At 62.9% G+C, this 55,144-nt stretch carries 62 protein-coding genes (1 of these 62 cut by a window edge); 42 read left to right on the forward strand and 20 right to left on the reverse strand.

What is annotated here, in order from left to right:
• Positions 1-106 precede the first annotated feature (106 nt).
• Positions 107-901, reverse strand: coding sequence for a class II aldolase/adducin family protein (locus tag IF803_RS28195; protein WP_021080321.1), 795 nt, complete (start codon positions 899-901; stop codon positions 107-109).
• A 187-nt stretch (positions 902-1,088) separates the two neighbouring features.
• Here IF803_RS28195 and IF803_RS28200 point away from each other — a divergent pair, with 187 nt between their 5' ends.
• Complete coding sequence (locus IF803_RS28200) at positions 1,089-2,585, forward strand: M81 family metallopeptidase (RefSeq protein ID WP_028343200.1); 1,497 nt, start codon at positions 1,089-1,091, stop codon at positions 2,583-2,585.
• Positions 2,582-3,592: a glutathione S-transferase N-terminal domain-containing protein gene (locus IF803_RS28205; protein WP_461194272.1), complete on the forward strand. Its 1,011-nt coding sequence runs from the start codon at positions 2,582-2,584 to the stop codon at positions 3,590-3,592. The genes IF803_RS28200 and IF803_RS28205 overlap by 4 nt, the downstream gene beginning before the upstream one ends.
• Before the next feature lie 39 nt (positions 3,593-3,631).
• On the opposite strand, the gene IF803_RS28210 is transcribed toward IF803_RS28205, so the two are convergent.
• The 5 genes from IF803_RS28210 to IF803_RS28230 form a co-directional block, all read right to left on the reverse strand.
• The gene (locus IF803_RS28210) at positions 3,632-4,261 is read right to left on the reverse strand and encodes a DsbA family protein (protein WP_461194329.1); all 630 of its coding nucleotides are present in this window, start codon (positions 4,259-4,261) and stop codon (positions 3,632-3,634) included.
• A gap of 508 nt (positions 4,262-4,769) precedes the next feature.
• Complete coding sequence (locus tag IF803_RS28215) at positions 4,770-6,692, reverse strand: flavin-containing monooxygenase (protein WP_461194274.1); 1,923 nt, start codon at positions 6,690-6,692, stop codon at positions 4,770-4,772.
• A 9-nt stretch (positions 6,693-6,701) separates the two neighbouring features.
• Positions 6,702-7,475 carry an SDR family NAD(P)-dependent oxidoreductase gene (locus tag IF803_RS28220; protein ID WP_461194276.1) on the reverse strand — a complete coding sequence of 258 codons (774 nt, stop codon included), beginning with the start codon at positions 7,473-7,475 and terminating at the stop codon, positions 6,702-6,704.
• Positions 7,472-8,116: a TetR/AcrR family transcriptional regulator gene (locus tag IF803_RS28225; RefSeq protein WP_461194278.1), complete on the reverse strand. Its 645-nt coding sequence runs from the start codon at positions 8,114-8,116 to the stop codon at positions 7,472-7,474. The genes IF803_RS28220 and IF803_RS28225 overlap by 4 nt, the downstream gene beginning before the upstream one ends.
• Positions 8,113-9,606: an AMP-binding protein gene (locus IF803_RS28230; RefSeq protein WP_461194280.1), complete on the reverse strand. Its 1,494-nt coding sequence runs from the start codon at positions 9,604-9,606 to the stop codon at positions 8,113-8,115. Before IF803_RS28230 ends, IF803_RS28225 begins: the two co-directional genes overlap by 4 nt.
• A 171-nt stretch (positions 9,607-9,777) precedes the next feature.
• Here IF803_RS28230 and IF803_RS28235 point away from each other — a divergent pair, with 171 nt between their 5' ends.
• The 10 genes from IF803_RS28235 (at position 9,778) to IF803_RS28280 (ending at position 18,729) form a co-directional block, all read left to right on the forward strand.
• Complete coding sequence (locus IF803_RS28235) at positions 9,778-11,037, forward strand: ABC transporter substrate-binding protein (RefSeq protein WP_038383532.1); 1,260 nt, start codon at positions 9,778-9,780, stop codon at positions 11,035-11,037.
• A gap of 98 nt (positions 11,038-11,135) precedes the next feature.
• Positions 11,136-12,038 carry a branched-chain amino acid ABC transporter permease gene (locus IF803_RS28240; RefSeq protein WP_461194282.1) on the forward strand — a complete coding sequence of 301 codons (903 nt, stop codon included), beginning with the start codon at positions 11,136-11,138 and terminating at the stop codon, positions 12,036-12,038.
• Complete coding sequence (locus IF803_RS28245; RefSeq protein ID WP_461194284.1) at positions 12,035-13,063, forward strand: branched-chain amino acid ABC transporter permease; 1,029 nt, start codon at positions 12,035-12,037, stop codon at positions 13,061-13,063. Before IF803_RS28240 ends, IF803_RS28245 begins: the two co-directional genes overlap by 4 nt.
• The gene (locus IF803_RS28250; RefSeq protein ID WP_461194286.1) at positions 13,060-13,839 is read left to right on the forward strand and encodes an SDR family NAD(P)-dependent oxidoreductase; all 780 of its coding nucleotides are present in this window, start codon (positions 13,060-13,062) and stop codon (positions 13,837-13,839) included. The genes IF803_RS28245 and IF803_RS28250 overlap by 4 nt, the downstream gene beginning before the upstream one ends.
• Before the next feature lie 2 nt (positions 13,840-13,841).
• A complete protein-coding gene (locus tag IF803_RS28255) occupies positions 13,842-14,600 on the forward strand; it encodes an ABC transporter ATP-binding protein (protein WP_461194288.1) in 759 nt (252 codons plus the stop codon).
• Entirely contained in the window at positions 14,597-15,313 is a 717-nt protein-coding gene (locus IF803_RS28260) for an ABC transporter ATP-binding protein (protein WP_028343189.1), read from the forward strand. Before IF803_RS28255 ends, IF803_RS28260 begins: the two co-directional genes overlap by 4 nt.
• 109 nt (positions 15,314-15,422) lie before the next feature.
• Positions 15,423-16,622, forward strand: coding sequence for a CaiB/BaiF CoA transferase family protein (locus IF803_RS28265; protein ID WP_461194290.1), 1,200 nt, complete (start codon positions 15,423-15,425; stop codon positions 16,620-16,622).
• 16 nt (positions 16,623-16,638) lie between these two features.
• A complete protein-coding gene (locus IF803_RS28270) occupies positions 16,639-17,415 on the forward strand; it encodes an enoyl-CoA hydratase/isomerase family protein (RefSeq protein WP_429037405.1) in 777 nt (258 codons plus the stop codon).
• Positions 17,416-17,871: a MaoC family dehydratase gene (locus IF803_RS28275; protein ID WP_016847346.1), complete on the forward strand. Its 456-nt coding sequence runs from the start codon at positions 17,416-17,418 to the stop codon at positions 17,869-17,871.
• Between the two features lie 3 nt (positions 17,872-17,874).
• Positions 17,875-18,729, forward strand: coding sequence for an HpcH/HpaI aldolase/citrate lyase family protein (locus IF803_RS28280; protein WP_304496290.1), 855 nt, complete (start codon positions 17,875-17,877; stop codon positions 18,727-18,729).
• Positions 18,730-18,813: 84 nt separating this feature from the next.
• On the opposite strand, the gene IF803_RS28285 is transcribed toward IF803_RS28280, so the two are convergent.
• The 3 genes from IF803_RS28285 to IF803_RS28295 all read right to left on the reverse strand — a co-directional run bounded on the left by IF803_RS28285 (position 18,814) and on the right by IF803_RS28295 (position 21,205).
• Complete coding sequence (locus IF803_RS28285; protein ID WP_461194291.1) at positions 18,814-19,965, reverse strand: OpgC domain-containing protein; 1,152 nt, start codon at positions 19,963-19,965, stop codon at positions 18,814-18,816.
• A gap of 164 nt (positions 19,966-20,129) precedes the next feature.
• Positions 20,130-20,405 (reverse strand): hypothetical protein, encoded by a 276-nt coding sequence (locus tag IF803_RS28290; RefSeq protein ID WP_038383504.1) that lies wholly within the window; start codon positions 20,403-20,405, stop codon positions 20,130-20,132.
• A gap of 161 nt (positions 20,406-20,566) precedes the next feature.
• Positions 20,567-21,205: a LexA family transcriptional regulator gene (locus IF803_RS28295; RefSeq protein WP_028343184.1), complete on the reverse strand. Its 639-nt coding sequence runs from the start codon at positions 21,203-21,205 to the stop codon at positions 20,567-20,569.
• A gap of 127 nt (positions 21,206-21,332) precedes the next feature.
• Here IF803_RS28295 and IF803_RS28300 point away from each other — a divergent pair, with 127 nt between their 5' ends.
• From IF803_RS28300 to IF803_RS28315, 4 genes are all read left to right on the forward strand, one after another.
• Positions 21,333-21,893: a GcrA family cell cycle regulator gene (locus IF803_RS28300; protein ID WP_461194292.1), complete on the forward strand. Its 561-nt coding sequence runs from the start codon at positions 21,333-21,335 to the stop codon at positions 21,891-21,893.
• Positions 21,894-21,987: 94 nt separating this feature from the next.
• On the forward strand, positions 21,988-22,563 hold the full coding sequence (locus IF803_RS28305) for a DUF6456 domain-containing protein (protein ID WP_461194294.1): 576 nt from the start codon (positions 21,988-21,990) through the stop codon (positions 22,561-22,563).
• A gap of 352 nt (positions 22,564-22,915) precedes the next feature.
• Complete coding sequence (locus tag IF803_RS28310; RefSeq protein ID WP_026193083.1) at positions 22,916-23,338, forward strand: GFA family protein; 423 nt, start codon at positions 22,916-22,918, stop codon at positions 23,336-23,338.
• Between the two features lie 299 nt (positions 23,339-23,637).
• Positions 23,638-24,900: a CaiB/BaiF CoA transferase family protein gene (locus tag IF803_RS28315; protein ID WP_461194330.1), complete on the forward strand. Its 1,263-nt coding sequence runs from the start codon at positions 23,638-23,640 to the stop codon at positions 24,898-24,900.
• Between the two features lie 248 nt (positions 24,901-25,148).
• On the opposite strand, the gene IF803_RS28320 is transcribed toward IF803_RS28315, so the two are convergent.
• On the reverse strand, positions 25,149-25,307 hold the full coding sequence (locus IF803_RS28320) for a hypothetical protein (RefSeq protein ID WP_225645895.1): 159 nt from the start codon (positions 25,305-25,307) through the stop codon (positions 25,149-25,151).
• Between the two features lie 52 nt (positions 25,308-25,359).
• On the opposite strand from IF803_RS28320, the gene IF803_RS28325 reads away from it, so the two are divergent.
• A complete protein-coding gene (locus IF803_RS28325) occupies positions 25,360-25,542 on the forward strand; it encodes a hypothetical protein (RefSeq protein WP_016847357.1) in 183 nt (60 codons plus the stop codon).
• A gap of 25 nt (positions 25,543-25,567) precedes the next feature.
• Here IF803_RS28325 and IF803_RS28330 read toward each other — a convergent pair whose 3' ends face one another.
• From IF803_RS28330 to IF803_RS28345, 4 genes are all read right to left on the reverse strand, one after another.
• The gene (locus tag IF803_RS28330) at positions 25,568-25,888 is read right to left on the reverse strand and encodes a cupin domain-containing protein (protein ID WP_028343180.1); all 321 of its coding nucleotides are present in this window, start codon (positions 25,886-25,888) and stop codon (positions 25,568-25,570) included.
• Complete coding sequence (locus IF803_RS28335; protein ID WP_245288834.1) at positions 25,885-26,571, reverse strand: YqcI/YcgG family protein; 687 nt, start codon at positions 26,569-26,571, stop codon at positions 25,885-25,887. Before IF803_RS28335 ends, IF803_RS28330 begins: the two co-directional genes overlap by 4 nt.
• Before the next feature lie 94 nt (positions 26,572-26,665).
• Positions 26,666-27,958 (reverse strand): MFS transporter, encoded by a 1,293-nt coding sequence (locus IF803_RS28340; RefSeq protein WP_028343178.1) that lies wholly within the window; start codon positions 27,956-27,958, stop codon positions 26,666-26,668.
• Positions 27,958-28,692 (reverse strand): hypothetical protein, encoded by a 735-nt coding sequence (locus tag IF803_RS28345; protein ID WP_461194296.1) that lies wholly within the window; start codon positions 28,690-28,692, stop codon positions 27,958-27,960. Before IF803_RS28345 ends, IF803_RS28340 begins: the two co-directional genes overlap by 1 nt.
• Before the next feature lie 42 nt (positions 28,693-28,734).
• On the opposite strand from IF803_RS28345, the gene IF803_RS28350 reads away from it, so the two are divergent.
• The 3 genes from IF803_RS28350 (at position 28,735) to IF803_RS28360 (ending at position 31,400) form a co-directional block, all read left to right on the forward strand.
• Complete coding sequence (locus tag IF803_RS28350; RefSeq protein WP_018272820.1) at positions 28,735-29,754, forward strand: GlxA family transcriptional regulator; 1,020 nt, start codon at positions 28,735-28,737, stop codon at positions 29,752-29,754.
• Positions 29,755-29,919: 165 nt separating this feature from the next.
• Positions 29,920-31,053: an alpha-hydroxy acid oxidase gene (locus IF803_RS28355; RefSeq protein ID WP_456684266.1), complete on the forward strand. Its 1,134-nt coding sequence runs from the start codon at positions 29,920-29,922 to the stop codon at positions 31,051-31,053.
• Positions 31,054-31,196: 143 nt separating this feature from the next.
• Positions 31,197-31,400: a hypothetical protein gene (locus IF803_RS28360; RefSeq protein ID WP_028343175.1), complete on the forward strand. Its 204-nt coding sequence runs from the start codon at positions 31,197-31,199 to the stop codon at positions 31,398-31,400.
• A gap of 13 nt (positions 31,401-31,413) precedes the next feature.
• Here IF803_RS28360 and IF803_RS28365 read toward each other — a convergent pair whose 3' ends face one another.
• On the reverse strand, positions 31,414-31,599 hold the full coding sequence (locus IF803_RS28365) for a hypothetical protein (protein ID WP_018272817.1): 186 nt from the start codon (positions 31,597-31,599) through the stop codon (positions 31,414-31,416).
• A gap of 217 nt (positions 31,600-31,816) precedes the next feature.
• Here IF803_RS28365 and IF803_RS28370 point away from each other — a divergent pair, with 217 nt between their 5' ends.
• The gene (locus tag IF803_RS28370; RefSeq protein WP_028343174.1) at positions 31,817-32,170 is read left to right on the forward strand and encodes a phasin; all 354 of its coding nucleotides are present in this window, start codon (positions 31,817-31,819) and stop codon (positions 32,168-32,170) included.
• A 27-nt stretch (positions 32,171-32,197) separates the two neighbouring features.
• On the opposite strand, the gene IF803_RS28375 is transcribed toward IF803_RS28370, so the two are convergent.
• Complete coding sequence (locus IF803_RS28375) at positions 32,198-32,458, reverse strand: hypothetical protein (protein WP_018272816.1); 261 nt, start codon at positions 32,456-32,458, stop codon at positions 32,198-32,200.
• Positions 32,459-32,668: 210 nt separating this feature from the next.
• Here IF803_RS28375 and IF803_RS28380 point away from each other — a divergent pair, with 210 nt between their 5' ends.
• Complete coding sequence (locus IF803_RS28380; protein ID WP_051002873.1) at positions 32,669-32,971, forward strand: hypothetical protein; 303 nt, start codon at positions 32,669-32,671, stop codon at positions 32,969-32,971.
• Positions 32,972-33,072: 101 nt separating this feature from the next.
• On the opposite strand, the gene IF803_RS28385 is transcribed toward IF803_RS28380, so the two are convergent.
• Complete coding sequence (locus tag IF803_RS28385) at positions 33,073-33,258, reverse strand: hypothetical protein (protein ID WP_028343172.1); 186 nt, start codon at positions 33,256-33,258, stop codon at positions 33,073-33,075.
• Positions 33,259-33,976: 718 nt separating this feature from the next.
• Between IF803_RS28385 and IF803_RS28390 the strand changes: the two genes are divergently transcribed.
• From IF803_RS28390 to IF803_RS28425, 8 genes are all read left to right on the forward strand, one after another.
• Positions 33,977-34,138 (forward strand): hypothetical protein, encoded by a 162-nt coding sequence (locus tag IF803_RS28390; protein WP_155258689.1) that lies wholly within the window; start codon positions 33,977-33,979, stop codon positions 34,136-34,138.
• Complete coding sequence (locus tag IF803_RS28395) at positions 34,139-34,393, forward strand: hypothetical protein (protein WP_461194299.1); 255 nt, start codon at positions 34,139-34,141, stop codon at positions 34,391-34,393.
• A gap of 215 nt (positions 34,394-34,608) precedes the next feature.
• Positions 34,609-34,878 carry a hypothetical protein gene (locus IF803_RS28400; protein ID WP_229188825.1) on the forward strand — a complete coding sequence of 90 codons (270 nt, stop codon included), beginning with the start codon at positions 34,609-34,611 and terminating at the stop codon, positions 34,876-34,878.
• Between the two features lie 274 nt (positions 34,879-35,152).
• Positions 35,153-35,923 carry a hypothetical protein gene (locus tag IF803_RS28405; RefSeq protein ID WP_461194300.1) on the forward strand — a complete coding sequence of 257 codons (771 nt, stop codon included), beginning with the start codon at positions 35,153-35,155 and terminating at the stop codon, positions 35,921-35,923.
• 72 nt (positions 35,924-35,995) lie between these two features.
• Complete coding sequence (locus IF803_RS28410; protein ID WP_461194301.1) at positions 35,996-36,958, forward strand: PBSX family phage terminase large subunit; 963 nt, start codon at positions 35,996-35,998, stop codon at positions 36,956-36,958.
• Between the two features lie 407 nt (positions 36,959-37,365).
• Complete coding sequence (locus IF803_RS28415) at positions 37,366-38,541, forward strand: acyl-CoA dehydrogenase family protein (protein ID WP_461194331.1); 1,176 nt, start codon at positions 37,366-37,368, stop codon at positions 38,539-38,541.
• 10 nt (positions 38,542-38,551) lie between these two features.
• Positions 38,552-39,106, forward strand: coding sequence for a flavin reductase family protein (locus tag IF803_RS28420; protein ID WP_461194302.1), 555 nt, complete (start codon positions 38,552-38,554; stop codon positions 39,104-39,106).
• On the forward strand, positions 39,103-39,789 hold the full coding sequence (locus IF803_RS28425) for a TetR/AcrR family transcriptional regulator (protein ID WP_018272811.1): 687 nt from the start codon (positions 39,103-39,105) through the stop codon (positions 39,787-39,789). Before IF803_RS28420 ends, IF803_RS28425 begins: the two co-directional genes overlap by 4 nt.
• A gap of 6 nt (positions 39,790-39,795) precedes the next feature.
• Here the strand turns inward: IF803_RS28425 and IF803_RS28430 are convergent, their stop codons facing one another.
• Entirely contained in the window at positions 39,796-40,671 is an 876-nt protein-coding gene (locus IF803_RS28430) for a polysaccharide deacetylase family protein (RefSeq protein ID WP_461194304.1), read from the reverse strand.
• A 12-nt stretch (positions 40,672-40,683) separates the two neighbouring features.
• Positions 40,684-41,781 carry an LLM class flavin-dependent oxidoreductase gene (locus IF803_RS28435; RefSeq protein ID WP_461194305.1) on the reverse strand — a complete coding sequence of 366 codons (1,098 nt, stop codon included), beginning with the start codon at positions 41,779-41,781 and terminating at the stop codon, positions 40,684-40,686.
• Between the two features lie 169 nt (positions 41,782-41,950).
• Here IF803_RS28435 and IF803_RS28440 point away from each other — a divergent pair, with 169 nt between their 5' ends.
• The 8 genes from IF803_RS28440 (at position 41,951) to IF803_RS28475 (ending at position 50,431) form a co-directional block, all read left to right on the forward strand.
• Positions 41,951-42,832 carry an FAD binding domain-containing protein gene (locus tag IF803_RS28440; RefSeq protein ID WP_461194333.1) on the forward strand — a complete coding sequence of 294 codons (882 nt, stop codon included), beginning with the start codon at positions 41,951-41,953 and terminating at the stop codon, positions 42,830-42,832.
• Positions 42,829-43,314 carry a (2Fe-2S)-binding protein gene (locus tag IF803_RS28445; RefSeq protein WP_461194306.1) on the forward strand — a complete coding sequence of 162 codons (486 nt, stop codon included), beginning with the start codon at positions 42,829-42,831 and terminating at the stop codon, positions 43,312-43,314. Before IF803_RS28440 ends, IF803_RS28445 begins: the two co-directional genes overlap by 4 nt.
• A complete protein-coding gene (locus IF803_RS28450; RefSeq protein WP_461194307.1) occupies positions 43,311-45,701 on the forward strand; it encodes a xanthine dehydrogenase family protein molybdopterin-binding subunit in 2,391 nt (796 codons plus the stop codon). Before IF803_RS28445 ends, IF803_RS28450 begins: the two co-directional genes overlap by 4 nt.
• Positions 45,702-45,768: 67 nt before the next feature.
• Positions 45,769-47,022, forward strand: a complete 1,254-nt coding sequence (locus IF803_RS28455; RefSeq protein ID WP_461194309.1) for an ABC transporter substrate-binding protein — start codon at positions 45,769-45,771, stop codon at positions 47,020-47,022.
• Positions 47,023-47,075: 53 nt separating this feature from the next.
• Positions 47,076-47,960: a branched-chain amino acid ABC transporter permease gene (locus tag IF803_RS28460; RefSeq protein ID WP_038379171.1), complete on the forward strand. Its 885-nt coding sequence runs from the start codon at positions 47,076-47,078 to the stop codon at positions 47,958-47,960.
• A gap of 9 nt (positions 47,961-47,969) precedes the next feature.
• Complete coding sequence (locus IF803_RS28465) at positions 47,970-48,956, forward strand: branched-chain amino acid ABC transporter permease (RefSeq protein WP_461194312.1); 987 nt, start codon at positions 47,970-47,972, stop codon at positions 48,954-48,956.
• Positions 48,953-49,723, forward strand: a complete 771-nt coding sequence (locus IF803_RS28470; protein ID WP_028336863.1) for an ABC transporter ATP-binding protein — start codon at positions 48,953-48,955, stop codon at positions 49,721-49,723. The genes IF803_RS28465 and IF803_RS28470 overlap by 4 nt, the downstream gene beginning before the upstream one ends.
• A 3-nt stretch (positions 49,724-49,726) precedes the next feature.
• Complete coding sequence (locus IF803_RS28475; protein ID WP_028343154.1) at positions 49,727-50,431, forward strand: ABC transporter ATP-binding protein; 705 nt, start codon at positions 49,727-49,729, stop codon at positions 50,429-50,431.
• A gap of 36 nt (positions 50,432-50,467) precedes the next feature.
• On the opposite strand, the gene IF803_RS28480 is transcribed toward IF803_RS28475, so the two are convergent.
• Positions 50,468-51,481: a zinc-dependent alcohol dehydrogenase gene (locus IF803_RS28480; protein WP_245288833.1), complete on the reverse strand. Its 1,014-nt coding sequence runs from the start codon at positions 51,479-51,481 to the stop codon at positions 50,468-50,470.
• Positions 51,482-51,811: 330 nt separating this feature from the next.
• On the opposite strand from IF803_RS28480, the gene IF803_RS28485 reads away from it, so the two are divergent.
• The 4 genes in view from IF803_RS28485 to IF803_RS28500 are tightly spaced (at most 38 nt apart) and all read left to right on the forward strand, a layout consistent with a single transcriptional unit that may run on beyond the window.
• Positions 51,812-52,819, forward strand: coding sequence for an ABC transporter substrate-binding protein (locus tag IF803_RS28485; RefSeq protein ID WP_057020509.1), 1,008 nt, complete (start codon positions 51,812-51,814; stop codon positions 52,817-52,819).
• A 38-nt stretch (positions 52,820-52,857) separates the two neighbouring features.
• Positions 52,858-53,673: an ABC transporter permease gene (locus IF803_RS28490; RefSeq protein ID WP_018272804.1), complete on the forward strand. Its 816-nt coding sequence runs from the start codon at positions 52,858-52,860 to the stop codon at positions 53,671-53,673.
• 4 nt (positions 53,674-53,677) lie between these two features.
• On the forward strand, positions 53,678-54,463 hold the full coding sequence (locus IF803_RS28495; RefSeq protein WP_028343151.1) for an ABC transporter permease: 786 nt from the start codon (positions 53,678-53,680) through the stop codon (positions 54,461-54,463).
• Positions 54,460-55,144: the 5' portion of an ABC transporter ATP-binding protein gene (locus tag IF803_RS28500; protein ID WP_304496265.1), read on the forward strand. The gene runs 380 nt beyond the window's last position; the window shows 685 of its 1,065 coding nt (coding positions 1-685); it begins with the start codon at positions 54,460-54,462; its stop codon lies off the right edge, out of view. Before IF803_RS28495 ends, IF803_RS28500 begins: the two co-directional genes overlap by 4 nt.

Below are 55,144 nucleotides of genomic sequence, written 5' to 3' on the forward strand. Positions count from 1 at the left end.
TGCCATGATGCGAGACCGAAAGCCGTACCTGCAGACCAAACCAACATAACAGTTGCCGGCTTTCGCCGGGACGACGAATGGAGAAAGCCTGCGCCGGCTTTCGCTCTCAATCCCGATACGACGGATCCGCCCGGTCGAGCTTGCGCAGCAGCGCGGGCCAGGCGAGTTCGCCGTTGCGGGCAGCGCGGCCGGGCTTCGGCAGCATCCGCTCATAGGTGTCTTCGAGGATATTTTGCGGCGGATAGATCAGCTTGGTGTTGCAGGACAGCGCCATCACCTGGGTCTGGCAGGCGCGCTCGAGGCGGAACAGCACGTTGAAGGCGGCGGGCACGGTGCGGCCGACAACCAGCAGGCCATGGTTGCGCAGGATCATCGCCTCGTTGTCGCCGAGGTCGCGGACCAGGCGTTCGCGCTCGTCGACATTGTCGGCGATGCCCTCGAAGTCGTGATAGGCGATGTGCAGGAAGCGCATCGAGGTCTGCGCCAGCGGCAGCAGGCCGCATTCCATCGCGGAGACCGCCATGCCGGCCGGGGTATGGGTGTGCGCGACGCAATCCATGTCGTGCTTGGCCATGTGGATGGCGCTGTGAATGACGAAGCCCGCGACATTGACGTCGTAGTCGGTTGCGTTGAGCAGCGTGTTGCCTTCGACGTCGACCTTGATCAGGCTGGAGGCGTCGATCTCCTCGTACAGCATGCCGTAGGCATTGATCAGGAACTGGTCGGTGGTGCCGGGCACGCGGCAGGAGATGTGGTTCGCGATCATCTCGGTCATGCCGTACATCGCCGTGAGCCGATAACAGGCGGCAAGATCGACGCGGGCCTGCCACTCCTCGGCGCTCACCTGCTCGCGGACGGATTTGACGACCTTGATCGCGGGCGAGCTGACGGGGGGATTCATGGCGTTCTCTCCTCGAGATATCTGCGGGGCCGCGGCCCGTTTGTTGCCGCGGACCATAGCAGAATCCGCGCGGCGGCAAGCTGCGCTGCACCTGCGTATTTGCAGGTCTGGCGGGCAAAAACCGAATGCGGATTGGCGCGCCGCGCCTTCAATGCCACAATGCGGAAAACAGCCGAGGCGCACCATAATGAGCGATCGCAAGATACGTATCGCCGTCCTGCATTTCTCCCACGAAACCGTCTCGTTCCTGCCGAACGAGACCACGCTCGACGACTTCATCTATCCGGGCTCGCCGGCCAAAGGCGAGGCGCTGCTGCAGTTCGATCCCAAGAACTATATGGGCGGCTTCGTGCAGGTGGCACGCGAGTTCTCCGAGGTCGAGCTGGTCGGCATCGAATCCCCGCTCTGGCCGAAGACCTACACCGGGTCTGGCTGGATCACCCAGGAAGCCTATCGCACCTTTGCCGGCAAGATGATCGACGGGCTGAAGGAAGAGGGCCCGTTCGACGGCGTCTATCTGTGCCTGCACGGCGCGATGGCCGTGCGCGACGTGCCGCGGCCGGAGGCCGATCTGGCGCGGCAGGTCCGCGAAGTGGTCGGCCGCTCCGCCTTCATTGCGGCGACGTTCGATCCGCACGGCAATGAGGACGAGGCGTTCCTCGAGCAGGCGGACATGGCGTTCGCGGTCAAATATTTCCCGCATTATGACGCGCATCTGCAGGGTGAGCGCGCGGCACGCATGCTGGTGCGGGCGATCCGCGGCGCCTACAAGCCGACGCACAGAACGATCAAGGTTCCCGTGATCTCGCCCACCGTGCTGCAATGGACCGGGGCGCGGCCTTGGATGGATCTCGTGCAGCGCGCGCTGGTCTGGGAGGCCCGCGAGGTCGACGTCTACGTCAACATCTTCTTCGGCTTCCCGTTCGCGGACGTTCCCGATGTCGGCATGACCGTTCAGGTTCTGACCAACGACAATCCAAAGCTCGCCGAGCAGGTCGCGCGCGATCTCGCCGGCACGATCTGGCGGCTGCGCGAAGCCTTGCTGCAATCGACCAGGCTGTACAGCATCGCCGAGGGCGTCGCGCTGGCCAAGCAGGCCGTCGCCGCTGGCAACACGCCGGTGGTGCTGGCCGATCACAGCGACCGGTCGGGGTCGGCGACCTGGCTGCTGCGTGAGATCATCGCGCAGGACCTCGCCAACACTGTCATCGCAACCATTGCCGACGCGAGGGCGACGGCAAGCCTCAAGGCCGCCGGCGCGAAGGCCGGCGATGCCTTCGACATAGAGATCGGCGGCCTTGCCGACGAGTCGGCGGGCGATCCGGTTCGGATTCAGGGCACCATCTCGGCTGCGGGCGAGGGCTACGGGCAGTTCTGGGTCTGCGTGCGCTTCGGCCGCAACAATGTGCTGATCCTGTCCACCTACCTGGTGCAGGTCATGGAGCCGTTTTCGCTCAAGGCGCTGGTGCCCGACATCGGCACCTTTGACGTGATGGCGATCAAGTCGCGGGTCCATTTCCGGCGCGGTTTTGACGACAACGGCTTTGCCAGCACGATCCTCCTGGTCGAGCCCGAGCAGCCGTTCCTCGGCACGACGCGTCTCGACAAGCTGCCGTACAAAAACGTCGATCTCGCGCGGTTCTACCCGTACGGCAATCCGGCGTTTTCGGAGCAATCGTCATGACGGAAAACCGCTATCGCCTGATCGGCTCGACCGCCTCGCCCTATGCGATCAAGCTGCGCGCGCTGATGCGCTACCGGCGGATTCCGCACGATTGGGTGATCATGACCAAGGCCTTGCGCGAGGCAACCGCGCATCTGAAGCCGATGCTGATCCCGGTGCTGCAATATCCCGACGGCAGCTATCGCGGCGAGACCACGACACTGGCTTATGATCTGGAGGCGCGCCATCAGGGACGGTCGGTGATCCCGGAAGACAGGGCCATCGCTTTCATCTGCGATCTGCTCGAGGACCTCGCCGACGAATGGGCGGTGAAGCCGTTGTTTCTCTATCGCTGGTGGGATCCGGAAGATCAGGCCTATGTCTCGCGCTGGGCCGGCGAGGAATGGTCGACGTCGGAGGCCGAGGCCGGCAGCCGCGACGAGATCGAGGAGTTCCGTCTGCGGCAGATTTCGCGCATGGTCGTTCTCGGCGCGACGGATGAGAACAGGCCGCTGCTGGAAGAGAGTTACCGGCGGACGCTTGCGGCGTTCGAGCCGCATGTCGGCATGACGAATTATCTGTTCGGCAGCCGGCCGTCGCTGGCGGATTTTGGCTGGTTCGGCCAGCTCAGCGAGATGGCGACCGACCCGACCCCGATGCGGATCATGCGGGAACGTGCGCCGTTCACCGATCACTGGGTGCGGCGGCTCGATGACGCGTCAGGTGTCGAGGGCAGCTGGTATCCTCGTGAGCAGGCGCTTGGCGGGTTCGCGGAGGCGCTGCTGCGGATCGCCGGCGAGCTCTATCTGCCGTTCCTTGAGGCCAATGCGGATGCATTCGCGAACGGCCTCGAGCGGCTCGAGATCAACGTCTGGGGATTGCCCTATGCACTGGCGCCGTTCAAATATCAGGTCAAATGCCTGCAGCAGCTGCGCGAGAAGTTTACTGCGCTCGATGCCGGCGAGCGCGCGGCGTTGAAACCCGTGCTGGAACGCACCGGGTGCTGGGCGATCCTGAACGGAGGCTGATCGATCCGCGACGATAGGCAGATTCGAAACGGTCGGCGCCTACGTCCGATGCCGGCTGCCAAGCGCGATCGCAATCGTCTCCGGCTGCTTGATCCGCTCGATCAGCATGTCGATGCGGTCGCCGCCCCAGAACAATTCGCCGTTGAACACCATGCTGGGAACGCCGAATACGCCGAGCGCTTCGGCCTCGTCGATGATGCGGTCATGTTCGGCGCGGGCAGGGCCGCGAACATAGGCCTCGAAGGCCTCAGTTGAGCCACCGACGGCGGTGATCACGCCGGCAATCTCGGACAGCTCGTCGATCTCCAGCTCGTGGTTCCAGAATTTCCGGAACACCGTGTCGTGATAGGGCCGGAACAGTCCGTGGCGCTGCGCGAACAGCATGCCGGCGCTGGCGTAGAAGGCGTCATAGATCCGGCGTGGGCCTTTCATGGTCAGTCCCTGCACGTTGGCGAACCGGCGCGCATCCATGTAGGCGTAGCGCACCTTGCGCCAGAAGTGCGGCGTGCGCTCCTCGACCGTGCCCATGAATTCGGGAATGCGCAGCGTGTAGGGCAGCCATTCCAGCTCGACGCCGTACGTCTCCTCGAGCTCGAACAGCCGCTTGTTGGCGACATAGGCATACGGAGACTTGTAGTCGGTGTAAATTCGGACCCGCGGCTTTTCCATCATCGTTCCTCGCCTCGTCAGGATAATTGTTCCCGATCCCGCGCGGTGGCGCAATGCGGGTGTGACGAAGAGGAAATCGCGGGCAAACGAACGGGCCCCGGTGCAGTCAAGCATCGCGGGGCCCTGCTACTTCGTTTTAGCGAAGGATCTCTGGTGTAGACCAGTGGTGTTTCGGGACCTAAAAGCGCGTGGCCTTTGCGCTCCTGTCCTGCGGATATGTTCAGATTGTCGGCAGTGCACGCGGCTAGCAGCTGCTGTTCGCCTCAACGTGCACCGAGACCTTGCCGCTGAGCAAGGTCGCTGGCTTGCGCCGGTGGCGTCATGCTCCTCTCCAAGAGGTGGGCCGACGGACGTCTGTCCGCTTCTGCTGCCTGGCGGCCGATCCCATAATCGTCCGTCAATTCCTGCGACGCGAGGAGCGAGCGCTCCAGCACCTCAACAGGTGCAGTCAGCGAAATGCTGCGGCAGTTATGGCCATCTGTCAAGTTAACGAGCGGGGTAATTCAGGTCAGGATTCCTGTCGCGACTTGGTCTTTCGATATTGGCTGAAATCCGGATCGTGCGTCATCTTCCAGTAGTCGACGAACCGCCACGGCATCGCCGAGAACACGCGGCCGCTTGTGTTGCGGTAGTAGGTCGTCATGCCCGGATGCGTCCAGATCAGTTGCTCATGCTCGGCGTCGACGTCGCGGATATACGTGTCATGCGCGTCGGGATGCACGTCGATCGCGGCGATGTCGTTCTCGATCATCTCGACAAGGCAGCCGGAGATGTAGCGGCTCTGGCACTCCGACTGGAAGATGACGCTGCCGCCATGCGCAGGCCCTGAATTGGGGCCGAGCATCAGAAAGAGATTGGGGAAATCAGGTACGGTGAGGCCGAGATAGGCGGTCGGATTGTCGTCGCGCCACGCCTGCTTGAGGTTCTTGCCGTCACGTCCGGTGATGTTGAGCCGCGCCGCCATCTCGGAGACCTTGAAGCCGGTCGAGATCACGATGACGTCGTGCTGCCGCGATGTGCCGTCGGCAGTGACGATTCCGTCCGCGGCGAAATGGTCGATCTTGTCGGTGACCAGCTCGACATTCGGTTTGGTCAGCGTCTTGAACCAGTTGTTGTCGAGCAGGATGCGCTTGCCGTAGGGCGGATAGGTCGGCATGCATTTCTCGATCAGGTCGGGGCGATCCTTCAGCTCGGAGAGAATGAAGTCGGCGAGCTCCTGGCGATGCCGGTCGTTGCCCTTGTTGACGGCGCGGTCCGGATGCGGCCAGGCCGGATCCTTGCGCAGGAACGGCAGCAATCCGTCGCCGTAACGCCAGAACATGTTGAAGCGATACCACTGCACATAGAACGGCAGATGCGCGAGCAGCCACTGCGCACCTTCGGTGATCGGATCGGAATAACCCTTCACCGGCCGCGCCCATTGCGCGGTGCGCTGGTAGACGGTGACCGAGGCGACGCGGTCGGCGATTGACGGCACCAGCTGCATCGCGGTCGCGCCGGTGCCGATCACGGCGACATGCCTGCCGTCGAGCTTGATGTCGTCGGACCACAGCGCCGAATGAACCTTCAAACCGGAAAAGTTTTCGTCTCCCTCAAAGCGGGCAGGCAAGGGATCATTGAGCTGGCCGATCGCGCTGACTAGCGCCGTGGACTCGAAGGTCTCTTCGCCGCCCGCGGTCCTCAGCGTCGAGATCCAGCGCCGCTTGCCTTCGTCCCAGCGCGAGGCGACGAGCTCGGTATTGAGGCGGACGTGCTTGCGGATGTCGTATTCGCGCACGACCTTGAGCAGATAATCGAGCAGCTCCTGGCGCTGCGCGAAATAGCGGGTCCACGGATTGCGGGCGCCGAACGAGAAGGAATAGGAGTGGTTCGGCGTATCGACGCCACAGCCGGGATAGCGGTTGACGTACCAGGTGCCGCCGATCTCGTCCTGCTTCTCGACAATCGTATAGGGAATGCCGAGCCGGCCGAGCGCAACGCCAAGCGCGATCGCGCAGACCCCGGCGCCGACGATCAGCACATGCTGCTGCGCCAGCTTCTCGCCAGAAGGGCGCTCGCGCCAGCGCGCGTCGCGCGGAACGAAGCCCATCTCTTCCCGCATCAGCGGGGCATATTCCGGCGCGACATTCTCGCCGAGCGTCGCGCGCATCATCCGCAGCATCAGCTCATTGCCGGGATCGGTGATGACGGGCTTGGGCGTGCCGTGCGCGAACAGGTTCAGGACGGCCGCGCGAATCTCGTCCTGGATCTGCTTCGGCACGCCGGCGTCGGGATCCGGGATCAGGCGGACGTCGCGCTTCGGCTTGTAGGGCGGCTCGAGCCACTTCTCGTCGCCGGTCATGTGCACCAGCACCATCAGCAGCACGCGGATGTCGCCCTCGGCGATGGCGGAGGACAGATCGAGGTGTTTGCGCGAAAGCTCGATATTCATGCGTTGTCCTCAGCTACGTGGGGCTTCCGGCAGGCCGCCATAGGCGGCCCAGGTGGTGCCTGCGATGTAGCCGGCATCGACCGGCAGGTTGATGCCGGTGACGCCGCTGCTCTGCGGCGAGAGCAGCCAGGCGATCGCCTGCGCCACTTCCATCGGCTCGACCAGCCGGTTCATTGCTGTCGGCCGTGCCAGCAGATCCTTGTCGAGGGCGCCCGATGCGATGCCGGCTTCGAGCGCGGCCGTGCGGGTGAAGCCGGGCGACACCGCGTTGACGCGGACGCCGGTGCGGCCCCATTCGGCGGCGAGCGTCTGCGTGATCTGGATGACGCCGGCCTTTGCCGCGGTATAGGCGTGGATCGGGCCCGACGTCATGCCGGCCACCGAGGCGACGTTGACGATCGCGCCATGCCGCCGCTTCGCCATTCCAATACCGACGCTGCGCGCAACCAGGAAGGTGCCGCGCAGGTCGATATTGACCTCGCGGTCCCATTGCTCCATCCGCACCCGCTCGATCGTGTGCATCTTGCCGAACACGCCGGCGGCGTTGACGAGGCCGCTGATCGGACCATGCGCGGTCTCGATATCGGCAATGCCCGCGACAACGGCGCTCTCGCTCGCGACGTCGAACGGCGCCGGCCACAGGACGACGGCTGTCCCAACCAGCGGCTCGGGCGCGATGTCGACGATGACGACGCGATGCCCCTGATCGGCGAGCAGCGTCGCGGTCGCCGCGCCAATGCCGCGGCTTCCGCCGGTGACGAGGATGGTGCCCTCAGCGCTCATGATTTTCTTCCCTTGTCGCTGGTGGTGAACAGGCCGCGGGTGACCAGCTTTTGATAGGCCGTGATCACATAGTCGGGCACCGCGGTGACGCCGCGCTCGGAATAGGAATAACGGCGGCTGAGATAACCGCGTGCGCCCATCAGCACCTGGACGATGGCCTCGAATTCCTCGTCGCTGAAGGTGTTGGTCGCACCCGCTGCTCGCGCGCGTTGCAGGATCCGCACATAGGCGCTCGAGATGTTATCAAAATGCTTCTGGTAGCCGATCGGCGCGAAGAATTCGGCCTCGTTGAGGATGCGCAGGAATTCCGGCACCTCGCGGATGAAATCGAAGAAGGCGCTGAAGCGCTCGATCTCCTGCCGGGCCTCGCTCGCGGTGCCGGTGCGCGCATGGATGAAGCGGACCATGTCGAGGCCGATCTTCGGCAGCAGTTGGTCGAGCAGCTCCTGGCGGTTCTCGAAATGATTATAGAAGGTGCCCTGCGCGACGCCGGCGGCTTCGGTGATGCGCGCGACCGAGGCTTCGGCATAGCCGTGTTTGCCGACGACCTTGGTCGCGGCGTCGAAGATCTTCTGCTTGGTCCAGGCGTTGCGCTCGACCCGGTTGAGTTTTGTCACTTTGGCGGATGTCGCTTGCGTCATGCGGTGGCCTCGAGTTCGGCGCGGAGCACGCGTTTGAGCACCTTGCCGGATGGATTGCGCGGCAGGCTGTCGCGGATGACGAGCTGCCGCGGCACCTTGAAGCCGGCGAGCCGTGTTCGGCAGAAATCGGCGAGATCGGGCAGGTCGAGCTTGGCGTCGTCGGCCAGCACCACGATCGCGACCGGCTTTTCGCCCCAGCGCGCGTCCGGCAGGCCGATCACCGCGACCTCGCGCACTTCAGGCATTTCGTAGATGACGCGCTCGACCTCGGAGGAGGCGATGTTCTCGCCGCCGGAGATGATCATGTCCTTCTTGCGATCGGTCAGATACAGGAAGCCGTCGTCGTCGAGATAGCCGACATCGCCGGTACGGAGCCAGTCGCCGAAGAAGGCGGATGCGGTCTTCTCCGGATCCTTCCAGTAGCCCTGCGTGACCTTCGGGCCGCGCAGGCAGATCTCGCCGTTCTGGCCGGCCGGCAGGCGCTTGCCGGCATCGTCGCGGATCTCGATCTCGACATGGGCGATGGCGCGGCCCGTCGAGCCGATCTTCTCGATCTCGCGGCCCGCGTCCATGAAGGTATCGCCGCCGCAGCTTTCGGTGAGGCCGTAGGCATCGATGTAGCGCGCGTTCTTGAAATAGTCCGAGAAGGCACGGATGCGGAGCTCCGGCGTCTTCTCGCCGCCACCGATCGCCCATTGCAGGCTGGAGACGTCGTAGCGCTCGCGGTTCGGGCAGGTGAGGAGCGCCGTGGTCATGACCGGCGCGAACCATGCCGCGTTGAGTTTCTCCCGCTCGATTGCGGCGAGCGCCGGCTCGGGCTCGAAGGTGCGGTGAATGCACAGCATGCCACCATGCCAGAGCACCGCGATGCCGGGCAGGTCGAGCGCGCCGACGTGATAGAGCGGGCCGACGACGAGCAGCCGCGTGTCGGCGTTGAGCCCGAGCACCAGGGTCTGGTCGGCGGATTTCCAGTAGATGTTCTCGTAAGTGAGCATCACTCCCTTGGGACGATCCGTCGTGCCCGAGGTGTACATCAGCCGCATCAGGTCGCGCGGTCGGCGCACATGGATCGGCGCCGGTGCGATGTCGGGCGCAAGGTTGGCGACGCTGGACTGCGCGACTTCATCGAGCAGCACGACCGGCGCGCCGGTCGCGACCGCGGCAAATTCCTCGTCTGCGACGAGGAGGCGCGCGCCGGAATTGCCGACGATGTAGCCGACCTCATCGGCCGAGAGGCGATAGTTGATCGGCAGGAACACCGCGCCGATATGGCTGGTCGCGAACACCAGCTCGAGAAAGGCCGTGCTGTTCTTCATCAGCACGGCGACCACATCGCCGGGCGCGATCCCGCGCCCCGCGAGCCAGCCGCCGACCTGCCGGATCCGCAGATCAAAATCGGCGTAGGAGACGTCCTCGCCGCGATATTTCAGCGCACAGCGGTCCGGGGTCCGCCGGGCATGAAATGCGATGAAGCTGGAAAGGTTGATCATTTGCCGCTGGCGGGGCCGATTCCGGCGCCGTTTTCTCCCTAGATGAATTATGAGTCGTAATTCATCTTTGGCTTGACGTCACCCCCCTTGCTCTGAAAACATTGTGGCCATGGAGACGAAACGATCTCCGGCAGGGATTTTGGGAACGCGAACCCGACAGGGAGGGGAATGATGAAGAGGACCCGGAAACCGGGCATCACCCGGCGCTCGACGCTTGCGCTGATGGGCGCCGGCGCGGTGAGCTTTGCCGCGCCATGGGTGGCGCGCGCACAGGCCAAGACGATCAAGATCGGCATGCCGACCATTCTGTCGGGCCGCGTCGCGCAGCTCGGGACGTCCTCGCGCAACGCGGTGCTGCTGGAGGTCGAGAAGGTCAATGCCGCCGGCGGCCTTGCCGGACGGCAGATCGAAATGGTGATCCGCGACTCCAAGGGGCAGCCGCAGGAAGCCGCGCGCATCGCGCGCGAGCTCGTCAACACCGACGGCTGCGAGATGCTGCTTGACGGCGAAGCATCCTCGGGATCGTTCGCGGTTCACGAAGTGGCGCGCGATCTTGGCGTGCTCTGCATCCACACCTGCTCGGAAGCGTCTTCGCTGACCGCCGATCCCAAGCAGCACATTCCGAACGCCTTCCGCTGCGTGCGGCAGGGCATTCATGACTCGATCGTCGGCGCCAGCTACGCGGCAGGGATCGCCAAGGCCAAGGGCCTGAAGAAATGGGCGACCTGTTCGCCCGACTACGCGTATGGCCGCGACACCACCGGCGAGTTCGTGCTGTACCTGAAGAAGTTCGCGCCCGACGTCGAGATCATCAGCGAGTCCTGGCCAAAGCTGTTCCAGCCCGATTACACCGAGGTGGTGACGAAGATCCTGCAGGCCAAGCCGCAGGCGCTCTATTCCTGCCTGTGGGGCGGCGATCTTACCTCCTACATCGACCAGGCCAACATCTACGCGATGTTCACCCAGATGGAGGTGTTCGCGGTCAACATGGCCGACTACACCGCGCTCACGGTGGTGAAGAACCTGCCCAAGGGCATCCACTCCGGCGACCGCTACATCAAGACATTCCCGCCGACGCCCGAAAATGCCGCCTGGGGCGACGCCTATAAGGCCAAGTACAACGAGTATCCGACCAACTGGTCTTGGCAGAACGCCACGGCGGTCATGTTCCTCAACGAGGCCGTCAAGAAGGCGAACTCCACCGACGGCAAGAAGGTCGCGGAGGCGCTCACCGGCCTCACGATCAAGTGCCCGTTCGGCGCCGACGGCACCGTCACCATGCGCGCCGACGACCACACGCTGGTCGGTTACGCCATCGGCTGGGGCACCACGATCCCGCAGGAGCCCTACGTGCCCGATGTGAAGGCCGGAGACTGGAAGACCATCTTCGAGCTCGAAGCCGAGTGGAAGAAGAGCAAGGGCTACACCTGATCCGCGTGTGCGGCGGAGGCGGCAATCTGCTGCCTCCGCCTCGCATCTGAAGTTTGTCGCGCGCCGACGTTGCGGCCCGCCGTGATGGATGATTTTCCGTGGACCTCGACGCGCTCGCCAGTTGCCTCGCCAGCCCTGCTTGCCTGGTGACGCAAACCACCAGCGGCCTGATCATCGGCATGCTGCTGTTCCTTGTCGCCGTTGGGCTGACGCTGATCTTCGGCGTGCTCAAGGTGGTCAATTTTAGCCACGGCGCCTTCTATATGTTCGGCGCCTATTTCGCGATGACGGCCTACCAGCTCACCGGCAGCTTCGCGCTGGCGATGCTGAGCGGCGCCGTCGGCACCGCGATCCTCGGCCTGATCTTCGAGCGCGTGTTCATGAGCCGGGTCTACGGCCGCGACGTCCTGATGCAGCTCCTGGTCTGCTACGCGTTCGTGCTGATCTTCGACGACGTGGTCCGCATGATCTGGGGGCCTGAGTTCAAGTCGATGGGCATGCCGGCCGCGTTCCAGGTGCCGCCGCTGTTCATCGCCGGCGGCGTGGTGCCGCCATATTATCTGCTCTTGATCGGGGTGGCGCTCGCCGCGGCCGTTGTTCTCGGCCTGGGGCTGGCGCGCTCCAGGATCGGCAAGGTGATCCGTGCGGCTGCGCATAATCCCGGAATGGTCTCGGCGTTGGGTATCAATACCGGGCTGATCTATGGCGGCGTATTCGCGCTCGGCGGCATGCTGGCGGGACTGGCGGGAGCGCTTGCCGCGCCGGTGCGCTCGCTGACGCCGGGCATGGGGTTCTCGGTGCTGATCGAATCCTTCATCGTCACCGTAATCGGCGGCATGGGCTCGATCCTCGGCGCGCTGATCGGCGCGCTTTTGATCGGCCTGATCCGTTCCTTCGGATCGCTCGGCTTACCGCTGTTCACCGAGGGGCTGATGTATCTGTTCATGGTGATCGTGCTGGTGTCGCGTCCGACCGGGCTGTTCGGCAAGGAGGTCGCATGACCGAGTTGCAGGCCGGGCAGGGCACGCAGCCCCTCGAGATTCCCCGGATCGACGCCAGGCCGCAGCGTTACCGCGATGTGCTGATCGCGCTCGTGGCCTTTGTCCTGCTCGCGCTGTTGCCGGTGCTGTTCGGCAGCAAGCAGCTGCTCGACTTCGTGATCCGCTGCGCCGCCTATGGATTGTTCGCGACGTCGCTCAACCTTCTGGTCGGCTACACCGGGCTGATCTCGTTCGGCCACGGCATGTTCTTCGGCCTCGGTGCCTATGGTTTCGGGCTGATGATGCAGAAGACCGGCGTGCCGATCCCGGTGGCCTTCGTCGCCACGCTGGCGATGACCTTCGTCGTTGCGATCGTGATCGGCGCGATCTGCGTGCGGCTGAAGGAAATCTACTTTGCGTTCGTCACGCTGGCATTCCAGATGCTGATCCACTCGACCATCCTGTCGTGGCAGTCGCTGACCGGCGGCGACCAGGGCCTGCGCGGCGGGATTCCGCGGCCGCCGTTTCTCGGCATTGATCTGTCGAACCATCTGCATCTCTACATCACGAGCTGCGCCCTGCTGGTGATCGGCCTGCTGCTCATGCGCCAGATCGCGCAATCGCCGTTTGGCTACACGCTGCGCATGATCCGCGACAACGCCACCCGGGCGAGCTTCATCGGCATCGATGTCTGGCGCGCCAAGCTGACGATCTTCGTGCTCGCCGCGCTGTTCGCGGCGACCGGCGGCATCATCATGGCGTTGTTCGTCTCCGGCGCCTATCCCGAATTTGCCTATTGGACGATCTCGGGCGAGGGCATCTTCATCAACATGCTCGGCGGCGTGACAACCTTCCTCGGACCGATGGTCGGCACGGTGCTGCTGCTGATCCTCAACGATACCGTTACCCGCCTGACCGAGTATCACGGCATCGTGCTCGGCATCGTGATCCTGTTCTTTGCCATCGGCCTGCGAAAGGGCCTGATGGACTTCGTCGTCGAATGGTTCGCGCAGCGTCGCGGAGAAGCCGGGGAGCGCGCGCCATGAGTGCACAGACACGGATCAGCGTCGTTACCGGCGGCGCCAGCGGCATCGGCGCGGCGTGCGTACGTGAGCTCGCGGCGGCCGGCGATCTCGTCGCCGTTCTCGACCGCGATCTCGCCAAGGCGCGGACGGTTGCGGCGGAAGTCGGTGGCAAGGCCTTTGCGGCCGACGTGGCGGACGAGCGCAGCGTCGAGGCCTGTGCGGCCGCGATCGAGCGTGACTGCGGCCCGGTCGCGGTGCTGGTCAACAGCGCCGGCATCATCCAGGTGCCGGTCCGGCCGCACGATCTGCCGATGACCTCCTGGGACGACGTCGTGCGCGTCGACCAGCGCGGCACCTATGTGGCCTGCGTTGCCTTTGCGCGGCAGATGATCGCGCGCAAGCGCGGCAGCATCGTCAACATCGCCTCGATTGCCGGCATGCGCTCGATGCCGCTGCATGCCTATGCGCCCGCCAAGGCGGCGGTGATCGCCATCACCGAATGCCTCGCGGCCGAATGGGGGCCGTCCGGTATCCGCGTTAATGCGGTGTCGCCTGGTTACACGCTGACGCCGGCGCTGAAAAATGCCATCGATCGCGGAGAGCGGGATGTCTCGGCGTTGGCTGCCAACGCAGCACTTCGCCGCCTCGTCGACCCCTCGGAAATCGGCCGCGTCGTCGCATTCTTGGCGTCCGATGCGGCCTCGGCGATGACCGGCGCCAACGTGCCGGTCGATTGCGGCTGGCTTGCCGGCACATCGTGGAGCACCTATGGCGGTCTGCGGGAGGCGAGCGGCTAGCCATGCTGAAGATTCTCGGACTCTCGAAATCCTTTGGCGGCGTCAAGGCGACCGACAACGTCTCGCTCGACTTCGCCGACGGTTCGCTCACCGCCGTGATCGGCCCCAACGGCGCCGGCAAGAGCACGTTCTTCAACCTGATCACGGGCGCGCTGCGACCGGACGCCGGGCAGATTTTGCTCAACGGCGTCGACATGGCGGGCAAGGCCCCGCCAGAGATCGTGCGCCATGGCATCGGCCGCGCCTTCCAGGTCGCGAGCATCTTCCCGTCGTTGACGGTGGAGGAGACGATGCTCGCTGCAGTCTGTGCCGATCAGCGCCGCGCCGGCGTGATGCATCGCCGGTTTCCGCTGGCCGAGACGCGCGATCGCGCCGAGCATGCGATGGAGCTGCTCGGCCTCGCCGGCAAGCGCACCAGGACCGCGGCGACGCTGTCGCACGGCGACCAGAAGCTGCTCGATATCGCGCTCGCGCTGGTGCTCGAGCCCAAGGTGCTGCTGCTCGACGAGCCGACCGCGGGCATGGGCACCGAGGAGCGCTGGCGCATGATCGACAAGGTGCGTGAGCTCTGGGAGAAGCAGAAGATCACCGTCGTGTTCATCGAGCACGACATGGACATCGTATTCAAGATCGCGCCTCGGATCGTCGTGCTGTGCTACGGCCGCATCCTGGCGACCGGGACGCCGGACGCGATCCGCAGGAATGATGCCGTGATCGAGGCCTATCTCGGCAGCGACGACCACGCGGGAGCGGTGGCATGAGCGCGCAGCCGGTGGTGCAGGTCGACGACCTCGACGTCTATTATGGCACCAGCCAGATCCTGTTCGGCGTCGGCCTGTCGGTGCGGCAGGGCGAGACCATGGCGCTGCTCGGCCGCAACGGCGCCGGCAAGTCGACCACCATGAAGGCCATCATGGGGCTGACGCCGGCGCGCCGCGGCAAGGTGACCCTGCGCGGCCAGGTGGTCTCAGGAATGCGGCCGCATCACATCGCGCGAGCCGGGCTCGGCTTCGTGCCGGAAGACCGCCAGATCTTTCCCGAGCATACGGTGGAGGACAATCTCGTCATCGGCCAGAAGAAGGGACCTGATGGCGAGGACGAGTGGTCGATCCGCCGCGTCTATGACGTGTTCCCGCTGCTCGAGCCGCTGCGGCACCGGATCGCCGGAAGGCTCTCCGGCGGCGAGCAGCAGATGCTGGCGATCGCCCGCACGCTGATGGGCAATCCAGTGCTGCTGCTGCTGGATGAGCCGAGCGAGGGGCTGGCTCCGATCATCGTGCAGCGCATCGGCGAGTTGCTGCGGCAGCTCCGCGGCACCGGTGCCACAGTATTGATCGCCGAGCAGAACATGCATTTTTGCCTTGGCCTTGCGAGCCACGCGACGGTTATCGACAAGGGCCAGATCGTCTACACATCCTCGATCGAAGAGCTGAAGGCCAACGACAACATCCGGCAGCGCTATCTGGCGCTGTAGGGCATGATCCGGGAAAGAGCGTAGCGGTTTTCCCTCGCGACAAGCGCACAGCGTTTGCGCGGGGATCATGCCCCAAGGACAAGGCACTTCGACAGCGATGGGAGGACAAATGGCGGGCAAGCTGACGCCGACGCATGAAGCGCCGTATCGCGGGCTGAAGGTACTCGATTTCGGGCAGGGGATTGCCTCGCCCTATTGCGCGATGCTGCTCGGGGTCTACGGCGCCGACGTCATCAAGGTCGAGCCGCCGGAGGGCGACTGGTCGCGCTATCTCGGCACGACCTACGGCAATCACACGACGCTGTCGGCGGTCTACAACCGCGGCAAGCGCAGCCTGTGCCTCGACATGAAGCACAAGGACGGGATCACGATCGCGCAGCGGTTGGCGCGCGAGGCCGACGTCCTCATCGAAGGATTTCGCCCCGGTGTCGCGGAGCGGCTCGGGCTCGGCTATGAAGGCCTGTCGCGCGACAATCCCGGCCTGGTCTACCTGTCGGTCAGTGGCTTCGGGCAGAGCGGCCCCTACGCCCAGCGGCCCGGCTCGGATTCGGTCGCGCAGGCGTTCTCGGGGCTGGTCTCGGTCAATCTCGGCGCCGATGGCGTGCCGCATCGGGTCGGCACCACGATTTCCGACGTCGTCACCGGCGTCTATGCGTTCCAGGCCATCGCCACGACGCTGTTCGCGCGTGCGACCGTCGGCACCGGCCGCTGGATCGACGTCAATCTCTGCCAGTCGACGTCGGCGCTGCTCGGTCACAAGGTGGCGGAGTTCATCCTCGAGGGCGGCGCGCCGCGCGCGCTGAACGTTCCGGCCGGCACCTACCAGACCCATGACGGCTGGATGATGGTCACCCTGGTGAACGAGCCGCAATACAAGCGGCTGTGCGGTGTGATCGGCCGTGAGGATCTCGCCGGCGATCCGCGTTTTGCCGACTTCGCCAGCCGCGCCGATGCGGCCGACGCGCTGATCCCGCAATTGCGCGAGGTGTTCCTGACCCAGGCGACGGATGCCTGGCTCACGCGGCTGCATGCGGCCGATATCATCGCCGAGCGGATCCTCAATCCTGGCGAATGGCTGCGCAATGTCCATGTCGAGGCGACCAGGGCGTCGGTGCGCCAGGACACACCCGGCGTCGGCGCGGTCTACACGCCACGCACGCCAGGGATCGCGAGCCTGTCCGAGGATCACCTTTGCCCCGCGCCTGACGTCGGGCAAGATAGCCGCGCCGTGCTGACGGAGGCTGGCTTCGGTTCCGCCGAGATCGACGGCCTGCTGCTGTCGGGCGCCGTGCGGCAGGCCAAGAGCTAACGGGAGGCAACACACCATGAGCACCGACCTCGTTCGTTACTCGGTCACCGACCAGATTGCGGAGATCGTGCTGGATCGCGCGCCGGTCAACGCACTCAGCATTCCCCTGATCGACGCGCTGCTGGCGGCGCTGGCGAAGGCCCGCGATGATGAGGCGGTGCGGGCTGTGATCGTCAGCAGCGCCCATAAGGTGTTTTGCGCCGGCCTCGATCTCGACATCGTCAGGGGCAAGCCCGCGATCGAGACCAAGACATTCCTCGAGCGGCTGTATTTCGCGCTGAACGATACGCAGTATCGCATGGGCAAGCCGACGATTGCGGCGATCGATGGAGCGGTGCGGGCCGGCGGCATGACGATCGCGATCTCCTGCGACATGATCGTCGCGGGCGACGGCTCGACATTCGGCTATCCCGAGATCGATGTCGGCCTGATCCCGGCGATCCATTTTGTGCAGTTGCCGCGGCTGGTCGGAAAGCACCAGGCATTCGGCCCGCTGTTCCTTGGCGAGCCCTTCGATGCCGCGACCGCCTTTCGCATGGGGCTGCTCAGCGAGGTGGTGCCGAAGGGCACTGCGCTTGCGCGGGCGCGCGAGATCGCACGCAAGCTCGCGGCGAAATCGCCGATCGTGATGAAGATCGGACGCGACGCCTTCATGCGTGCGGTCGATGCCGATTTCCGCCGCTCGGTGGAAAACACGGCGGAAAGTTTTGTTGTGGTCGCATCGACGGAAGACTGCCAGGAAGGGCTGAATGCGTTCGTCGAGAAGCGGGCACCCAATTACAAGGGACGGTAAATGGCTGGATTGTATTTCGAGGAGTTCGAGATCGGGCAGGAATTCCACCACGAGTTCAGCCGGACCGTGACCGAGATGGACAACACCATGTTCAGCCTCCTGACCATGAACCCGCAGCCGTTGCATATCGACGCACATTTTTCCGAGAAGACCGAGTTCGGCCAGCGGCTGTTCAACAGTCTCTATACGCTCGGCATCATGATCGGCATGAGCGTATACGACACGACATTGGGAACCACCGTCGGCAATCTCGGCATGACCGACGTCAAGTTCCCCAAGCCGGTGTTCCATGGCGACACGCTGAAGGCGCACACCAGGATCATCGGCAAGCGCGCCAGCAAGTCGCGGCCGACCCAGGGCATCGTCGAGTTCGAGCACACCATGACCAACCAGCGCGGCGAGGTGGTGGCGAGCTGCCGCCGCACCGGCCTGATGCACTGCAAGCCGAAGGCGTAAGCGATGCGATCGTTCCTGTTCGTTCCCGGCGACAGCACCCGGAAATATGAAAGCGCGAAGAAGACCGCGGCCGACGCGCTGATTCTCGACCTCGAGGATTCCATCGCACCGGACCAGAAGGTGGTCGCGCGCGGGATCACGCGCCAGATGCTCGATGCGCGCAACCCGGAGCAGAAGCTCTATATCCGCGTCAACGCACTCGACACCGACCTGACGCTCGGCGATCTCGCCGCCGTGATGCCGGGCAAACCCGATGGAATCGTACTGCCGAAATGTGCCGGCGCCGCCGACGTCAACAGGCTCGCACTCTATCTCGACGCATTCGAAGCGGCCTCTGATATCGCGCAGGGCACCACGCGGATCGTGACGGTCGCGACCGAGACCGCGCGGTCGGTGCTGAAAATCCTCGATTTCGAGAACATGAGCCCGCGGTTGTGGGGCATGATGTGGGGCGCGGAGGATCTCGCGGCCTCGCTCGGGGCAACGCGCAACCGCAGCGATGGCCGCTATCACTCGCCCTTCATCCTGGCGCGCGATCTCTGCCTGATCGGCGCGGCCGCCGCCGGCGTCGTCGCGATCGATACCATCGCGACCGACATCAACGATCTCGATGCGTTGAAGGCCGAGGCGATCGCGGCGCGGCAGGATGGCTTCCTTGCCAAGGCCGTGATCCATCCCAAGCATGTCGACGTCGTGAACGCGGCCTTCATGCCGACGGATGAAGAAATCGCATGGTCGGAGCGGGTGATCGCCGCGTTCGCCAATAACCCATCGGGGGTCGCCAAGATGGACGGCAAGATGCTCGACAAGCCGCATCTGCGCGCCGCCGAGAAGATCCTGGCGTCGCGCAGGAAATAGTCGGCAGGCGGGCCGGACACCGCCATGTTGCGCGATAGCGAGGTGCGGCGGCGGCGGTCGCTGGCGATCGACTAACCGCAGGAATCAGGAATGAGCGACGGCCGACTTGCCGTCCTGCTGCTTTGACCACGAGACGTAGTAGGCGACGGCCGTCATCGCCGCGATGCCGGCGATGCTGACCGCGACCTGCCTTGCCAGTGAGTATGGGCCCGTAATCAGGATCAGGTGCGCAGCGAATGAGAGGAAGACGCCTGCACAAAACACGGCCAGCCACTCCTCGCCGCACTTGATGATCGGCTGCAAGGCGGGAGATCGCAGGTATTCCCAATCGCGCGGCACCAGCCACGTGAACAGGAACGTCAGGGTCAGGAAGTGCAGGATGCGATGAGGTGCGACATCCTCCCGGTCGTTTGGCGGCAGCATATCGCTCAGCCCGCTCGGCATCATTTGCGCGAGTGCCGGGATATCGCTGCTCGAGACGATAGTCAGGGCGAACAGCAGATACAGCAACGCTATGGCGCGCAGCGCGGGAGCAGCCTGCATCGCGCGGATCGCGGGCGCATATCGCGTGCCGATCAGCGCGAGCCAGCCGCCCATCACGAATAGCAATTGCCAGCAGAACGGATTGAGGTACCAGTCGCCATACGGATATGACGACAGGTTCCAGTCGAGCAGCCGGCCGGCCGCATAGAGGGTCACGGATGCGACGACCGTCACGTTCGGCACGTACAACAGCCCGAACACGATGATGGACTGGAACGCCATCAAGGCTATGGTGAGTTGCAGCACGTCGAGATTGAGCGGCTTGGCCTGCAGGAACAGGCCGTAGATTAACGTCCGGATCGGGTGGTCGATGAATCCGGTGATGTTGAACTCGCTGATGATCTCGGGCGCCGCGGTCCGGGTGGCGACATAGCTGATCAACTCGACATAGATCACGAACAGAACGATATAGGCGGCATAGAGCTGCCATACGCGCTTGAAGATGCGGGTTGCGGCCACCAGGAATCCGCGTTCCAGCGTCATCCTGGCGTAGATGAGCGTCACGGCGTAGCCGCCCACGAATACAAAAAGGTCGGTTGCGCCGCTGAAGCCGAAGTTGCGCATGGTCAGCGCGCCGACAACGTTGTGCGGAATATGGTCCAGAAACAGAAACCAGTTTGCGATGCCAAGCAGCAGCGCGATCCTGAGATCGCCATCGGCTTTCGCGATCTCGGCGTTTGTTGTCGAAGTCATCTGAAGCTGAAATTTGCCGGCCCGAGAAACGAATCGCTAATCTAGAGGGAACCCGCGCCTGGTCCGAATAGACTTTGCGTGAACCCTATCTAGTCCGTTTCGGGTTCCGGCCAAGTGGCCGGCTCAAGAAAGATCACGTTTTCGCAATCAACTCGTGAGCGGTGTCAGACCGGCTCGTGTTTGCGCAGGTCGCGGGCGTGATCGAGCGTATTGGCTTGCAGGTTTGCGCCGGTCACGGGGAGTTCCGGCAAGGCGGCCTCGGCCAGGAGATCGTCCGTGACATCCTCGACCGAACGCTCGGCAATCTCGTGAATGAAGCTGATGTTCGCATATTCTCCCGAGGCGATTCGTGAGACGACGTCGCGTCGTGTCATTTCGGGATCAACGATCGCCTCGCGGCCACGGCGGCCATAGTCGATCATCACGACGAAATACTGCATTGCCTGATCGTTCGATGTTCTGACTGTCACCGGGTATTATTTCCGATAATCGGAAGTATGTCAAGGTGAATTATTGAAAACCGAAATTCAGGCATGCATGGCCGGACCGATTCGGCTCGAAGGTGTCCGAATCGGTCCGGCCGGTCCCTGAAGCAGCACGGTTACTTCTCGGAAGATCGCCCGCCCTGCGTCCGGGCAGATTTTCGCCCCTTCACCGCCGACTTGCCGCGCAGCCTTTCGATCTGGCCGCGGGGCAGGGTGACGCAGATTTCGCCGATCCATTCGAGCTTTACGCCGTTGATCGGCTTGGCGTTGAAGCTCTTAAGGTTGACGGTGCCGGACGAACTGCCGCGTTCGATCGTCTTCAGATACCGCTCGCCGCTCTTCAGCCGGACCGCAGCTTCCTCTCCGTAGAAGCTCGACAGCGGATAGCGCTGCTCGCGATACACCACGATGACGTCGCCGTTCTCGTATTTCGGCAGCATCGAATCGCCTGAGACCTCGAAAGCGACGGTCTCCTCCGTCACCGGGAACGGAAGCTCGATTTCGCCGAGCCCCTCCGGCGGGACCTGCTCAAGCTCCGGCTGGATCGAGGCGCCGGCGCCGACCCGGCCCACGATCGGCACCGAATTCAGCTCCAAATACTCCATGATCGGGGCAATCTCGGATGCCTTGATCAACCTTATTCCCGACAGGATTTCGGAGACGGCCCCAGCCCGAACCCCCATCGCGCGGGCAAGCCCGCCTTTGCTCTTCCCGGTCTTTTCCAGTGCTCGTTCGATCAGTGCCGCGTCCAGCATGTTTCATCCTTTCCCAAACCCGGACACACTATATCCGTTACGATTATCAGAAACAAGCTTGACTTTTTCTTCGGAATATCGGAAGGTATGCGAGGCGCCGGCGGAATGACAGAAATGGGAATTTGGAATGGAAACGATGAACTGGCTGCCGGAGCATTCGGCAGCCTTGCAGGACCTCCGCGCCCGCGGCTTGTCCTATTCGGAAATCGCTGACACGATCAACGCTACCTTCAATACGGCCTATACACGCAATGCGGCGCTCAGCCGGGCGCAGCGCATGGGGTTGGCGGGCCTCGAAAGGCTCGAGCCGTCCCTGCCGGGGCACCTCGATCCGCCCAAACCGTCCCTGCCGGAGCTCCCAAGGATCGGGCGGCTGCATGAAGGGCGCGCCGAACCGACGCCCGATTTGCTTCGCGGGCCAAGGATCTTCATTGAAACGGTGGAGATGCCGCAACTTCGTTGCGCCACGGTCGTGCCGCGGCATCTTTCGCTGCTCGACCTTAAGCCCGGAGACTGCCGCTATCCCTATGGCGGGGATGGCGACGGCGAGACAATCACCTTCTGCGGTCATCCGTGCCGGTCGGGCTCGAGCTACTGCACCCCGCATTTTCACCTGAGTCGCGATCCTGAAGCCACGGCGAGGCCGGTGTTGAGCGCCGCCTGGCTTCAAGCCATCGGGGCCGGTTGAGGCAATTCATCACCTGACCGACGGACATCGGTCCGCAACCGCGATCGCGCGGAAGCCTCCGCGCGCCCATCATCAGACATTTTGGAGGTTACCAATGTCGCGAGCCAAGCGCCGGAAGCCGTACGATCCCGCCGGAGTGCACGATCGACGTGCCCAGGATCTGCCCTTTAATGCCGAGGTGGCGACCGTCGAGGTCGACGATCCCCTTGCGCTCGAGCCGGGCGAGAAGATCGTTGCCTTTCGCTCGATCCGCAACGATCCGCTCGGCCGGTTGCATGCGCACCGCCAGATCGACGATACGCAGTATCGGAGCGGCCGGGCGTTCCAGAACGACTGGGAAAAAGCCGAGCGCGGCCCGCGCGCGGTGGATACGACACGCGAATATGTCGATGGCGGCCTGCGACGCGAGCCGATCACCGAGGGGCAGCGCCAGGCGACGTTGCGCCTCAATCGCGCCGAGCATGAACTCGGCGCCGACGGTTCGGCACTGGTGCACGATGTTCTGATCCTCGGCATGACCATGGAGCAGGTTGGACAGCGGCGCGGACTGCGTACGCAGCGCTGGCAAGACTATTTTGCGCGGCGTCTCAAGGAATGCCTGGATCGGCTGGCGCTGATGTACGGGCTTGCGACGGCAAGCAGGGTTCCGGTGAAGGACCGTCAACGCTGACGTGATTGCTGACGTGCCGGTTTGCCGCGCTGGAATCCGGCACGGCAGCAACTCACGACATGACTGTGCCTTGCCTCACACTGAACTCATTCCTTGTGTGCGGTCGGGATTGGGCCCGGCCAGGCTGTGGCGAAGATGGTCGACAGCGGCACGGACTCTCATGTAACTTCCGTCGCGTCGACGACCTGCCTGCATTCGAGGCCTCTCGCGCGGGGAAGGGTCTGGTACGTCCACGCAAGGGAGTTTGCCGCTACGCACTGTGTACATCTTCTCTGCATGACGAACACCACGAGCAACGTGGATCGATGCCGACGCGGAGCCCAATCAAGATAACCCAAGGGAGAACCGACCGATGAATCACACTGGAAACTGCTTTTGTGGCGCCGTCGAACTCAAGGTCAGCGGGGAGCCCGAGGCAATGGGCTATTGCCACTGCCGTTCATGCCGTTCCTGGTCTGGCGGTCCGGTGAATGCGTTCAGCCTCTGGAAGCCCGAGGCGGTCGAGGTCACCAAGGGTGCCGACCACATCGCGACATTCGAGAAGACCGCGATGAGCCAGCGCAAATATTGCACAAAGTGCGGCGGTCACCTGATGACCAACCACCCGACGCTCGGGCTCGTCGACGTGTTCACCGCAACGATCCCGACGCTGAAATTCAGCCCGGGCGTTCACGTCAACTATTCCGAGGCAGTGCTGCAGATACGCGATGGCCTGCCGAAGTTGAAGGATTTTCCGGCCGAGTTCGGTGGCTCCGGCGAAATGATCGCCGAATAGCCCGAAGGCTCTCCATCACGAAAGCGGGTGGCGGCGGCGTGCCGCCACCCGTCTTCGTATGGGCTCCGCCCAACAGATCGGTATCCGGCAGGCTCGCTTCGCATGCGAGGCGTCTGACCATGTCGGCGGCCGCCCGCGCCGCCGGTCGTCCTGACCATTGACAGCCATGTCCGACGATGGTCCCGCCCTGCAAAATCCGGGTTTGGTTTTGCTGACGAGCTTCCGCTAAAAGGCGAGCAGTGCCGGTCTTGGCAGGGACCGTCGTATTTCGCCTGACAAAATAACAGAGGAAGCGTCAGATCATGACCAGACCAGAATTGCCGGGGCGCACGCCGCGCGGGGAGGGAGTTCCGACGGCGCTCGACGGCCTGCTGGTCGTCGACTTCACCCGCGTCGTGGCCGGCCCGGCCTGCACGCAAACGCTGGCCGACTTCGGGGCCGAAGTCATCAAGATCGAAAACCCGGACGGCGGTGATGACACGCGCGCCTATGAGCACGCCGAAATCGGCGGGGAGAGCGCGGCATATCTGAGCCTCAATCGCAACAAGCGCGGCATTGCGCTCGATTTCAACAATCCGGCCGCGCTCGAGGTCGCGCGCGCGTTGATTGCCAAGGCGGACGTCGTGGTGGAGAATTTCTCCGGCGGCGTGATGAAGAAATTCGGTCTCGATTACGCGTCGGTGGCGCCGACCAACCCGCGGCTGATCTATTGCTCGATCTCCGCCTACGGCCGCAAAGGCGATTTCGCGCTGCGCCCGGGCTTCGACCCGATCACGCAGGCCGAAAGCGGCTTCATGTCGCTCAACGGCTTTCCGGATGGCGAGCCGGTGCGCACCGGGCCGCCGATCGTCGACATGGCAACGGGCATGTCGGCCTGCAACGCCATCCTGTTGGCGCTGATCGCACGCGATCGGCTCGGTCGCGGTCAGCAGGTCGAGGTCGCATTGATCGACACCGCGGTGTCAATGACCGGCTTCTACGGCATGGCCTATCTCATCAATGGCAACAATCCCGGCCGTTTCGGCAACTCTCCGAATGGTTCGCCGACCGTCGGCGTCTATCGGGCGTCCGATGGTCCGCTCTACATGGCCTGCGCCAATGACCGGCTCTATCGCCGGCTGGTCACCGACGTGCTGGAACGCCCGGATCTCGTCACCGATCCCGAGTTTGCTCACCGCAAGGCGCGGACCGCCAACAAGGAGAAGCTGCGCGCGATCATTGCCAGCGTGTTTGCGGGCGACACGCTCGAGAACTGGATGGCGAAGATGAAGAAGGCCAACATTCCGGTTGGCTATCTGCGGACGGTCGAGGAGGGGTTCAACGCGCCCGAGGTGCGCGACCGGCATCGCCTGAGCAGGATTGCGCATCCAACCGCCGGCTCGGTTCCGAACATCGAGTCGCCGGTCAATATGAGCCTGACGCCGAGCATTGATCCCGTTGCGGCTCCGCTGCTCGGTCAGCATACGAAGGACGTGTTGAGCAAGACGCTTGGCTACGACGACCGGCGCATCGCCGCGCTGGCCGAGGCCGGCGCGTTTGGCAAGGCAGGCAACACCGGCTAGAGCCTTTTCCGTTCCGATGGAATCGGAACGGGGCTCCTAGATTCCAGTTTGAGGCGTTTCCTTGACGCGAACCGGTATCCGCTTCGCTCGAAAACGCTCCAGCGTGCTCGGCCTGCACAAAAGATCAACTACTCGCAAACCAACCTGACCGCGGGCGAGAGGAATCCTCTCGCCTCGCGAGATGTCTTTCAGGCGTCGCAGGCCCCGGCGCGTCGCCGGCGGCCCGGGAGCTCGTCCGTTTCGGGAACTCAGTTCGGCTTGCTGCGCAAGTTGTTCCTTGGCATACTTTCAACTTCCTCGGGCTCCGCCCGATCAATCTCGAGGCGTGCCATCCGGAGGATGAGGGTTGCCGTGGTGAGGCCGAGGCGTTCGGCCTCTTGTGCTGCGGTGTCGACCTTCTGGGCCAAGCCTTCACGTTTACCTGGGTATGCCATTCGTAATCCTCACTTAAGGTGCGAGATGAAAAATCCCACATACGTTGCAGAGCTGCAGAAGAAGCTCGGAGCTCCATCGAGCGAAACACTGGAAAGCCTGCGACTGTTGAAGGCTTTCCTTCGACTTGCGCCCGATCAGCGTTCCGAGGTCATCGAGCTGGTCGAACGTTTGGCGGTTGAGCCGCCGCGCGATCCCTCACTGTCCTGAGGTGCTCGCAAATCTTTCCTGTGCGTCAGTTGTTCATCGGCTTGGCGGGCGGCTGCGTCGCGATCACGTAGATTGCGCCGCCCTCGAGCGCTTCGGATTGATGCAGCGTGCCGGCTGGCAGCAGGATGGTATCGCCGGCGCCGACCACCCGCTCGCCGCCATCCCAGATGAAGTTCAGCCGGCCGCTGATGATCATCAGGATCTCGTCGACCGGATGAGTATGAAACTGATGCACCTTGCCGGCCGCATCATGCTGCAGCTCGACCGAGCCTTGGGCCGGGAGCAGGTTCAGAATCTCCGTGTCGATGGCAAATTCAGTCTTCGTGCCTGCGATGATCTGGGTCATGCTGCCTGCTCCTTGTTCGCGATCGGTTGCGCCTTGTTCTGCGCGAGCTTGGCGAAGGGGCAGCCCGAGCTCGCATTGTTGTCGTCGTGCAGGAAGTACTGCAGATACTCGCGGCCGTCGGTCGCACCGTAGCGGCCAAGAAGCGGAGAGGGGCTCGCGCTGTCGTACGGGATCAGGCGCTTGCGCACCTCCGCGAACGCGGCGTTCGCGGCTTTCTCCGTCCCGAGAATCTTCTCGAATACCCAGCGCGGCTGGAACGTGAGCATGAAGGCGCTGGACCGGCGGCTTTGCCGCATCACATGCGCGGGCGTCGTGCAGACCACGAAGATCGGCTCGCCCGCAAATGAGAACTCCCACATCGGGTGGTCGATCTGTTCCGGAATCTCCGATGGCCACGGGTTCTTGTCCAGCCGTGCGAGCTGGTCGAGCGTCAGCCACATCTTGCGATAATAGGCGTCGAGCGTCTGTACCGGGCGGGGCCGCGTGAACACGATCAACGAGGTGTTGGGACCGAACGAGCGCGCCTGCGAGACATATTGCCCGAGTTGCTCGCCCAGCACCGCCACATCATATGGATCGAGGAAAAGGTAGCGGAGCTGATCCTGGCGATGTCCGGTCACGCCGAACACGCAAGGGAACGGCCTTGCCTCGCTGCTCATCTGCGCTTCAAACTCGGAGAACATCACGCTCTGCCAGCTGCTGACCGGAAAGTTTGACGCGACTTCGCCTTTTCTCAAGAACAAGCGCTCCATAACACCCCCTACACTCATAACCACACTAACGAGCTATCAACTTGCTTCTCATCAAGAGCGGCCCGGCAATGCCCGGCAGCGACATGAGAAGCAGAATGACAATCAAGGCGCTGTAGCCGCCGTCGCCGATCGCGGCCGTGTTGTGTACGGCGTCGGTCCCCGAGGCGTTGCTGGCGGCGAGCATCGCGAAGCCGATGATGGGCTGCGAGATGCCGGCGAAGATTCCGGCGGCTGTGGTGTTCACGGATGCGCCCACGCCGATCAGATCGGCGGTGTAGAGCTTCTTGACGCATTTCAGCACCAGCGGGACGGTGCCGCCGGCGACGAGCCCCAAGGCAGTGAACACGACGGTGACGTAGGCGAGTCCAAATGTCTGGGCGATCGGCGGCAGCAGCATCGCGATCAGCAGCATGCGCAGTACGCAAATGCCGATCAGCGCACGGTCAAGCGCCGCCGCGGCGCGATCGGCGGCGTGACCCAGGAAGATCGAGCCGAGCGCATTGCCGATCATGAAGGCGAGCAGGGGCGTGCCGGCCGCCGTCGGGGAGATGTGAAAGAAGTGCGCGACCATCGGAATGCCCCAGACGCCCGACAGCGTCGTCACCACCGCGAAGTGCGACGCAAACGTCATTGCGCAACCCCAGTTCGCGACATGGGCCAGCGATTGCCGCGCAGCGGTCATCACGCCCTTCAGCGTCTTGTTGCTATGCGAGGCCGGATCTGGCTTGAGCGCGAGCTTGGCGAAAGCGAGGTTGGCCAACCCAATGCACGCGATGAACAGGAAGCAGGCCCGCCAGCCAAAGCCTGAGACCGCGGCTGCAAGCGGCGTGGTCGCGATGACGCCACCGACATAGCCCGAGACCTGCGAGATGCCCGACATCATGCCGAACCGCTCATCCGCGAAGCTCTGTGCCACGAGCTTCAGGAGTGCGGTGAAGACCAGCGCATCGCCGCAGGCGACGATCAGGCGTGCAACAAAAACGTCGAGCAGGTTCGGTGCCAGCGCGAACGCGGCGCTGCCGAGCGAGGAGGCGATCATGCTGACGAGGACGACGCGCTTGACGCCGTAACGGTCGACTAGAAGGCCTGCCGGAATCTGCATCAGGGTGTAGCCCCAGAAGTAGCTTGAGGCGAGCATCGCAACGCCGGCCGCGTCGGTGTCGAAGTCGTGCATGAAACTGAGGCTGACCGACTGCGGCGATACGCGCTGCAGGAAGGCAATGGCGTAGGCGATGGCCACCGCAGTCCACGCGAGATAGGCGCGATCGGTGAAGCGCGACGTCGGGGCATAAACAGCTTGTTGTCCGAGCATCGACATTACACCCTCGCGTAACCTACCGAGAAAAGGGCATCCGCTGAATTCGGAATCTTCCGCGACATCGCGGCATCGACCAGCGACGCGGTGCCATGATAGGCCTGCCGATGGTGCTTAATGTGGCCGTAAGCGCCACGCATGATCATGTCGGGCAGTTCGAGCGGCTTGCCCGGATAGAGCGAGGTGCACATCTCGATACAGGCCGCCTGCAGGGCGAGATCCTGCGTATCGTCGAGCAAAGATGGAGTCACTTTTTCGCAAATCTTAGCGTTCGCTGCCCAGACGATCGGGTTGCGGGTTCGCCAGCCGTAGAGCACGTTGCCCTCGGCTCTCGCGGCGGCGCCGGAGCATTTCAGGACTTCCGATGTGAAGAAGCCGTAGAAGCCGCGGCCCTGGTGCGCCGGAAGCACTTCCGTGCCGCTGCGATAGATTCCAAGTCCGGCCGACATCTCCAGGACGCGGTAGACCGAGAAGGCAATGAGGCCAGACCGATCGTAGACAAGGATCAGGCTGTACTTCTTGTCGAAGGGCGAGGAGGTTGCTGTCCAGTGCGGCTCGGTGGCCTGCCAGTTGAAGGCAATGATGCCGTTCATGGCGTCCATCAGCGGCTGACGGTCGCAGGCTTCGACCCGGGAGGCATCGGGTAGACTATAGATCGCGTAATCCGTCCAAGGCGATTTGATCGCCTCGTATCCGCTGCCCAGATTTCGCGGCATGGCAGAACTCCAGAATTCCATTGCGAGCTATACAGGGCAGCCTCGAATGGCTTAAAGGACAATATGCCCTCGAAAACTGCCAAAGCGCCCCGGCCTGAGCCGCGCGACAAGAAAGCAACGCGGCGGATCGCGATCGTTGCCTTTCCGGGTGTGACCTTGCTCGACATCTCGGGACCGGCGCAGGTGTTTGCAGAACTGGAAGCGATCGAGCTGCCAGGTCCGGACTACTCGCTGTCCTACCTGTCGACCTCCGGCGGGTTGGTGCCGACCGATGTCGGCATGATGATCGACACAGCGCCGATCGACAGTATTGCGCCCGCCGAGGTCGACACGCTGGTGATCCCCGGCGGGCCCGGCATCTGGAAGATCCGCAACGACGCGAAGTTGATGAACTGGATCGCGGAGGCGCTGCCGAAGGCGCGCCGTATCGCGTCGGTTTGCCTTGGCGCATTTGCGTTGGCCTGGACCGGGATTCTGGACGGCAAGCGGGCAGCAACGCACTGGCGTTATTGTCCCCGTCTGCAGGATAGCTTTCCCAATATCCGGGTTGAGCCCAACGCGATCTTCGTCAAGGACGGACGGGTCTGGTCATCGGCCGGGGTCAGCGCCGGCATCGATCTGGCGCTCGCCATGATCGAGGAGGATTTCGGCCACACCATCGCGCTCGATGTTGCGCGCAGACTTGTGGTGTTTCTGAAACGGCCGGGCGGTCAGAGCCAGTTCTCGACCGTCCTTGCCGCCCAGGCATCGGACGTCGAGGGACGCTTCAGCGCGCTGCACGCCTGGATCATCGAGAACATCACGAGCGACCTCAAGGTCGAGACCCTCGCGGAAAAGGCGGGGATGACGCCGCGCACCTTTGCCCGGACCTATGTCAGCCGCACCGGCATGACACCCGCAAGCGGCGTCGAGGCGCTGCGGGTGGAGACCGCGCGCTTGCTGCTCGAAAGCCGCCAGATCGGCGGCGTGGTCGAGGTCGCCAAGCGCGCGGGATTTGGCGATGACGAGCGAATGCGGCGGGCCTTCCTGCGCCACCTCGGCGTATCGCCGACCGAGTACCGAAACCGGTTTTCGGGCAGCTAGCTCGCCTCGGGCGAGGCCGTCCGGACGCGGACCGCTTCGCGTCGAAAGCCGATCTATCTCACGAGCGAATAGCTGGCCTTCGCTGGCAGGATTCGTGGCTCAAGGTGGTAGCTTTTCCGCTTTGTCTGCGGCTAATGTGCCGGCCAAATCGGGAGAAGAAACACCATGAATGACGGGACCCCCATTCGACAGGCGCGCAATGTCGAACTCGGCGCCAGCGGCGAGGAATTCCAGAACCTGCACGAATTCGCGCGAAAGGCCCGCGCCAAGCTGAATCAGAACGCCTGGGACTACATCGTCGGCGCCTCGGAGACCGAGACCACGATGCGCCGCAACAGAATGGCGCTCGACGAGATCGCGTTCCGGCCGCGCGTCCTTCGCAACGTCATCAACGTCGATCCTTCCACCGAGGTATTTGGACGCAAGCTCCGGCTTCCCGTGATGATCGCCCCGGTCGGCGCGCTCGAGATCTTCGATCCGGATGCGGGCGCGGCCGTCGCGCGCGGAGCGGGAACGTTCGGCGCGGCGCACATGCTGAGTTCGGTGTCCGAGCCCGGGCTGGAGAACACCGCCAAGGCGGCACCGGATGCGCTTCGCATCTTCCAGCTCTATGTGCGCGGCGACGATGCCTTTGTCGAGGATGTGGTCAGCCGCAGCATCGACAACGGTTACGCCGCGTTCTGCCTCACCGTCGACACCGCCCATTACAGCCGGCGTGAGCGCGACATAGCCAAGCGCTATGTCCGCGAGAGCCGCATCCGCGCCACCGGCGGCGATTTCCAGAAGGGGCTGGAATGGCGGACGGTGAAGTTGATCAAGGACAAGTTCAAGATTCCACTTATCCTCAAGGGGATCGCCACCGCCGAAGACGCCAAGATCGCCCTCGACCACGGGGTCGACTGGATCTATGTCTCAAATCATGGCGGCCGACAGCTCGACCATGGCCGTGGGTCCATGCATGTCCTGCCCGAGATCGTTCAGGCGGTCGCGGGCCGTGCCAAGATCATGGTCGACGGCTCGTTCTGCCGCGGCACCGACATTGTGAAGGCAATCATTTCGGGCGCTGATCTTGTCGGCATCGGCCGCCTGCAATGCTGGGCGCTCGCCGCGGCCGGCGAGGCCGGCATTGTCCGGATGCTTGAACTGCTGGAGGACGAGGTGATCCGCTGCCTCGGTCTGCTCGGCGTCACCAGCTTTGCCGAACTGGACAAATCCTACCTACATCCGGCGATGCCGACCAATCTGCCGAGCGTGTTCAGCGCATTCCCGCTTCTCGATATCGATCCCTACCGCTACTGAGCCGCTGCGAGCGATGCATGAAGCGCTGGCGCGATCGAGGCAATGTGCGCCTCGATCGCGCCAGCCGCCATCAATCTGTGGTGTCCATGAAGCCGCCGCGGCAACGACAAAGTCTGATCCAAATGCCGCACTAGTCGAGGCGCATGGCAAATAATCCATTCGCGGAATTTCCACTCGAACGCGCGATCGGCTTGCGCTGGACCTTGCGGGATATCCAGGCGGGCAGGCTGAAATTGTCACCGGTCAGCGACGAGGATCTGCACATCCTCGCTGAGCTCGGTCTGATCGAGCTGCATGACGACGAGCCGGGGCTGACAGAGGCGGGGGCCGCCGTGCTGAGCGACTGAACGGGCGCCCGGTCTAGCGCGCGTTCAGGAAGCTTTCACCGGAATTGCAAGGCGTGCACTGATAGGTCAGCACGTCGTAGACTTGGTCGCGCGGCTCGATCAAGGCAAGCCGCATTTGCGTGCCGCACTTCATGCACGGCATCTCTATGCTGGTTTTGAACCGGGTGCAGGTCGGTGTTGGACGAACGGCGCGCAGCATCGGATCCCCTTATTCCCCAGAGACGCGAACGCGACCGACGAAGAAGCCGAATCACTATGCCACAGTGCTGACATGATTGGAATCGGCTGTCGGTCCGGGCTAGGTAATTTTTCCTCGATCGGCCGGAACGGGTGAGGCTTTCATGGCTGCGATCCGGCGCTGACGCCGTCACAATCTATGCTAACCTCGCCAGACGCTTATTTCAGGGGGCGCGATCATGATTGAGCCGAAGCTTGAAGTTCCAGCCGAGTTGCGCGATCTCGCGGAAAAGACCATCGACCAGGCCGAACAGGCCTTCAGCCTGTTTTTTGATGCCGCGAGCAAGTCGATGACGACGATGCCGGGCGCCGGTACCGAGATCTCCAAACAAGCGCTGTCGTTCACCGAGCAGAACATGAAGGCGGCGTTCGAGCATGCGCGCAAGCTCGTGCACGCAACGGATCTGCAGGAGGCGATGCGGATCCAGTCGGAATTCCTGCGCAGCCAGTTCACCAATGCTGGCGAACATATGCGGCAGATCAGCGGTAGCGTGATGTCGGCGACCAAGGACGCGACGAAGGGCAAGTTCTAGGGCGGCTTTCGCGGTCCCATCGACGCTTTAGCGCCGGCGCGCGACGGCGACGCCGAGCAGAAACGCGACGAACAGGCTTGCGAGCGGCGCTTCGCGCGTGACCGCACTCACGGTGGCCAGGGCTCCGCCCGGTCGGCGCGAGGTCGCGATGGCATCGCTGAGGCGATCGGCGGCCGCTCGAAGTCCGTCCGACACCTCCGTGATCGTACGCGAGACGTCCGTCGCGGTGTCGATCGCTCGTTCACCGAGTGTGGGTTGAAGCGGGGACTCGGGTATTTCGGAGCTCATGTGCGGTGCCGCGATTTTAAAGGCCACTGACTGACGTCAAGTGACCACCACCTTTGCTATCCGCACGTTCTGAACGGCGGTGGCGGCCATATATCTCAGAAATTCCGCAGCGGTGGATTGGTTCCACCGACATGCCTCGCTTTCACATTCGGGAACCGGAAACTTACGCGCGGGTCGCGGCTTGTTTCCGTGGAGGAGGCGATGATGACAATGCAGGCGCATGGCATTGCGGATGGCGGTTCGGTCAAGCATCGAAATCGGCATGGTGGCACGCCGCTGTTGGTCGCGGCCGTGGTTGCGATCCTCGGCGTGCTCGGCATGCTGATCGTGGATCACGGTCCGTGGAACAAGCCGAACGTGCAGCCGGCCGCTTCGGCCAACTACTCAACGACCGGCGAGGCGGCCCGAGCCGCTGGCGCAAAGGTAATACCGACCGAGCCCAAGGCACCGATCGAGCCTGTTCCACCCGGCCCAAAGCCCGCTCATCCGGCAAATCCGAGCACGCCGCAATAGATGCCGGTGTTGGTGGGATCACATCCCGACGCAGGCCGCAGGAATTGACTCGTCGGGCAAATCAGCGGCACAAAATCATCGTCGGAAATATCGCGAGATGATCAGCGAACGCTGACCAGCATGCCCCACGCTGCTGCAAATCCTGCACCGACGAGAACCAGCACCGGACTATCGCAGAACATGCCGCCATACTGGCACATGGTGGCACCAAGAGAGCCGATCTGATGATGGCCCGCGGCGTAGAACAGGCCGGACAGGACCGCGAGCACGGCAGCAACGAAATACATCGACGCTTCCTCCTTGCAATCAAATGCGGCGCGGGTCAGTTCGACCGACGCGAGCCAAAACTGTATGGATGTCGATCCAAATATTGTGAGCTGTCCGCTTGACGCGTCGGGCAACTCAGCGGCACACTGACATCATCGCAGCAAGCATAGGCGCTTGGCGCCGGCTCACGTTGCAGTTTCGGATCAATGCGCAAACTTTCGCTCAAGGCGGTTTCTCACCGTCGAAGCCGACGCATCGCATTTTACCGATCGCATTCAGCCCGAAAAAAGGGTTTGACACGTCGGGCAACTCAGGGGCATAATCCGAAAATCAGAAATTGTTGAGCCCGCGCGGAGCAATCCGCGGCGGGCTTTTTCTTTGCCGTTTCACCAATCGGACGGCGGCCGCACCGTCACGACGCCACATCCTCCCAGCCCGTCGCCTGAGCGTCGCAAGCGCGCCGCCGTCCGAACCCTTTGAAAAGATCAACCGAATTGGCCGGTGCGCGCGAACGCGCCGGTCCTGCGGCGCGGCGCAAGCCGGCGCCGCTCGCGGCCCCACTCGTCAGGGATAAGGTTCGCGCCCCAAAGATCGCCGCCTGCTGCGCGATCTGCCGCACATTCCATTCCATGGCCGCGTCGCACGCCCACGGCCGATCAATGAGGTTTATATGACCGCCTATCTGATATCGCTCGCGCTGGCGGGCCTGCTTGCCATCGCCCTATGGGAGTCCGCAGCATGAGCGCCGAGATCATCCAGTTCATCCCGCGAGCCCGTCGGGATCGTGAGCCGACGGACTTTCCCACGATCGCATTTCGCTCCGCGTTGCCCGATCCCGAGACGAATTGCATCGACACGGCGCCGAGCGAATACCTCCCGACCGATTGGCAGGAGAAATGAGTGGCGAAAACGACTACGCAGATTCGCTCGCTTGCCCGAAGCCATACGCGAAGCGCACTCAACGCTTTGGTCGGCGTGATGCGGTCGACCAGCGCAACCCCGGCTGCCCGCGTTTCCGCGGCCAACGCCATCCTCGATCGCGGCTGGGGTAAAGCGCCGCAGGCGATCGAGAACGGCGACGGAGCGCTAGAGCTTGTGCACCGCATCGAACGGATCATCGTCGAGCCCGAAGAAGTCGAAGACGAAAATACCTGAGAGGCGAGGGCGCAATCCTCTCTGAGGCAGAGCGCTCGATCTGCCTTTGTCCGACGTGTGTTCGAATACGTTCAATCACTTCACCGCTAGCGGCCGGACCACTCCTGTCGCCGCTCGCTGTACCGTGCTGCAGAACCGCCCTACCAGGGCACGGATCAGCATGATATCTATCATGGCGTGCTCCGCGCAAAAAGTGCTGCTATGGCGAGAGTCTGATGTGGATCGTCGCGACGGCTGTTGAACTGCTTGTATTGTTTTTTGTCGACCTCGTTGGTTACAACGTGGCGCGGTTTGTCCTGCCACTTCTTTCGTTTGGAAGAATTAGCGTGGCGCCCGGCATGTCGAACGACCAACGAGAGTTCGGCTGGCTCGGTGCCAGGCGTGACGGGCTCGGAAGAGTAGAGCTGGGGGCGAGCGCTGCCGGCGGGATCGGACTTATTATCTGTGCTCTCTGTTTAGCGGCGGTCTTGTTCTTCGTGCGCTGATGTAATCGGTGTGACCGATAAGGGTCTCGGCGGAAGAGCCGGCGATGGCATTCGTTGCGATAAATCGCACGATGTTCGCAGCATTGATCGGGTTGGCATTCTGTTGCGCCGGTCTTGCGGTGGTTCTGCGTTCCGTCCGCCGGTAGCCGCTCCCAAGCGAACAAATTCTGAAAACACTCGACAACGATAAGACGTCTTCCCGAAATCGCGCATGCGCGGGCCAAACTTACTCGGACCAATTCGGGCGGACCTCGAGCCAAGGCTGAAAGCACTCATGTGGCAGTTGATTCTGGAAGAGGTTGCTCGAGAACTTGAGAGGAGGGCTGCCCAATGGGCGGGACGGAAGGTCTTCCGCAAAACTGTAGATGGGGGCGAGCCGAATAAGCCTGAAGCATATGCCGACAGGATCAATCGAGAGTTCGGGCTCCGCGATTATTTCAAGGCATGGAATCTTTATGATTCGGATCGTGCATATTGGGAAGAACTCTTCGGTAACGACCCTTTGAATTCCCCCGATCATCCTGCCTCACCTCCAGGCAGCCTGTTGCCGCGCGCGGACGCGCCGCGCAATCCGCGTTATGATTATCTCAATCCGGCGCCGAGGGGGGCTGGCGCCTTCGGCCGGTTCGGCACCGGCGGACAGTTTTCGGCGGGATCAGCTATATCGTCGCAACCGCTCTACGAGACGCGATCGTTCGTGGGGCCACCTGATTCGCCGCAAGAATCGGACAGCAACGGAGCGCCTGTGCGGCGGCTGGTGCGAGTACCGACGGCGGGCGAGAGCCAGGCCAGATTCGACGGTGGAGCACCGGCCGTGCCGTTCGTTCCACGGGCTACGAAACCGGGGCGTCCCGCCACATTCAGCGAGCGCTTCGGAGGATTCGCATCCCCAATGGCCGAGCCTCGGGCTCCCATCGATGGACAGCCTATGCCGAGTCCTCCGTTGCCGCCGTCGGTCTTTCGCTTTCCGGACAATTCCGACATTCCGGAGATGGATTTCAATAATTGGCTTGCCAGTCTGATCAGGCCGCGTGCTCGTCAATGACAGTTCACGGCCGACGATTGCAGCAAGGCAGCCGCCCGGCGCTCAAGCGGTCTTGCCTCATCGAGAGTAGTCTTGTCGATCCTGAAAATTCCAACGGCAAAAGTGTTCGAGCCGCTGTTGCGGCCGGCGCGTTACAAGGGTGCATTCGGTGGCCGCGGATCGGGAAAATCCCATTTCTTCGGCGAGCTCCTGGTCGAGATGTGCCAGGCCGAGCGCGGCACGCTGGCGGTTTGCATCCGCGAGGCGCAGCGGACGCTGGCGCAATCGTCAAAACGGCTGATCGAAACCAAGATCGCGTCGCTTGGCGTCGGCCAGGGGTTCAAGAACTATTCGGACAGGATCGCGACGCCCGGTGACGGCGTGATGATCTTCCGTGGGATGCGGGATCATACGGCCGACTCGATCAAGAGCCTCGAGGGCTTCAAGATTGCGTGGATCGACGAAGCGCAGTCGCTGAGCGCGCACAGCCTCGCCTTGCTGCGGCCGACGATCCGTGCGCCAGGCTCGGAATTGTGGGCGAGCTGGAATCCGCGGCGGAAGTCGGACGCGATCGATGACTTCCTCCGGATACGCCAGCCGTCCGGAGCCATCGTCGTCAACGCAAACTGGCGCGACAATCCGTGGTTTCCCGCGGTGCTTGATGAAGAGCGGCGCACGGATCTCTCGCTCTATCCCGATCGCTACAATCACATCTGGGAAGGAGGCTACGTGCAGGCGTTCGAAGGCGCGTACTTCGCGGAGCTCTTGACCCAGGCGCACAAGGACGGCCGCATCGGCAGGGTGGCCGCAGATCCGCTGCTGCCGCTGCGCGCCTTCATCGACATCGGTGGGGCCGGTGCGACCGCCGATGCCTTCACGATGTGGATAGTGCAGTGGGCCGGAAGGGAGATAAGGATCCTAGACTACTATGAGAGCGCCGGCCAGGTCCTGGCGTATCACGTGAACTGGCTGCGCTCGCGCAACTATCGGCTCTTCGAACCTGTCTCGCCCTGGGCATGGCAGCACACGCTGTATTGGCGGAAGGAACTCGTCTAGGCCACGCGACCTGGTTCGGGTTGTTGCGAACAATTCAATGACGTGGAGCGCCCGGTGGCTTCGGCCGCCGGGCTTTTTTCAGTTTCTGGTCATGGGTAACACCCTTCGGCAAGCAGCGGTCGTAGCTGGTATCGAATCTTGGGCGCGGGAATGCTAGAATGGGCGTGTGCAGTGCGAACGAAGCATCGCTGGAAGCGTTTCCTCAAATGGGCGCCCGGCGGCAGTCGTGGATCCTGAGCGTTGAAATCGCGAAATGCAGGCTTGCGCGTCTTGATCTCTGGTGATCGATCGATAAACTGAGTTGACGGCTCGATCGCACGTGCAAATGTCTTGGAGATCGAACGAAGGAAGAGACCATGGTTGAGGTTGACCGCGGGCTCGACACGAAGGTACAGCCAGGCCCGGATATGGATCGTTATTCGGTCATGGTCGCACGAGCCAGAGCGCTCGTTCCGGCTTTGCGCGAGCGGGCATCGCGGACCGAAGAGCTGCGCCGATTGCCGCCGGAGACCGAGCGGGATTTGCTCGATAGCGGCCTTTTCCGGATTCTGCAGCCCAAGCGCGTCGGAGGCAGCGAACTCGACTATGTTGCACTGGTCGACTGCGCCGATGCCCTCGGGCAGGGAGACGCCTCGGTCTCCTGGAATTTTGCCAACCTTGCAAGTCACCACTGGATGCTGGGTATGTTCGAGCCCGACGCGCAGAGCGCGGTGTGGGGAGAGGATCCGGATGCGCTGATCGCGTCTTCCTTTGTCTTCCCGGCAGGTCGTGCGAAGAAGACAGGTGGCGGATATGTTCTGAGTGGTCATTGGCCGTTTTCCTCCGGGGTGGAATCCTGCGGATGGAACATGCTCGCGAGCGTGGTCGCCTCGGATGATGAAGCCGATGGTGTCGAGTATCGGCTATTCCTGTTGAACAGGCGGGACTACAGCATCGACGACACCTGGAATGCGGCTGGTTTGCGCGGGACGGGGTCGAACGACGTGCGGGTAACCGACGCATTCGTTCCCGAGCATATGACGGTTGCCGTCAGCGATCTGGCGGGAGGTGCAACGCCGGGCAGTGTCGTCAATCCGAATCCGCTCTACATGCTTCCGGTCTTTTCGTTGTTTCCCTATGTGCTGTCCGGGGTTGGTTTGGGAAATGCACAGGCTTGCCTTGATGACTATGTTGAGATCGCGCGACACCGCGCTTCGACATATAACCGGGCCAAGATCGGCGACCTGCAAAGCACACAGATCAAGATCGCCGAGGCGTCGGCGAAGATAGATGCCGCGCGGCTGGTCATGCGCACGAACTGCGTTGAGGCGCTTGCGGAGGTCCGGCGTGGCGACATCCCGGGCATTGCAGCGAAGACGAAGCTTCGGCGCGACGGTGCGTTCGCGGTCAATCTGTGCACCGAGGCGGTGTCTCTTCTATTTGCGGCGGGCGGCGCACGCAGCCTGTTCACCTCGGGACCGTTGCAGCGCCAGTTCCGCGACGCGCATGCGGTGAATTCGCATCTCGCGTTCAATTTCGACGCGGCGGGCACCAATTACGGGCGAGTGGCTCTCGGGCTGCCGTCTGAAAACCTGACGCTTTGAGGTGAGCCGGATGTCCGACTCACCCAAACATCCGCTGGATCCCGCCGGTGAGCTCGCAAGCGATAGTTCGGTGATCGATCCCCGTGATTTCCGCAATGCGCTCGGCACGTTCGCAACAGGTGTGACGATAGTCACCGCGATGTCGGCTGAAGGACGGCCGTATGGAATTACTTGCAATTCCTTTGCATCGGTGTCGCTCAACCCGCCACTGGTGTTGTGGAGCCTGGGCACGTTTTCGCAGGGGCTGCCGATCTTCCAGAATGCCAGCCATTTTACAGTCAACGTTCTAGACGCGTCGCAGCAGGCGCTGGCGATGCAGTTTGCCAGATCGTCGGGTGACAAGTTCGCGGGTGTGAGCTGGACGCCGGGTCTCGGGAATGCTCCCGTGCTTGCCGATGTGGTCGCGAATTTCCAATGCCGTGCCGCCAACCGCTACTATGGCGGGGATCACGTCATCTTCCTGGGCGCGGTGGAAGCCTACGCCTATAACCGGAACAATCCGCTGTTGTTCGCGCGCGGAGGTTTTGGCCGGTTCCAGGCCGACGGTGGTGACAAGACATCATGAATCGAAAGACGCCCGTCAAGCGCGTTCGTGCCAAGCAGAGGCGACTATCAGCTGTCGATCGTCGCAGCGAATTCGTTACCAAGGCAACCGAGCTGTTTGCGGAGGAGGGATTTGGCGGCGGCACGCGTGCCCTTGCCCACAAGCTCGGCGTGACGCAGCCGCTGCTTTACCGCTACTTTCCGAGCAAGGACGATCTCATCAAGGAGGTCTACCGCAAGGTATATCTCGAACCCCTTGAAATCGGCTGGGAGAAGCTGCTCTCGGATCGGTCACGTCCGCTCCGCGTGCGGCTTCAGGAATTCTACGAAATCTATACCGACGCGATTTTCAACCGAAGATGGCTCCGGATCTATCTCTACTCCGGCTTGAAGGGCCTCGATATCAATCGCTGGTATGTCGGCATGGTCAAGGACAAGATCCTGACGCGCATTCTCAGGGAATGCCGCCACGACGCTGGCCTCGCGACGCAAGGCAGGCCCAGCGCCGCAGAACTCGAGCTGGCCTGGGTGTTTCACGGCGGCATCTTCTATTATGGCGTACGCAAGTACATCTACGAAGCGCCTGTCCTCGAGGACAAGGCGCAAATGATCAGTGACGCGCTGGATATCTTCCTCGCGGGATTTGAGAGGATGGCGGAGAGCGCGACCGATCGTCGGCGGGCGCCGATCAAGGTCGTCGGCTGAGTCGCGCTACATTGTCGCCATCTGACCCCGATACCAATCGCCGATCTCGCTTGCCGTCATGAGGGCGACGCCGTCATGGCCGATGACGTAATCGAGCAGGGCCTCGAGGTACTTGATACGATGCGGTACACCCGTGATGTAGGGATGCACCGAGATGGCCATGATCCGCGCGTTCTCTGCGCCCTCGAGGTACAGCCGATCGAACTGGTCAGTGCAGCGCGTCAGGAACTGTTCCGAAGGAAGGTGTTGCAGCGCGTGAATGACAATGTCGTTGGTCTCGACCGAATAGGGAATCGTCGTCACGGTGCCGTGCGGCGTGGCGATGTCCTGGGGGAGATCGTCGATCACCCAATCGGCCACGTATTCGATCCCGTTGAGGCGCAGGAGATCGAGCGTTTCTTCGGTTTCGGTCAGGCCCGGGCTTTCCCATGATCGCGGCGGCTTGCCGGTAAATCCAGCAATCGTGTCGACCGCGCGTTTGATTGCGTCCGCCTGGTTCTCGACCTTATGCATCGGGCCCTGCACAAACCCATGTCCCATGAATTCGAAGCCCGCCTCGCGCGCCGCCGACGCCACACGCGGATAGCTGTTGCAGACATTGGCGTTCGCAGCCAGCGTCACCGGTATCTTTCGATCGGTGAAAGCTTTGAACTGCCGCCAGAAACCGGCGCGCATGCCGTATTCATGCCACGACCAGTTCGGCACGTCGGGCAGCAGGGGCTGGCCCATCGGTGGGCTCAGCACGGTGCGTGGCATCGCATTTTCGATGCGCCATTCCTCGACATTGAGGATGACCCACACGGCAAGCTTCTTGCCGTCAGGCAATGTCAGTTTCGGGCGGTCGACCTGCGCCTGGTACGGAATGCGATCAGTAAAGGTCATGTCGAACCTCCTTCACGTCGATGATCCGGCAGCGGCGGCATTGATCCGCGGCAGGACCTTCTCGGCCATCAGGATCATCGATTGACGGCCAAGCTCGCGATCTTTCCAGTCCTTGCCGGCGTAAAGCAGGGTTCCGAAGGTGCCAATCTCTTCCTGGAACGCCAGCAACTGGTCAGCCACGCTTTCGGGCGTGCCGTAGATGATCAATTTGTCGCAGATCGACTCCAGTGTAACCTCAGCGTCGGGTTGATCCCGTCGCGTCTTGAACAATTCGAGCCGGCCACTGCGCTTCAGCTTCGTGAACAGCTGGTGATAATAATACACGTAGGGACTATCGGGCGATGTGGCATACGCCTTCGCGGTTGCTGCATCCTTTGCCACGAACACGCTCTTGGCGACGCGCCAGTTGGCAGGCTCGGCTGCCCGGTTCACGCGCGCGCAACCCTCGACATATTTCGGCCAATGGCTCTTCACCCAGGCCGGCATCAGAAAGTTGGCCGAGATCGGATCCCAGCCGCGCGCCGCCGCCTCCGTGACGCCCTTTGAGAATGGCGCAACCGCGGTCACCACGATTGGCGGGTGAGGGGCCTGCAAGGGGCGAGCGACGATTCCCTGGCCGATGTCCTCGATCAGAGTCCTTTTGACCGAGACGTTCCAATATTTGCCCTGCAAATCATAGGGCGGCTTACCGGCCCAGATATCAAGAACCTGATTGATGGCCTCGAGGAACATGGCATTACGGTCGGCATCGAGATTGCCGAAAACCTCCGCGTCGGACGGCAATCCACCAGGGCTGATTCCAAGTATGAAACGGCCGTCAAGCATGTGATCAAGCATGGCGACAGCCGCTGCGACTGCTGCCGGATGCGTGTTTGGCATGTTGATGGTGCCGGTTCCAAGCTTGATCTGCTTGGTTGCGGCTGCGAGCCAGGCAATGAAGGCGATGCTGGAGGTGATGTTCTCGGCCTTGTCGGTGACGTGCTCGCCGACATACGCCTCGGTGAACCCGAGCTCATCCGCGAGCAGAAAAGCCTCGCGATCCTCCCATAGCGATTGTCGCCAATCCTTGTCGAGAGGATGGATCGGCATCGTAAAAAAACCGAGCTTCATGATCCGCCTCCCCGCGATTTGAACTTTTGTTGGCACGGAACCTGCGTCCTTCCCGAGGCGAAGACAAGCCCTGCCGCACAAATAATCACTCGATAAACAAGCTTGACCTTTGAAGAGGGCGGCCCTCTAATCGGGCAAACCAAAATTGGGCCCGGGAGGCCACGCCCACATGAAAGCTGCGGCTTTCGCCTACGCCCGCGCGACCAGCGTCGCGAATGCGCTGGAGTTGCTCGCCGTGCACGGCGACAAGGCGAAGGTTCTGTCGGGTGGTCAGAGCCTGATGCCGGCGATGAACCTGCGGCTGCTGTCCCCGGACATTTTGGTCGATATCGGCGGCCTCGCCGAGTTGCGCGGCATCACCGTGAAGGGAGACGTGCTGGTCGTCGGCGCGCTGACCCGGCACGTCGATCTGCTCGGATCGCCGGAGGTTGCACTGCACGCGCGGCTGTTGCGCGATGCCGTTGCCCACGTTGCCCATCCCGCAATTCGCAATCGCGGAACGATCGGCGGTAGCCTCGCTCACGCCGATCCTGCGTCGGGGCTGCCGGCCTGTGTAGTGGCGCTCGACGCCACGATCGTCGTTCGGGGCTCGGCCGGCGAGCGCCGGATTGCTGCGACTGAGTTTTTCAGGGGAATCTACGAAACGGCGCTGTTGCCGGACGAGTTGCTTGTCGCGGTCGAGGTGCCGGTCGCAGGCCAGGGCTCGACATTTTTCTTTCAGGAGTATGCGCGGCGGCACGGCGACTACGCTGTCGTTGGTCTTGCCGCCCGTGCTGTTGTTGCAGCCGGGAGGTTCTCAGCTCTTTGGCTCGGCTTCTTTGCTGTTGGCGATCGGCCATTGCTCGCGGCGGCCGCCGGCAAGCTGATCGATGCCACCGTAACGCCGACCTTGCTAGCAGAGGCGGCGACCGCACTGGCCGATGAACTCGATCCACAGGAGGACCAGCAGGCGACCGCGGCCATGCGTCGACACCTCGCGACGGTCTTGCTCCGGCGCTGCGTGGCAGCATTGCTGGCACGGCCAGAACTGGAAACGGGAGTCGGCAAGTGAACGCTCCGGTACCGGTCTCGCTTCTGGTCAACGGCGAACCGATCGACGCATTCGTCTTGCCACGGCTCAATCTTGCTGATTTCCTCCGGGAAAATCTCAAGCTGACCGGAACCCACGTTGGGTGCGAGCACGGCGTTTGCGGTGCCTGCACAGTCCGGCTCGATGGCGAGATCGTTCGCTCCTGTCTGATGCTGACGGTCCAGGCGCAGGGCGCGTCAGTTGAGACAATCGAGGGGCTGTCTGACAGCGGTGAAATAGCCGATCTTCAGGCGGCATTTCGCGAACGCAACGCATTGCAGTGTGGTTACTGCACGCCTGGGATGCTGATAACGGCGCAGGACCTGCTGAAGCATATGTCCGTGCCTGATCGTCGAGCGATCCGCGAGCATCTTTCGGGCAATTATTGCCGCTGCACAGGCTATCAGGCCATCGTGGATGCGGTGGAGGCGACGGCAAAGACGCGCGCGGAGCGGGGCGTATGATGGTGACGCGGGCGCCAGCAGACACGCTTTCGGTGCTTGATCGCCCGAATTCCTATATCGGCAAGACCGTGCCGCGGCCGAACCTCGACAGGTTGCTGCAGGGGCGCGGCCAATATGTCAGTGATCTCGAATTGCCGCGGATGGCGCATGTGGTTTTTCTACGGTCGCCACATGCCCACGCCAAAATCGCAGCGATCGACGCCGACGCGGCAAGGCGCATGCCCGGTGTCGTTTCCATCGTCACGGGTCGTGAACTTGATGCGGTCATCACGCCGTGGGTCGGGGTGCTCTCGCACCTGAAGGGACTGAAGTCAGCGCCGCAGCACGCGATCGCGGTCGACCGTGTGTGCTGGCAGGGCGAGGCCGTTGCAGCGATTGTGGCGACCAGCCGTGCTGCAGCCGAAGATGCCGTGGAGCATATTTCAGTCGACTACGAGGAACTCGAGGCGGTCACGGACATGCGAGCTGCGCTCGATCCGGCAGCTCCCGTCATTCATGCCGCGCTCGGCGACAATCTTGCCTTTGAGCGGACGCTCGACGCCGGCGACGTCGATCATGCATTGTCGGGGGCCGAACTCGTCGAGGCCGACTTCGTATTCGGGCGCCACACCGGCGTGACACTTGAACCGCGGGCCGTTGTTGCCGATTGGAATGCGGCCGAGGCACGGCTCACGATCTATCAGGGCACGCAGGCGCCTCACATGGTGCAGAACATCGCAGCGCTGCATCTTGGGTTAAGGGAAGCGCAGGTCCGGGTGGTCTGCAAGGATGTCGGCGGCTCGTTCGGCATCAAGGTCCATATCTACGCCGACGAAATGGCGACTTACGCGCTGTCCAAGCTGTTGCGCCGGCCGGTCAAGTTCGTGGCCGACCGCGTCGAGAGTTTCAACACGGACATCCACGCCCGCGATCATCGGTGCAGGGGGCGGATCGGCGTCAGGCCGGACGGTACGATCACGGCCTTCGAGATCGACGACCTGACGGGGATCGGCCCGTATTCGATGTATCCGCGCACCAGCGCCATCGAGGCCAATCAGGTGGTCAATCTGGTCGGCGGGCCCTATGCCACGGCGAGCTATCGGGCGCGGGCGCGCGTGGTCTTCCAGAACAAGAACGTGATGTGCCAGTACCGGGCGGTCGGACACCCGATCGCCTGTTCGGTCACCGAGGGCCTGGTCGATCTGGCGGCAGCGAAGATCGGCATGGACCCCGTCGAAATCCGGCGGCGCAATCTGATCGCCGACGATGCCTATCCGTGTGCGTCACTCTCGGGCATGAAGTTCGAGCAGCTCTCGCATCACGCCTCGTTGACCAAGCTGCTTCAGATGATGGATTACGACGCGCTGCGCGCTGAGCAAGCGGCCTTGCGCGCCAGAAACGTCCATCGAGGCATCGGAATCGCGAGCTTCATCGAGGTGACCAATCCGAGTGCTGCCTTTTACGGCGTGGGCGGCGCGAAAATCTCATCGCAGGACGGCGTTGCGGTCCGGCTCGACGCGCAAGGGTCGGTGATCTGCCAGACCAGCATCACGGAACAGGGGCAAGGGTCGGAATCGCTGACGGCCCAGATCGTCGGCAGCGTGCTTGGCGTTTCGATGGAGCGCGTTCGCATCATCCTGGGCGACACCGACAACACGCCCTATGGCGGTGGCACCTGGGCCTCGCGCGGTGCCGGCATCGGCGGCGAAGCTGCATTACAGGCAGCCAAGGCCCTGCGAGAGAATATTCTGAATGTCGCTGCGGCCATCCTGCAATCGACGCCGGCCGAGCTCGATATCGTCGACAACGGTATCGTCAACACCGCCGACGGCGCGCCGCGCATCGAACTGCACGAGCTTGCGCGGATCGTCTATTTTCGACCGGACACCCTGCCGCCGGGCATCCAACCCGAATTGATGGCGACCCGGCATTTCGTTCCGCGCCAATATCCCTTTGCGTTCACCAACGGCGTTCAGGCCTCATGGCTTGAGGTCGATACCGAGACCGGGTTCGTTAAGCTGCTGAAGCATTGGGTTGTCGAAGACTGCGGCACCATTATCAACCCGCAACTGGTCGACGAGCAGATCCGGGGCGGGGTCGTGCAGGGGCTCGGCGCGGCGCTGTTCGAGAAGTGCATCTACGACGAACGCGGTCAGCTGACCAATGCCAATATGGCGGACTATCTGGTCCCGATGTCCGGCGAGATGCCCGATATCGAGATCGGCCATGTGGTGTCTCCGACGCAGGAATCGGAGCTGGGAGCCAAAGGGGCAGGGGAGGCGGGGACGGCCGGCGCGGCAGCGGCGGTTGCCAACGCGGTCAATGACGCGCTCCGGCCGTTTAGCGCAACAATTACCGAGATTCCGCTCACGCCTCAGGTTATCCTGACCGCCTTGGGACGGATCTGAGCGGAGACGTTCCGGGCAACGACAATACGATAAGCAAAACGCAGACAGTTCTTGGGGAGGAATAGTCATGACGAAGAAGGTCACCGAAGCTGGATCGATATCACGGCGTCGTCTGCTGACGACGGCAAGCGCCGGCGCCGTTCTCGCCGTCTCGCCTTTTCGCATCAATCTGCTTCAGGCCCAGGAAACGCCCATCAAGATCGGCTTCCCGGTTCCTTTGACCGGTCCATACGGCGCCGAGGCCCAGGACCAGGTGCGGGCGGGCCAGCTTGCTGTCGCCCAGTTCAATGATGCCGGCGGTCTCAACGGCCGCAAGGCCGAACTCGTGGTGCGCGACGACAAGCTGAATCCCGGCGAGGCGGCGACGCGGACCCTGGAATTGGTCGAGAAGGAGAAGGTGAATTTCGTCGTCGGCAGTCTGTCCGCGGCGGTTCAGCTTGCGATCAACAACGTCACCAAGGAACGCGGCGTCATCTTCAATTCGATCAGCCAGTCCGACGCCATCAATGAGGCGGCAGATTTCAGCAAATACACGTTCCACGAAGCGCTGAACCCGCATATGACGTCAGGGGCGGTCGGTCGCTACGCCTTCACCAAATTCGGCAAGAGGGTTGCGTTTCTCACGGCGGACTATGCTTACGGTCACGAGATGGTTCGCGGCTTTCTCGAGGTCGGCAAGCAATTCAACATCGAGAATCTCGGTGACATTCGCCATCCGCTCGGGACGACTGATTTCTCGACCCTGCTGCCGCGTCTCCAGGCGCTGAAGCCCGATATTCTCTGTATCAGCAATTTCGGCCGGGATCAGCAAATCGCACTGAAACAGGCAACCGACTTCGGCATCAAGAAATCGATCCAGATCATCGCGCCGCTGCTGTCGCATGCCAGTCGCGTTGCGGCGGGCCCTCAGGCATTCGAAGGTGTCGTCGGCGGCTGCTCGTTCTTCTGGGGCATCGAGGACAAGTTCGCCTCGACCAAGGCGTTCAACGACGCGTTCCGCAAGATGTATGACGGCAAGTTGCCTACCGACTACGGTGCGCTCGGCTATGGCGGTGTTCGGACGGTGCTCGAGGCGGTCAAGGGCGCGGGCAGCGTGGAGACCGACAAGGTCGTCGCGGCATTGGAGGCTCTGAAGTACGACTACTACAAAGGGCCGCAATACTATCGCAAATGCGATCACCAGTCGGTGCAATCGGTGCTCGTGATCAAGTCGAAGTCCAAGGACATGAAGAACGAGTCCGACGTGTTCGAGGTTCTATCGACCGAAGAACCTGACGAGAAGAACCTGCGTAGCTGCGACGCGCTTGGCCACAAGAGCTGAGCCATGCGCCGGCGCGCACCGCAAGGGGGTGCGCGTCGTGCTGAGGGCGACAAATGGCGGGCCTGAGCTTTGACCTGATTGCACTGCAACTATTCGCCGGGCTGGCGCTCGGCGCGATCTATGTGCTGTTTGCGATCGGCCTCTCGCTGATCTTCGGGATGTTGACCGTCGTCAACTTCGCCCATGGCGCCTTCTACATGGTCGGTGCCTATGTCGGGCTGTACCTGATTTCGATCGGCGGCAATTTCTGGCTCTGCTTGCTGGCGGTACCGCTTCTGATCGGGCTGTTCGGCCTTGCCGTCGAGCGCGTGCTGATCCGGCCGCTCTACGGCCGCGGCATTGATTATCCGCTGCTGCTGACCTTCGGGCTGAGCTACGTCATGGTCGAATGCGTGCGCATTGCCTTCGGCAAGACTGGTTATCCCTTCGATACGCCCGAGCTTCTGCAGGGGGCTGTCAACATCGGTGTTGGATATTTTCCGCTCTACCGCCTGTTCGTGATCGGCGCGACGGCCGTCGTCTTGTTGGCGCTCTGGCTGTTCCTGGAAAAAACCAGCTTCGGGCTCATTATCCGCGCCGGCGCGCGCGATCCGCAAATCGTCCGCGTCCTTGGGGTCGACGTTTCCAAGGTCTGGTTGATCGTGTTCGGGATAGGCACCGCGATTGCGGGCTTTGCCGGGCTGCTGGCTGCTCCGCTTCAAGGCGTCATTCCCGAGATGGGCGGCACGATTCTCGCCGAGGCTTTCGTGGTGACGGTCGTGGGAGGCATGGGTTCGATCGGTGGCGCCGTACTGGCGGGCCTCCTCGTCGGTGTGGTGGTCAGCATGACGTCGCTGTTTGCACCCGAGATGGCCAAGGTTTCGATCTTTGCCCTGATGGCGATCGTCCTGATCGTCCGTCCCCAGGGCTTCTTCGGCCGCGCCGGATTGATGAGCTGAGAGCCAGGGATGACCGGAGCCACCGAATCCATCAAACAGCCTCGTGCCGCGACGGGCAGTTGGTACGAATTCGCAACGCGGCATCGCGCCAGCATTGTGGCGGCGGTGATCCTGATTTTCCCGTTGGTGATGCCGTTCACGGCCCTCGCGGTGAACATCCTGATCTATGGATTGTATGCCGTCGGCTTCAACCTCGTCTTTGGTTATCTCGGTCTGCTGTCGTTTGGTCACGCGGCGCTGTTCGGAACCGGTGCCTACCTCTGCGGCATCGCCATCGTGCATTTTGGCTGGCCATGGTATGCGGCCATCGCGGCCGGGATCGCCGGCGGCCTGTTGATGGCATCGTTGATTGGCGTGCTCGCGATCAGGACCCGCGGCATCTACTTCGCGATGGTGACGATGGCGCTGTCGCAATGTATCTACTACCTCTTCTATCAGGCGGTTGACCTGACTGGCGGCGAAAACGGCCTCCGCGGCATCAACGTCCGCACCATCGATCTGTTCGGCTTGCGGGTCGACTTCATCAATCCGATGATCCGTTACTATGTCATCGCGGCTTTCGTGATTGCCGCTTTTTTCGTGATGTCGCGCATTCTCGCCTCGCCATTTGGCGCCGTCATTGAGGCCGTGCGGGAGAATGAGATGCGCGCCCGCGCGTCAGGCTATGACGTCACCAAGACCCGATTGCTGACCTTTGTTTTGTCTGGCGGCTTCTGCGGTCTCGCGGGAGCCTTGCAGGCGCTGCATCTGTCGATCGTTCCGATCGAGATCCTGCACTACGAGACGTCGGGCCTGGTCGTGATGATCGCATTGCTGGGCGGCATGGGGACGTTCTTCGGGCCGATGATCGGCGCCGCCGTCTTCTTGGTCCTGGAGAACGTGGTCTCCGTGTGGACGGTCCACTGGCAACTGATCGTTGGCGCCATTTTCATTGCATGCGTGCTGTTCTTCCCCGCCGGCATCTGGGGCACGCTGATCGCGCGAGGCAGGCGATGAGCGCCGCGGAAGGCCAAACCAAAGAAATCATTCTGCGCACCAGGGGCGTCGGCAAGACGTTCGGGAAGTTTGTCGCGCTGAACAATATCTCGGCGGAGTTTTCCAGAGGAGCGATCACCTCCATTATTGGTCCGAACGGGGCCGGTAAGAGCACCTATTTCAATTTGCTGTGCGGCGCGTTTGCGCCCACCAAAGGCAGCGTTGAATTCGAGGGCAAGGATGTCACCGGCCTGCCGCAGCACCGCTTTGCGCATATGGGGATCGCAAAGTCCTTTCAGATCACCAGCGTGTTTCCGCAGCTCACGACCCGTGAAAACATCCGCGTCGGTCTGCAGGCGCTGGTGTCGAGATACGACATCTGGCGTCCCCGCGCGCGCCTGACCGAGCTGGTCGAGCGGGCGGACGAGTTGCTGGCCCTGGTCGGGCTGTGGGAGTCCCGGGAACGTGCCGCCAAGACGCTGGCCCATGGCGAGCAGCGGGCGCTGGAAATCGGCATGGCGCTTGCCAGCCAACCCCGGTTGCTGTTGCTGGATGAGCCGACGGCCGGCATGAGTCCGGAAGAAACCCGGACCATGATGGATCTGATCGTGAAGCTCGCAAAGGAGCGTACGGTCATCCTCGTTGAGCACAAGATGAAGCTGGTGCTCGGGATCAGCGATCGCATCCTCGTGCTGCACCACGGAGAACTTCTCGCAGAAGGAACGCCACAGGAGGTCCGGCAGAACGAGGCGGTGAAGCGGGTCTATCTCGGCCAGCGGGAGCATTGACGAATGCTGCAGATCAGCAAGCTCAATGCCTGGTACGGCGCAAGTCACGCGCTGCAGGACATCACGCTCGAGGTGGCCAAAGGCGAGATCGTCTGCCTGATCGGTCGCAATGGAGCCGGCAAGACGACGACACTGAAATCGATCATGGGGTTGATGGGACGAACGCGCGGCTCGGTCACCTTCAAGGGCGAGGAGCTGCTGAGCCAGCCGGCGCATGTGCGCTTCGCGCTCGGACTTGCCTATGTTCCCGAAGAGCGGCGGATTGTGCAGGGATTGTCGGTCCGGGAAAATTTGCGGCTCGGGCTGGTGGCGTCGCCGGCGAAGAAGCGGGAAGCCGAGCTGATCGACGAGATCGCAGGAGTATTCCCACGGCTGGCCGAGCGCATGGACCAGGAGGCGGTCACGATGTCCGGCGGCGAGCAGCAGATGCTGGCGATCGCGCGGGCGATGATCGCAAAGCCCGACCTGATCATGCTGGATGAGCCTTCGGAGGGCATCATGCCGGTCCTGGTCGACGAGATGTTCGAGCTATTCCGCAACATGAAGTCGCAGGGAACGACGGTGCTGCTGGTTGAGCAGAATGTCGAGCTCGCGCTTGGCATCGCCGATCGTGCCTACGTCCTGGATCAGGGAGCGGTGGTGCATCAGGCGTCGGCGCAGGCCCTGCTGGCCGACGACGAGATCAAGGAACGATATTGTTCGGTGTGAGCGGGCTTCCCGGTCTCCCGCCGGCGCGAATGGACCTCACTCCGCAGCGCGCGCGATCGCGTCGGCCTTGCGAGTGGTGACGACGACCTTGATCGCGTCATCCACGCGATCCCGCGCATATCTGAGCGCCGTCGGCAGGTCGGCCAGCGGAAACGTATGCGTGTGGATTCGTGTCGCGTCGAACCGCTTCGCTGCCATCAATTCCATGGCGCGGCGAGTGGCGCTGCGGCCCTCGCCGCGGATCCCGTAAGCGTAGATGTTGTTTCGCACGAGATGCGCGATGTCCAGCGTCGCGGCCTCGTGCGGGAAGGCGGCCAGACAAATCTTGCCGCCACGATTGGTCATGTGAATGGCCTGGTTGAGTGTCGCTTCGGTGCCGGCACATTCGACGACATAGTCCGCGCCGATCCCCCCTGTTAGTTGCTTCACGACCGCAACGGCGTCTTCGTCGTTGATGTTGATGACGCGGTCGGCCCCCAGTTCCCGGCCGATCGCCAGCCGCTTGTTGCGCGTTCCGGTCAGAATCACCGGGCTTGCGCCAAGCGCCTTGGCCACAGCAACTGCGAGAAGTCCGATCGGCCCCGGGCCGATCACCACGACACTCTCGCCCGCCACCAATCCCCCCAATTCAGTCAAGCCGTACATCGACGTGCCCGCGGTCACCACGAGCGTCGCCTCCGCGTCGCTCATGCTATCCGGGACGCGCGCCAGCGTATTGATGTGGTTGACTGCGTACTCCGCGAATCCGCCGTCGGTCGTAAAGCCGTTGGCGCGGTGGCCCTTCTCCGGCTTTCCATAGTTGAGGCATGACGTGTACATGCCCTGGCGGCACCGTTTGCATTGGCCGCAGCCGGCGTGGATTTCGACGCTGACCCGCTCGCCGATCCTGAATTCGTCAAGGTCCGGCCCGAGCGCGGCGACCGTGCCCATGTATTCGTGGCCCGGCGTAAAGTTCTTGTTGAAGGGCAGGCCGCCCTGAATGCTTGCCGGCGACCCGGCATGGATAATTTCGAGATCGGTGGCGCAGATCGCAACCGCGTCGATGCGCACCAGCACCTCGGCACGCGACGGGACCGGCGTCGGCTTTTCGCGAAGCAGGAGCTGATCGGGGCCACCAAGGACCCAGGCTGTCATCAGGTCTGGGACGGGAAGATCGGACGATGTCTTGACGCCGGGCGGCTGGTACATGGGCTTCCTCTTTTGGCCGGCAGCCTAGCGCGAAACCAGTGGTTGCCGCGAGCACCGGATCGTCGGCATCGCGGCCGTTGCATTTGCTGCACGGCAGCAAGCGCGTCGCAAAACATTCATACGCGGCCTATACTTGGTCGCCCGGTTGATGTTGAAATCCTCATTGCATCCTCTCCCAGACCGGAGCCTCCCATGAAGACCGTCCGCCTTGTCCTCGCGTTGCTGGCGCTGACGCTGATCGCGCCGTGGCAATCCGCCAGGGCGGCCGACGTGATCTGCTACAACTGTCCGCCGGAATGGGCAGATTGGGCCTCGATGCTGAAGGCGATCAAGGCGGATCTGAACTACGATATCCCGCATGACAACAAGAATTCCGGCCAGGCGCTGGCCCAGATCCTGGCCGAGAAGAGCAATCCGGTCGGCGATATCGGCTATTTCGGCGTGACCTTCGGCATGAAGGCCAAGGCCCAGGATGCGCTCGAGCCTTACAAGCCGGCGCATTGGGATCAGGTCCCGGCCGGCCTCAAGGACCCCGATGGCTACTGGACCACGATCCACTCCGGCACGCTCGGCCTGTTCGTGAACAAGGATGCGCTTGGCGGCAAGCCGGTGCCTGCCTGCTGGAAGGATCTTCTGAAGCCCGACTACAAGGGGATGGTCGGCTATCTCGATCCGTCGTCGGCGGCGGTCGGCTATGTCGGCGCGGTTGCCGTCAATCTGGCGCTCGGCGGCTCCCCCGGCAACTTCGATCCGGCGATCAGCTTCTTCAAGGAACTGCGCAAGAACGATCCGATCGTACCCAAGCAGACGTCATATGCCCGCGTCGTCTCCGGTGAGATGCCGATCCTGTTCGACTACGACTTCAATGCCTATCGCGCGAAGTACTCGGAGAAGGGCAACTTCGAGTTTGTGATTCCCTGCGAGGGGTCGGTGGTGTTTCCTTATGTCGTTGGTCTCGTGAAGAACGCGCCCGACAAGGAGAAGGCCAAGAAGGTGATGGACTATCTCTTGTCCGACAAGGGGCAGGCGATCTGGACCAATGCCTATCTGCGTCCGGCCCGCCCGATTGAGCTGCCGGCTTCCGTGAAGGGGAAATTTCTCCCCGACAGCGACTATGCTCGTGCCAAGAGCGTCGACTGGGGCGAGATGGAAAACGTGCAAAAAGCCTTCGTCGACCGCTATCTCGCCGAGGTTCGCTGAGGCAATATGGTGCCCTTCGCCGGGGCACCATTCTTCCGATGTCGCAAAAATCCTTCGTTTGGCTCTGCCTGCTGCCGCTCGCGGTCGTGACCACGGCATTCTTCCTGCTGCCGATGGCACGGCTGGTGGTCGCGGGTGCCGAAGGACCGCACGGTCTCGCCGGATATCTCGCCATCCTGACCGAAGCTCGTTACCGCGCGACGCTGATCAATACCGTGCTCCTGGCCGCGGCAACGACGGTCGTCACGCTGATCGTGGCGACGATAGCCGGAATGTTTCTGCAGCGGCACCGCTTTCCCGGGCGGGCCGTGCTGATCGCGATGCTGACCTTTCCGCTGGCGTTTCCCGGCGTGGTGGTCGGCTTCATGATCATTCTGCTGGCGGGGCGGCAGGGCCTGATCGGCGATCTCTCCAACCGGATCTTCGGCGAGAAGTTCGTCTTCGCCTATTCGATCTACGGGTTGTTCCTCGGCTATCTCTACTTCTCGATCCCGCGCGTGATCCTGACCATCATGGCGGCCGTGCAAAAGCTCGATGTCGGTCTGGAGGAAGCCGCGCGTTCGCTCGGCGCCAGCCCCTGGGCGGTGCAGCGTGACGTCGTGCTGCCGGCGCTGGCGCCGGCTTTCGTTGCGTCCGGTGCGATTGCGTTTGCGACCGCGATGGGGGCCTTCGGGACTGCGTTTACGCTGGCAACGAACATCGATGTGCTGCCGATGCTGATCTACACCGAGTTTACGCTGGCCGCCAATTTCGCGACCTCGGCTGCGCTGTCGGTGGGACTTGGCCTGATCACCTGGCTCATCCTCGCGCTCGCCCGCTCGTTCAGCGGCAGCGCGGTCGCGGCGGCCGGGTGAACGCATGCGTGATCGCTTGATCTTCACCGGCCAGTTCATCTTCACGCTGCTCGTTGCCGCCTTCCTGGTGGTTCCCGCGGGGCTGTCGATCTCCGCGGGCGTGACCGTCAATTACTTCCGGGGCATCCAGTCCGGCGTGACGCTGCAATGGGTCGCGCAGGTCTGGGAGCTCTATGCCGGCACCATCCTGCTCTCCTTCGTGATCGCATTCGCGACCCTTGCCGTCACGCTGCTCGCCGGCGTTCCCGCAGCCTATGCGCTGCATACGCGGGGAGGCCGGCTTGCGCGCATCGTCGAGGAGATCATCACGTTGCCTTTGGCGATCCCTGGGCTAGCGATTGCGCTTGCACTGCTGCTCGCCTATGGCAGCTTCGGTGACTTTCGCCGTTCCTGGCTTTTCATCCTGGTCGGCCATGTGATCTTCACCATGCCGTTCATGGTGCGGTCGGTGATGGCGGTGTTTGCCACCGTGGACATCAAGACGCTGGATGAGGGCGCGGCTTCGCTCGGAGCGTCGCCATGGCGGCGATTCCGCGACGTCATCGTGCCGAACGCACTGCCGGGAATTCTCGCCGGCGCGCTGATGGTGGTTACGCTGTCGCTCGGTGAATTCAACCTGACCTGGATGCTGCATACGCCGTTGACGAAGACACTGCCGATCGGGCTCGCCGACAGCTACGCCTCGATGCGGCTCGAAGTGGCGTCGGCCTATACGCTGATCTTCTTCGTGATGATCATTCCGCTGCTGGTCGCGATGCAGCTGCTGGCCGACAGGGATCACAAGCGATGAGTACGGCCGGGCACGGTGCAGCGGTGCGGATCGAGGCGTGCGGCAAGACCTTTGCCGACGGCACGCGCGCGCTCGATCCCGCAACCCTCGACATTGCGCGCGGCGAGACGCTGGTGCTGCTCGGGCCGTCCGGCTGTGGCAAGACCACGATGCTGCGCATCATCGCAGGGCTCGAGCTGCCGGATGTCGGCGGCAAGGTCCTGTTCGACGGCAAGGACATGACCTCGGTCCCGATCGAGCGGCGCAATGTCGGGATGGTGTTTCAGTCCTACGCCCTGTTCCCCAACATGACGGTGGCGGACAATATCGCCTACGGGCTGAGGATCCGCGGTGTTGCGAGGGGCGAGCGCGCCGCGCGCGTCGCCGAACTGGTTGCTCTGACGAACATCACGGGATTGGAGAATCGCCGCATCGACCAGCTTTCGGGCGGCCAGCGTCAGCGCGTCGCGCTGGCGCGCGCCGTCGCGATCCGGCCCGGCATCTTGCTGCTCGACGAGCCCTTGACCGCGCTCGACGCCGCGTTGCGGGACCGGCTGCGGAGCGAGCTTAACCGGCTGTTGCGCGCGCTTGGGATCACGACGATCTATGTCACCCACGATCAGGCCGAAGCCATGGAATTGGGCGACCGGATTGTCGTGATGCGGAAAGGCGCAATCGCGCAGATCGGCACGCCGCGCGAGG

Source organism: Bradyrhizobium sp. UFLA06-06, from assembly GCF_054820065.1.

Coding starts and splice junctions, on each gene's coding strand:
- IF803_RS28435 (WP_461194305.1), bottom strand. CDS start 41,781: ATGAAGCTCGGTTTTTTTACGATGCCGATCCATCCTCTCGACAAGGAT.
- IF803_RS28220 (WP_461194276.1), bottom strand. CDS start 7,475: ATGAGCGCTGAGGGCACCATCCTCGTCACCGGCGGAAGCCGCGGCATT.
- IF803_RS28430 (WP_461194304.1), bottom strand. CDS start 40,671: ATGACCTTTACTGATCGCATTCCGTACCAGGCGCAGGTCGACCGCCCG.
- IF803_RS28490 (WP_018272804.1), top strand. CDS start 52,858: ATGTCGCAAAAATCCTTCGTTTGGCTCTGCCTGCTGCCGCTCGCGGTC.
- IF803_RS28215 (WP_461194274.1), bottom strand. CDS start 6,692: ATGAATATCGAGCTTTCGCGCAAACACCTCGATCTGTCCTCCGCCATC.
- IF803_RS28280 (WP_304496290.1), top strand. CDS start 17,875: ATGCGATCGTTCCTGTTCGTTCCCGGCGACAGCACCCGGAAATATGAA.
- IF803_RS28295 (WP_028343184.1), bottom strand. CDS start 21,205: ATGCTGGACGCGGCACTGATCGAACGAGCACTGGAAAAGACCGGGAAG.
- IF803_RS28265 (WP_461194290.1), top strand. CDS start 15,423: ATGGCGGGCAAGCTGACGCCGACGCATGAAGCGCCGTATCGCGGGCTG.
- IF803_RS28380 (WP_051002873.1), top strand. CDS start 32,669: ATGCAGGCGCATGGCATTGCGGATGGCGGTTCGGTCAAGCATCGAAAT.
- IF803_RS28250 (WP_461194286.1), top strand. CDS start 13,060: ATGAGTGCACAGACACGGATCAGCGTCGTTACCGGCGGCGCCAGCGGC.
- IF803_RS28460 (WP_038379171.1), top strand. CDS start 47,076: ATGGCGGGCCTGAGCTTTGACCTGATTGCACTGCAACTATTCGCCGGG.
- IF803_RS28245 (WP_461194284.1), top strand. CDS start 12,035: ATGACCGAGTTGCAGGCCGGGCAGGGCACGCAGCCCCTCGAGATTCCC.
- IF803_RS28360 (WP_028343175.1), top strand. CDS start 31,197: ATGGCAAATAATCCATTCGCGGAATTTCCACTCGAACGCGCGATCGGC.
- IF803_RS28355 (WP_456684266.1), top strand. CDS start 29,920: ATGAATGACGGGACCCCCATTCGACAGGCGCGCAATGTCGAACTCGGC.
- IF803_RS28425 (WP_018272811.1), top strand. CDS start 39,103: ATGAATCGAAAGACGCCCGTCAAGCGCGTTCGTGCCAAGCAGAGGCGA.
- IF803_RS28300 (WP_461194292.1), top strand. CDS start 21,333: ATGGAAACGATGAACTGGCTGCCGGAGCATTCGGCAGCCTTGCAGGAC.
- IF803_RS28485 (WP_057020509.1), top strand. CDS start 51,812: ATGAAGACCGTCCGCCTTGTCCTCGCGTTGCTGGCGCTGACGCTGATC.
- IF803_RS28310 (WP_026193083.1), top strand. CDS start 22,916: ATGAATCACACTGGAAACTGCTTTTGTGGCGCCGTCGAACTCAAGGTC.
- IF803_RS28205 (WP_461194272.1), top strand. CDS start 2,582: ATGACGGAAAACCGCTATCGCCTGATCGGCTCGACCGCCTCGCCCTAT.
- IF803_RS28390 (WP_155258689.1), top strand. CDS start 33,977: ATGAGCGCCGAGATCATCCAGTTCATCCCGCGAGCCCGTCGGGATCGT.
- IF803_RS28285 (WP_461194291.1), bottom strand. CDS start 19,965: ATGACTTCGACAACAAACGCCGAGATCGCGAAAGCCGATGGCGATCTC.
- IF803_RS28330 (WP_028343180.1), bottom strand. CDS start 25,888: ATGACCCAGATCATCGCAGGCACGAAGACTGAATTTGCCATCGACACG.
- IF803_RS28455 (WP_461194309.1), top strand. CDS start 45,769: ATGACGAAGAAGGTCACCGAAGCTGGATCGATATCACGGCGTCGTCTG.
- IF803_RS28200 (WP_028343200.1), top strand. CDS start 1,089: ATGAGCGATCGCAAGATACGTATCGCCGTCCTGCATTTCTCCCACGAA.
- IF803_RS28195 (WP_021080321.1), bottom strand. CDS start 901: ATGAATCCCCCCGTCAGCTCGCCCGCGATCAAGGTCGTCAAATCCGTC.
- IF803_RS28450 (WP_461194307.1), top strand. CDS start 43,311: ATGATGGTGACGCGGGCGCCAGCAGACACGCTTTCGGTGCTTGATCGC.
- IF803_RS28370 (WP_028343174.1), top strand. CDS start 31,817: ATGATTGAGCCGAAGCTTGAAGTTCCAGCCGAGTTGCGCGATCTCGCG.
- IF803_RS28470 (WP_028336863.1), top strand. CDS start 48,953: ATGAGCGCCGCGGAAGGCCAAACCAAAGAAATCATTCTGCGCACCAGG.
- IF803_RS28270 (WP_429037405.1), top strand. CDS start 16,639: ATGAGCACCGACCTCGTTCGTTACTCGGTCACCGACCAGATTGCGGAG.
- IF803_RS28235 (WP_038383532.1), top strand. CDS start 9,778: ATGAAGAGGACCCGGAAACCGGGCATCACCCGGCGCTCGACGCTTGCG.
- IF803_RS28495 (WP_028343151.1), top strand. CDS start 53,678: ATGCGTGATCGCTTGATCTTCACCGGCCAGTTCATCTTCACGCTGCTC.
- IF803_RS28375 (WP_018272816.1), bottom strand. CDS start 32,458: ATGAGCTCCGAAATACCCGAGTCCCCGCTTCAACCCACACTCGGTGAA.
- IF803_RS28210 (WP_461194329.1), bottom strand. CDS start 4,261: ATGGAAAAGCCGCGGGTCCGAATTTACACCGACTACAAGTCTCCGTAT.
- IF803_RS28325 (WP_016847357.1), top strand. CDS start 25,360: ATGAAAAATCCCACATACGTTGCAGAGCTGCAGAAGAAGCTCGGAGCT.
- IF803_RS28255 (WP_461194288.1), top strand. CDS start 13,842: ATGCTGAAGATTCTCGGACTCTCGAAATCCTTTGGCGGCGTCAAGGCG.
- IF803_RS28275 (WP_016847346.1), top strand. CDS start 17,416: ATGGCTGGATTGTATTTCGAGGAGTTCGAGATCGGGCAGGAATTCCAC.
- IF803_RS28335 (WP_245288834.1), bottom strand. CDS start 26,571: ATGTTCTCCGAGTTTGAAGCGCAGATGAGCAGCGAGGCAAGGCCGTTC.
- IF803_RS28305 (WP_461194294.1), top strand. CDS start 21,988: ATGTCGCGAGCCAAGCGCCGGAAGCCGTACGATCCCGCCGGAGTGCAC.
- IF803_RS28405 (WP_461194300.1), top strand. CDS start 35,153: ATGTGGCAGTTGATTCTGGAAGAGGTTGCTCGAGAACTTGAGAGGAGG.
- IF803_RS28440 (WP_461194333.1), top strand. CDS start 41,951: ATGAAAGCTGCGGCTTTCGCCTACGCCCGCGCGACCAGCGTCGCGAAT.
- IF803_RS28350 (WP_018272820.1), top strand. CDS start 28,735: ATGCCCTCGAAAACTGCCAAAGCGCCCCGGCCTGAGCCGCGCGACAAG.
- IF803_RS28340 (WP_028343178.1), bottom strand. CDS start 27,958: ATGTCGATGCTCGGACAACAAGCTGTTTATGCCCCGACGTCGCGCTTC.
- IF803_RS28420 (WP_461194302.1), top strand. CDS start 38,552: ATGTCCGACTCACCCAAACATCCGCTGGATCCCGCCGGTGAGCTCGCA.
- IF803_RS28365 (WP_018272817.1), bottom strand. CDS start 31,599: ATGCTGCGCGCCGTTCGTCCAACACCGACCTGCACCCGGTTCAAAACC.
- IF803_RS28385 (WP_028343172.1), bottom strand. CDS start 33,258: ATGTATTTCGTTGCTGCCGTGCTCGCGGTCCTGTCCGGCCTGTTCTAC.
- IF803_RS28290 (WP_038383504.1), bottom strand. CDS start 20,405: ATGCAGTATTTCGTCGTGATGATCGACTATGGCCGCCGTGGCCGCGAG.
- IF803_RS28415 (WP_461194331.1), top strand. CDS start 37,366: ATGGATCGTTATTCGGTCATGGTCGCACGAGCCAGAGCGCTCGTTCCG.
- IF803_RS28225 (WP_461194278.1), bottom strand. CDS start 8,116: ATGACGCAAGCGACATCCGCCAAAGTGACAAAACTCAACCGGGTCGAG.
- IF803_RS28475 (WP_028343154.1), top strand. CDS start 49,727: ATGCTGCAGATCAGCAAGCTCAATGCCTGGTACGGCGCAAGTCACGCG.
- IF803_RS28230 (WP_461194280.1), bottom strand. CDS start 9,606: ATGATCAACCTTTCCAGCTTCATCGCATTTCATGCCCGGCGGACCCCG.
- IF803_RS28465 (WP_461194312.1), top strand. CDS start 47,970: ATGACCGGAGCCACCGAATCCATCAAACAGCCTCGTGCCGCGACGGGC.
- IF803_RS28345 (WP_461194296.1), bottom strand. CDS start 28,692: ATGGAATTCTGGAGTTCTGCCATGCCGCGAAATCTGGGCAGCGGATAC.
- IF803_RS28260 (WP_028343189.1), top strand. CDS start 14,597: ATGAGCGCGCAGCCGGTGGTGCAGGTCGACGACCTCGACGTCTATTAT.
- IF803_RS28400 (WP_229188825.1), top strand. CDS start 34,609: ATGTGGATCGTCGCGACGGCTGTTGAACTGCTTGTATTGTTTTTTGTC.